This window comes from Brevibacillus ruminantium (genome assembly GCF_023746555.1).
GTDB lineage: Bacteria > Bacillota > Bacilli > Brevibacillales > Brevibacillaceae > Brevibacillus > Brevibacillus ruminantium.
In genome coordinates this window covers 245,001-301,484 of sequence record NZ_CP098755.1, presented here as the reverse complement: position 1 = coordinate 301,484, position 56,484 = coordinate 245,001, and the positions used below count along the sequence as shown (strand labels likewise).

Here is a 56,484-nt window from a genome sequence, read left to right as displayed (position 1 = left end):
GGGTAGATTGACCACCGTACATCTTGCGTCCAACCACACGCTTTGCGTACTGCACCGGAATCTTCCGCACACCTTGCTGCATGAAGATAACCCCGACAATAATCGCGATGATGACCAGAAGGATAATCAACACTTTCAAGATTGCAAAGAACAAATTCTGAGCAGGATCAGCGAACTGCGTCGTGTAAATCGTCGCAATCCCGTTTGGAATGTTGGCTACGATACCCGCAACGATGATAATCGATATCCCATTTCCAATACCCTTCTCGGTAATTTGTTCACCCATCCACATCAGGAACGAGGTTCCTGCTGTCAGCGTGAGCGCAATCAGCACGTAGCTGCCGATGGAACTATCTTTTAACAGTCCTGGAGCCATGTTGTTAAAACCAATTGTCATCCCCACAGACTGGATCAGCGCGAGCACGATGGTGAAGTAACGAGTGACCGTCGCGATTTTGCGACGTCCGACTTCGCCTTCACGTGCCCATTGGGTAAACTTGGGTACAACATCCATGGACAGAAGCTGCATGATAATCGATGCCGTAATGTACGGCATGATACCCATTGCAAAAATCGAGTAGTTATGCAGCGCGCCACCTGAGAAGGTGTTTAACAACCCCAAAAATTGGTTCGTGTTCTGCTGAAACAACTCGACGTTCACGTTAGGGGCTGGGACGAAACTCCCGATTCGGAAGACGACCAACATCATCAGCGTAAAGAAAATCTTACGACGGAGGTCGCCTATTTTAAAAATGTTAGTCAAGGATGCTAACAATTAGATCACCTCGGTTGTTCCACCGACTTGTGCGATCTTCTCAGCAGCTGCATTGGAGAACTTGTGTGCTTTTACGGTCAGCTTCACTGTGAGTTCGCCGTTTGCAAGAACTTTTACACCGTCACGCAGTGCGCTGATTACACCGGTTTCTTTCAAGAGTTCAGGAGTAACCACGGTGCCTTCTTCAAAACGATTGAGCGCATCCAAGCTTACAACCGCGTATTCCTTACGGTTGATGTTGTTGAAACCGCGCTTAGGCAGACGACGGAACAGTGGGTTTTGACCACCCTCAAATCCTGGACGTACGCCGCCACCAGAACGAGCGTTTTGACCTTTATGACCTTTACCAGCTGTTTTACCCGTACCGCTACCGATACCACGACCAACGCGCTTACGAGTTTGACGAGATCCTTCAGCAGGTTTCAGTTCATGCAATTTCATACCTTGCACCTCCTAACCGTATAAAATGAGCGATTACGCTTCTACTTCCTTTACTTCAACCAGGTGCTTCACTTTGAAGACCATACCGCGGATCGCAGCGTTGTCTTCTTTTACCACAGAGTGGTTGATTTTACGGAGACCCAGTGCTTTAACCGTGTCTTTTTGATCGACAGTGCGGCCGATCAGGCTGCGTTTGAGGGTGATTTGCAATTTTGCCATGTTCATTCCCTCCTTATTAACCCAACAACTCGTCAACAGTCTTACCGCGCAGTTTCGCGACGTCTTCCGCTGTTTTCAGACGGCCGAGGCCTTCCAGCGTAGCGTTGACCATGTTGATGGGGTTGTTGGAACCAAGAGACTTGCTCAAGATGTCACCTACACCAGCAAGCTCCAGAACCGCGCGGACAGGTCCGCCTGCGATAACACCGGTACCTTCAGAAGCCGGTTTGATGAGAACTTTACCGGAACCGAAGTGGCACAGTACTTCGTGAGGAATCGTTGTTCCTTTCATCGGTACACGGATCAGTTTTTTCTTAGCGTCGTCAATCGCCTTGCGAATCGCGTCCGGTACTTCTTGAGCTTTACCCATACCAGCACCTACGTGACCATTACGGTCGCCGACTACTACAAGCGCGCTGAAGCTCATACGACGTCCACCTTTAACCGTTTTCGCAACACGGTTAACGGCGACAACTTTTTCTTCCAGCTCTAATTTGCTAGAGTCGATACGCATTCCTTTCCCTCCTTGTTGCTAGAATTGCAGGCCAGCTTCACGAGCGGCTTCTGCGAGTGCTTTAATGCGTCCATGATAAATGTATCCGCCACGGTCAAAAACGACATCGTTCAGACCTTTTTCTTGAGCACGTTTTGCAATCAGTGTACCTACTGCTGCAGCAGCTTCTGCATTTGCACCATTTTTCAAGCCAAGCTCTTTATCCAGAGAGGATGCTTGTGCCAGAGTAGTGCCAGTAGAATCGTCAATCACTTGCGCATAGATGTGCTTGGAAGAACGGAATACGTTCAGACGAGGACGTACAGTCGTTCCAGCCAGGCGCTTGCGAATGCGCAGGTGGCGTTTTTTCCGAGCTTTGTTTTTATCAGCTTTCGTAAACATTAGGCGGCCTCCCTTCTCATAAAACTACGAAGCTTATTTACCTTTTTTACCCTCTTTACGGCGAACAACTTCGTCGCTGTACTTGATCCCTTTGCCTTTGTATGGCTCAGGTTTGCGGAGGGCGCGAATTTCAGACGCGAGTTGGCCTACGCGCTCTTTGTCGATACCTTTAACCACCAGTGTGGTTTGGTTTGGCACTTCGATTTCCAGACCAGCTTCAGGAGTTACCTCTACTGGATGGGAGAAACCGAGAGACAGTGTAACACCGTTTCCTGCTTTCGCAGCACGGTAACCTACACCTACCAGCTCCAGTGTACGAGTAAAGCCTTCCGATACGCCTTTTACCATGTTGGCAACCAGAGCACGAGTCGTACCATGGAGAGAGCGGTGCAGCTTGTTATCGCTAGGACGCTCAACGTTTACTTCGTTTTCGCTAATGTTGATTGTGATTTCCGGATGGAAGTTACGAACGAGTTGACCCTTAGGGCCCTTTACCGTCAGCTCAGTACCGTTCAGAGCGAGGGTAACGCCTGCAGGGACCACGATCGGTTTTCTACCGACACGAGACATGTGGTGCACCTCCTGTGCTATTGCAATCAGTTATTACCAAACGTAAGCGAGAACTTCTCCGCCTACATGAGCTTGGCGAGCTTGCTTGTCGGTCATTACGCCAGTAGACGTAGAGATCAGGGCTACACCCAGACCGCCAAGAACTTTAGGGATCTCAGTGCTTTTTGCGTAAACGCGCAGACCTGGTTTAGAGATACGTTTCAGACCGGTGATTACGCGCTCGTTGTTCGCACCGTATTTCAGGAAAACACGGATGATCCCTTGTTTGTTATCTTCAATGAACTCGGCATCGCGAATGAAACCTTCTTCTTTCAGGATGCGAGCAATGTCTTTCTTGATCGTGGACGCCGGGATCTCCACTTTCTCGTGGCGAACCATGTTGGCGTTACGAATACGCGTTAGCATGTCAGCGATTGGATCAGTCATAACCATGAGAGAGAACCTCCTTCCCGTTTCAAATTACCAGCTTGCTTTTTTCACGCCAGGGATTTGGCCTTTATAAGCAAGTTCACGGAAGCAAATACGGCAGAGTTTGAATTTGCGCAAAACGGAATGAGGACGTCCGCAGCGCTCACAACGCGTGTAAGCACGTACTGCAAACTTCGGTGTCCGTTGTTGCTTGATGACCATTGATTTCTTTGCCACACTCTTCCCTCCTTACGATGGGGTTTATTTACGGAATGGCATACCCATTTGTGTTAGCAATTCACGTGCTTCTTCGTCAGTTTTCGCGGAAGTAACGATTACGATGTCCATACCGCGAACCTTGTCAATTTTATCGTATTCGATCTCAGGGAAAATCAGTTGTTCCTTCAGACCGAGTGTGTAGTTGCCGCGACCATCGAACGCTTTCGAGGAAATACCGCGGAAGTCACGTACACGTGGAAGAGATACGTTCATCAGTTTGTCGAGGAAGTGGTACATACGCTCACCGCGCAGAGTCACTTTCGCACCGATTGCCATACCTTCACGCAGTTTGAAGCCTGCGATGGAGTTCTTCGCACGAGTTACTACTGGCTTTTGACCAGCGATAATTTGCAAGTCTTCCACAGCTGCATCCAGAGCTTTGGCGTTGCCTACTGCTTCACCAACACCCATGTTGATTACGATCTTTTCTACTTTCGGAACCTGCATGATGGAAGAGTAACCAAACTTGCTCATCAGGCTAGGCACGATTTCGCTTTGGAACTTTTCTTTCAGTCTTGCTGCCATCTAGGACATCCTCCTTTCCAATCTGACTACTACTTGTCGAGAACTTCGCCAGATTTTTTCGCGTACCGAACTTTTTTACCGTTATCCAGTACCTTGTAACCGATACGTGTTGCTGCGCCGGACTTTGGATCGATCAAGGATACGTTGGATACATGAATCGGTGCTTCTTGCGTTACAATGCCGCCTTGCGGATTGGTTTGGGTTGGACGAGAGTGTTTTTTGATCAGGTTGATACCTTCTACCAGGACGCGATCTTTCTTCGGGTAAGCAGCGAGAACGCGACCTTTTTTACCCTTGTCTTTACCCGTTATTACGATAACAGTGTCGCCTTTCTTAACGTGCATCGCTTGGTGCACCTCCTATCGAGCAAACTACCAGAGTATTTCCGTTCAATTAGATTACCTCAGGAGCCAGGGAGATGATCTTCATGAAGTCTTTTTCACGAAGTTCACGTGCTACCGGTCCAAAAATACGAGTACCACGAGGAGATTGATCATCTTTAATGATAACCGCTGCGTTTTCATCGAAACGGATATAAGAACCATCAGGACGGCGAACGCCACGCTTACTGCGTACTACAACCGCTTTAACTACTTGGCCTTTCTTGACAACGCCACCGGGTGTAGCGGATTTAACGGAGCACACGATAACATCACCGATGTTCGCCGTTTTGCGACCGGACCCACCCAGAACCTTGATGCACATAAGTTCTTTTGCACCGGAGTTGTCAGCAACAGCCAATCTCGACTGAGTTTGGATCATTTACTGTTCCTCCTTTCGGATTTAGTTACCCGAAAATGTGAGTTATACAATTACTGCCTCTTCGACGATACGAACCAAGCGGAAGCACTTGTCTTTGGACAATGGGCGAGTTTCCATGATTTCCACGATATCGCCTGTTTTCGCAGAGTTGTTTTCGTCGTGAGCCTTGAACTTTTTGGAGTACTTCACACGTTTGCCGTACAGCGTGTGTTTTTTGTAGGTCTCTACCATTACAACAATGGTTTTATCCATTTTGTCGGAAACAACGCGACCTACCATGGTTCTACGCATTTTGCGTTCTGCGGTCATGTTCGAACCTCCTTCCTGTTATTAGCCGATCCCTAATTCTCTTTGGCGCAGGACGGTTTTCGCACGAGCAATATCCTTACGCACTTGTTTAATGCGAGACGTGGTTTCGAGTTGACCAGTAGCCAGCTGGAAACGAAGGTTGAACAGCTCTTCTTTCAAGGAGACAACGTTTTGTTCGATCTCGGCAGTGGTCAAATTGCGGAACTCATTAGCCTTCATGTGCGTCACCACCCACTTCTTCCCGCTTCACGAACTTGCACTTGATAGGCAGTTTGTGCATTGCCAGGCGCATAGCCTCGCGAGCGACTTCTTCGGATACACCAGCAAGTTCAAACATGATCTTGCCAGGTTTCACTACCGCTACCCAGTACTCAGGAGAACCTTTACCGGAACCCATCCGTACTTCAAGCGGCTTTTGCGTAATTGGCTTGTCAGGGAAAATTTTGATCCATACTTTACCGCCACGGCGGATGTAACGAGTCATCGCAATACGGGCAGCTTCGATCTGACGGTTCGTTACCCATGCAGGCTCGAGAGCTTGCAAGCCGTATTCACCGAAAGCAACAGTAGTGCCACCTTTTGCGTTACCAGCCATTTTTCCGCGATGTTGTTTGCGGTGTTTCACGCGTTTTGGCGTTAACATGTTTATTTGCCTCCTTCCTCAGTCGCTACGTTCTTCTTCGTAGGAAGGACTTCTCCACGGTAGATCCACACTTTTACGCCAATGCGTCCGTATGTGGTGTGTGCTTCGGCTGTACCGTAATCGATGTCAGCACGGAGCGTATGAAGCGGAACAGTACCTTCGCTGTAACCTTCGGAACGCGCAATGTCAGCACCGCCAAGACGACCGCTGACCAGAGTTTTGATTCCTTTCGCACCAGCGCGCAGCGTACGAGTGATCGATTGCTTTTGTGCACGACGGAAAGAAATACGGTTTTCCAGTTGACGAGCGATATTTTCAGCTACCAGAGTAGCATCAAGATCAGGCTTCTTCACTTCGTTGATGTTGATGTGAACACGCTTGCCAGTCAGTTCGGTCAGGGATTTGCGCAGAATTTCAACCTCTGAGCCACCTTTACCGATTACCATACCAGGCTTAGCGGTGTGAATCGTAACGTTTACGCGGTTAGCTGCACGTTCGATTTCAATCGTAGAAACAGCAGCATCTTTCAGACGCCCTTTTACAAATTTGCGGATTCTCAGGTCTTCGTGCAACAGGGTTGCGAAGTCCTTGTCAGCGAACCATTTGGACTCCCAGTCGCGGATAATGCCGATACGAAGACCAACCGGGCTTACCTTTTGACCCACACGTAATCCCTCCTTATTTCTCGTTTAGTACCACTGTGATGTGGCTTGTGCGCTTGTGGATGCGGCTTGCGCGACCCATCGCACGCGGGCGGAAACGCTTCAGTGTTGGACCTTGGTCCACGAAGATTTTCCCTACAACAAGTCCGTTCGGATCCATTTCGTAGTTGTGCTCTGCGTTAGCGATAGCCGATTTCAGAAGTTTCTCCACGACCGGAGAAGCAGCCTTCGGCGTATGTTTCAGGATCGCCAACGCTTCACCAACCTGCTTGCCTCGGATCAAGTCTACCACCAGGCGAACTTTACGAGGGGCAATACGAATATAGCGAGCAATTGCTTTAGCTTCCATCTTTGTACCTCCTCTCTGTCAAGAGAAAATTAGCGCTTCTTGGATTTCTTGTCGTTATCGACGTGACCCTTGAAGGTACGAGTTGGTGCAAATTCACCCAGTTTGTGACCGACCATATCTTCTGTTACGTATACCGGTACATGCTTGCGGCCGTCATAGACTGCAAACGTATGTCCCACGAAATCAGGGAAGATTGTGGAGCGACGAGACCAGGTTTTCACCACGCGTTTTTCGTTCTTTTCGTTCAATACTTCAACTTTTTTCATCAAGTGATCATCTACGAAAGGACCCTTTTTCAAACTGCGACCCATGTGTGAACCTCCCTTCGCCAAAGGCGTTCGGTTATTGTCTCACCCTGCCTTACTTCTTGCGGCGACGGATGATATATTGATCGGATTTGTTTTTCTTCTTGCGGGTTTTGAGACCGAGAGTCGGTTTACCCCAAGGAGTAACAGGTGCTTTACGTCCGATCGGAGCGCGACCTTCACCACCACCGTGCGGGTGATCGTTCGGGTTCATTACGCTACCGCGTACAGTTGGACGAATACCCAACCAACGGGAACGACCAGCTTTACCAATGTTCAACAGTTCGTGATCGATGTTTCCTACTTGACCGATAGTCGCGCGGCATACGTTGTGGATGCGGCGAGTTTCACCGGAAGAGAGACGAACGATTACGAAGTCACCATCACGACCCAGCAATTGAGCGGAGGAACCTGCTGCGCGAACCAATTGTCCACCTTTGCCAGGCTTCAGCTCGATGTTGTGGATGGTAGTACCAACTGGGATGTTAGCCAGTGGCAGTGCGTTACCGGTTTTGATGTCTGCATCTGCGCCGGAAACGATCTCATCGCCAACTTTCAGGCCATGAGGAGCGATGATGTAGCGCTTCTCACCGTCCAGATAGTTGATCAGGGCGATGTTTGCAGAACGGTTTGGATCGTATTCGATTGTAGCTACGCGACCTACGATGCCATCCTTGTTCCGTTTGAAGTCGATGATGCGATATTTACGTTTATGACCGCCACCGTGATGACGAACGGTAATTTTCCCGTGGTTGTTGCGTCCAGCTTTTTTGCTCAGAGGCGCCAACAGGGATTTTTCGGGAGTCGATGTGGTGATCTCCTCGAATGTAGAAACCGTCATTTGGCGACGACCAGGAGAAGTCGGTTTAAACTTTTTGATACCCATTTAAAATTCCCTCCTTTTCGGTAGTCGTCGTGGTTATACGCCTTCGTAGAACGCCAGCTCTTTGCTGTCTTCTGTCAGCTTCACAATTGCTTTTTTCCACTCAGAGGTGTAACCGGAGTATTTGCCGTAGCGTTTTGGTTTCGCAGGAACACGAACAGTGTTTACTGCTTCTACTTTTACGCCGAAAACTTTTTCAACGGCTTGCTTGATTTCGGTTTTGTTGGCTTTCAGTGGCACTTCGAATACGTACTTCTTCTCAGCCATCATGTCAGTGGTGCGCTCCGTAATGATAGGGCGCTTGATGATGTCGTGAAGGCTCTTCATTAGGCGAGCACCTCCTCTACTTTCGCAACCGCATCTTTCGTTACGATTACTTTGTCATACGCTACCAGGTCAAGAACGTTGATGCCTGCTGCATCGATGAACTTGGCACCCGGGATGTTACGGGAAGAGAGCGCTACGTTTTGATCGAACTCGGAGGTTACGATCAGCACTTTGCGATCAACTTTCAGGTTACCCAGCACAACCGCCATGTCTTTGGTTTTTGGAGCCGCGATGTTCAGGGCATCCAGTACCAAGAGTTCGTTGTTTTGAACCTTCGTGGACAGCGCGGATTTCAGCGCCAGACGACGAACTTTGCGGTTCAGTTTGTATCCGTATTTACGTGGAGTCGGTCCGAAAACTACACCGCCGCCTTTCCATTGCGGAGAGCGAATGGAACCTTGACGAGCACGACCGGTACCTTTTTGACGCCACGGTTTGCGTCCACCACCACGAACCTCAGAACGGTTCTTTACGTCATGCGTACCTTGGCGTTGGGACGCTTGCTGCATAACGATCGCATCGAAAAGAACAGCTTGGTTAGGCTCAATGCCGAACACAGTGTCTGCCAGTTCAATTTCGCCTACTTGCGAACCAGCTTGATTGTAAAGAGCTACTTTTGGCATGTCAGTTCCTCCTTTCCTTACTATTTCTGCTTGACAGCCGAAGAAACCAGTACGACGCTATTTTTTGGACCAGGCACAGATCCTTTTACCAGGATCAGATTGCGATCCGCATCTACCTTGATCACTTCCAGGTTTTGAATGGTTACGTTGTCGCCACCCATTTGACCTGGCAGGGATTGACCTTTAAATACGCGAGCAGGGTCAACCGCACCGAGCGAACCTGGGCCACGATGGTAACGGGAACCGTGAGACATCGGACCGCGGCTTTGGTTGTGACGTTTGATCGCACCTTGGAAACCTTTACCCTTGGTTACGCCGGCAACGTCTACCGATTCTCCTGCGGCGAAAATATCAGCTTTCAATTCTTGACCTACCTCGTATTCAGCGAGGTTTACTCCGTTGATTTCACGGATGAAGCGCTTAGGTGCAGTGTTAGCTTTCGCTGCGTGTCCTTTTTCCGGCTTGTTCGCGCGATGGTCTTTTTTGTCTTCAAAGCCGATCTGGATAGCTTCGTATCCATCGTTCTCCTGATCCTTCTTTTGCAGTACTACGCAAGGACCTGCTTCGATGACGGTTACAGCGATCGCTGCGCCGTTCGGACCAAAAACTTGGGTCATACCAAGCTTTCTGCCTAAGATTCCTTTGGTCATTTGTGCCACCTCCTGTGCTTATCTCCAATGCTTTACTGTTGTATCAAGGTCCCTGCCGATGCGCAGGGGCGCTGTTTACGGGGTTTGAAGACTTGATAGATCGCGTTTATTAAGACAACGCGTACGTGTGTATCGTATTTGAACCTTACAGTTTGATCTCGATGTCAACGCCAGACGGAAGATCCAAACGCATCAAAGCGTCTACCGTTTGCGGGGTAGGATTCAAAATGTCGATCAAACGTTTGTGAGTGCGCATTTCAAACTGTTCACGAGAATCTTTGTACTTGTGAACCGCACGCAGGATTGTGTAAACTGCTTTCTCCGTAGGAAGCGGAATTGGACCCGATACATTGGCACCGGAACGCTTGGCAGTTTCTACAATTTTCTCAGCGGACTGATCGAGAATTTTGTGATCGTACGCCTTTAAACGAATGCGAATCTTTTGTTTTGCCATTTTAGTCCCTCCTTTTTCGCCCATTTTTCAAACAGACATTTCTCCGTGGAAATATCCTGCACCCCGGTCATGGCAAAGGGGCCGGGTGTGTCAGCAACCTCCCACATCATCGCAAGTCCATGACCAACATTCAATATTGTACTAAAATGAAATGGGCAACGCAAGCTTTTTCTTGGTTTCCCGCACATTTTTGTACATCGGAACCTTTTTTGGCTCACTTTGTCCATCTTACTGATTTCTTCCCCCAAAGGCAAGCGGGATTGGCTTCCATTCACAACTCTCTTCTCTAACACATCTCTTCTATATATAGAAGTAAAAACACGGTATACTGAAAAGGTATCTAAGCATAAAGGAGGATATCGGTTGTGTCCGATCGACTCATCACACCATATGAACAGATAGGCGGCGCCGAGACGCTCTCCCGTCTGGTCGACGCTTTTTACGATTTGGTAGCGAAGCACCCTGATCTGGCTCCGCTCTTTCCCGACGATTTTACCGAGGTCAAGGAGAGACAGTATCAGTTCCTCACGCAATTCCTTGGCGGTCCGACATTATACAGCGACCAGCACGGACATCCGATGCTGCGGGCGCGGCATATGCGATTCCCTATTGGCGCTGTACAGGCAGAAGCCTGGCTGTCCTGCATGAGTAAGGCCATGGACCAGATTGCGCTTGCCGGTGAGCTTCGCGACCAGATCTTTGACCGCTTGCGTCTGACCGCTTACCATATGGTGAATCAATGGGAAAAAGATAAAGCGTAGGGAGCTGTCTCTACGCTTTTGTCATGACATCTGTTTTTGCATTCATCCGTTTGGGCAAAACCTGCCTGGACCCCAGATAGACTCCGGTCACGATCATCACCAGCGCCAACAGATGCAAGAGCTGCAAGCGCTCACCCAAGAACACTGCAGCAAAAAAGAGACTGGCGAGCGGCATGCCATTTAAAAACACGGCCGTTCTGCTGGCCCCTAATTGACGAATGCCGTAGTTCCAGCCGACCGACCCGAGTGCTGTGGAGAGACCCCCAGATACAAAAATCACAAACCATTGGAATGGCGTGACATCTAGCGACAGATAGAAAGACAGCGGCTGGTCAGCCAGTGCCACTCCCCACAGACAAACAACCCCCACCATTTGCGAAAGCGCTGTAATCAGAAGGACGGGAACCTCCCGGGTTGTCAGCTTTCGGATCAACAAGCCGCCCGTTACATACATCAGCATGGAGAAAAACATAATGGCATCTCCCCAGCCATTCATCTCGATGGCGCCATGCTGTGACATGACTACGAGCAAAACTCCACTAAACCCAATACCGATCCCCAGCGCCTTGCGCCAGTTCATGCGCTCTCCAAGGAGAAGCATGGCCAGCAACGCCGTCGCCAACGGATTGAGACCCAAAATGAGCGAAGCGTTTCCCGCCGTAGTAAAGCGGACTCCCCAGGCCAGCGTGATCTGATGCAGGGCAATCGAGCTTGCTCCCACCCCGGCGATCAACAGCCAGTCTATCCCCTTGATGTTCATCTGATTTCGGTACTTCCACAATATAGGACTCAAAAACAAACCTGCTACCGTCATCCTGATCGCAGCCACAAAGAGCGGCGGGAACATTGTCAGATACTTGACCATCACCACGTTGAGCCCCCAAAGCGTGACGACGCCAGCCAGCATCAGATATAACAGGCGTTCATTGTTGTTCATGACAGGACCTTCTTCCCCGATCGTTGTACCATTCTTTTTTCATCATGATGGCAATCGTAATTTTAGCATAGGATTGCCTGTCGCTATACTTCAATTTTTTGATTGCCATGATTTAGAAATGGAATCAGAGTTGCCCCGCCCTGTGCAGTTTATCCGGATTCAGGATGGTGTACACCGCAGCAATTTCCCCTTTCCTCTGCCTGATAGTGGTCACACTGTACACCTGATCCCCTTTGTACACAACAATACCTGTCTCCCCATTCACATTGGCAAATTCCTGACGGTAATCAGGCGTTTGTTTTCTTGCGATGCCCAGCAAAAACGCGATGACTCTTTCACTCGTCACAATCGGGCGAATGGCTGCTCTTACTTTACCACCACCATCGGAATACAGGACGACCTCAGGCGACAGCAGTTCCAGCAAGGCTGTGGAATCCTCCGTTTGAATAGCCTTGAGAAAAGATTCTAGCATTGCTCTTTGCTGTTCATTGTCGATTCTTGTCTCAGGCAATTCTTGAGACAGTTTTAGTTTGATGCGACTAAAGATTTTTCGGCAATTTGCTTGCTCTTTTCCGGTAATGTCCTCTATCTCCTCGTACCCAAAATGAAGCACTTCTCTCAGGATAAATATCGCTCTTTCGACAGGGGAGAGCTTTTCCATCACAGCCAGCAGGGCAATCGACAATTGCTCCTGGTGAATCAGCTCATCAATCGGCTCACGGTCCTCTGCCCGAAAGACGATAGGTTCCGGCAACCAGGGCCCCACGTACACTTCCCGTTTTTTTCTTGCTGATCGCAAGAAATCAATGCAGCGATTGGTCAGAATCTTACAAAGCAGAGCCTTACTATTTTCGATACTATGCTGCTGAAATTTCTCCAGTGCCAGAAAGGTATCTTGGACAAGATCCTCTGCATCCGCTACTGTACCCAGCATGCGGTACGCAATGGAGAACAGCAGCGGTTTGTACGTGATATATAGCTGTTGGGTATCCATTTAAGCATCACAGTTCCCTTCCCTCATACTCTCTTTTCTATCCAATCAAACGAGCCCGCGCACCGTTCTTTACAGTCACCATTCACCACTCATTCAACGCTGATACTCCGGTTCCTCTTTTTCCTCACTCCCCCCCATACATGACGATCAAGAACAGTCGGTTGTGACAACATAAAAAAACCCGGCAGCTATAAGCTGTCGGGTTTTTTATTTAAATCGAATTACTCAACGATAGAAGCAACTACGCCCGCACCTACAGTACGGCCACCTTCGCGGATCGCGAAGCGAGTACCTTGTTCCATCGCTACTGGAGCGATCAGTTCAACGGTGAACTCAGTGTTGTCGCCAGGCATTACCATTTCAACGCCTTCTGGCAGTTGGATGATACCTGTAACGTCAGTTGTACGGAAGTAGAACTGTGGACGGTAGTTAGCGAAGAAAGGAGTGTGACGGCCGCCCTCTTCTTTGGACAGAACGTAAACTTCTGCTTTGAACTTGGTGTAAGGCTTAACGGAACCTGGCTTAGACAAGCATTGTCCACGCTCGATGTCTTTACGCTCAACACCACGCAGCAGGGCACCGATGTTGTCACCAGCTTCTGCTTGATCCAGCAGTTTGCGGAACATCTCAACACCAGTTACAGTTGTTGTTTTTGTTTCTTCAGCCAGACCAACGATTTCTACTTGGTCACCAACTTTAACGATACCGCGCTCTACACGACCGGTAGCAACAGTACCACGACCAGTGATCGTGAATACGTCCTCAACTGGCATCAGGAAAGGCTTGTCAGTTGCACGCTCAGGGTTAGGGATGTAGCTGTCAACAGCTTCCATCAGTTCCAGAACGCGTTGTGCCCAATCGCCGGTTGGGTTGTCGAGAGCTTCTTTAGCGGAACCTTTGATTACTGGGATATCGTCGCCTGGGAACTCATATTGAGAGAGCAGGTCGCGGATTTCCATTTCAACCAGTTCCAGAAGTTCTTCATCGTCTACCATGTCGCATTTGTTCATGAATACAACGATGTAAGGAACGCCTACTTGGCGGGACAGCAGGATGTGCTCCCGAGTTTGTGGCATTGGACCATCAGCAGCAGATACTACGAGGATCGCGCCGTCCATTTGAGCAGCACCAGTAATCATGTTTTTCACGTAGTCAGCGTGACCAGGGCAGTCAACGTGAGCATAGTGACGGTTAGCAGTTTCGTACTCAACGTGGGAAGTGTTGATTGTGATACCACGCTCTTTTTCTTCTGGAGCGTTGTCAATGGTGTCATAAGCCATTGCTTGTGCGCCGCCTGCTTGAGCCAATACAGTAGTGATGGCAGCAGTCAGAGTGGTTTTACCGTGGTCAACGTGACCGATTGTACCAATGTTCACGTGCGGTTTATTACGTTCAAATTTTGCTTTTGCCATGATTTGAAACCTCCTTAAATGTTAAGGGTTTTTATAGGGTGAAGAAAGGTCTACTCTATCAAAGGTGTTACCCTAACATATTGTAAACCTTTCTTGTTTCAAGATAAAGCCGATAGCGAAAATTACTCGCCTTTGGATTTCTTGACGATTTCTTCTGCGATGAATTTCGGTACCTCTTCATAATGATCGAGTACCATTGCGTAAGTACCGCGACCTTGGGTACGGGAGCGCAGGATCGTGGAGTAACCAAACATCTCGGACAGCGGTACCATTGCACGGATGACTTGTGCGTTTGCACGAGCTTCCATACCTTCGATACGGCCGCGGCGGGAGTTCAGGTCGCCCATAACGTCGCCCATGTACTCTTCAGGAACAGTAACTTCCACTTTCATGATTGGCTCAAGCAGAGTTGCGCCACATTTTTTCGCTGCTTCTTTCAATGCGAGAGAACCAGCTACTTTAAACGCCATCTCGGAGGAGTCAACATCATGGTAGCTACCATCAACAATAGTTGCTTTGATGTCAACGAGTGGGAAGCCAGCAAGTACACCATTCTTCATGGATTCTTCGATACCTGCTTGGACCGCAGGAATGTATTCCCGTGGTACCACGCCACCGACGATTTTGTTTTCGAATTCGAAGCCTTTGCCTGGCTCAAGCGGAGCGAACTCCACCCAAACGTGACCGTATTGACCACGACCACCGGACTGACGAACGAATTTACCTTCCACTTTAGCTGCATTGCGGAATGTCTCGCGATAAGCAACCTGTGGAGCACCTACGTTCGCTTCTACTTTGAATTCGCGTTTCATACGGTCAACGATGATCTCCAGGTGAAGCTCACCCATACCGGAGATGATGGTTTGACCGGTTTCTTCGTCTGTATGCGTTCTGAAGGTTGGATCCTCTTCAGACAGCTTGGAGAGGGCAACGCCCATTTTGTCCTGGTCTGCCTTGGACTTCGGCTCGATCGCGATATGGATAACCGGATCAGGGAATGTCATGGACTCCAGGATTACCGGTGCTTTCTCATCACAGAGAGTGTCACCAGTTGTGGTGTCTTTCAAACCTACTGCAGCAGCGATATCACCGGAGAAAACGGTTTGGATCTCTTCACGGTGGTTCGCATGCATCTGCAGGATACGTCCTACCCGTTCGCGCTTACCTTTTGTGGAGTTCAGCACATAGGAACCGGAGTTCAGAACACCGGAGTAAACGCGGAAGAAAGTCAGACGACCAACATACGGGTCAGCCATGATTTTGAACGCCAGAGCGGAGAACGGACCGTTGTCATCTGCTGGACGCTCAACTTCGTCTTCGGAGTCAGGAAGAGTACCTTTGATCGCTGGAATGTCGATCGGAGATGGCAGGTACGCAACCACGTTATCCAGCATCGGCTGAACGCCTTTGTTACGATAAGAAGAACCGCACATTACCGGGGTAATTTTGCAATCGATGGTACCTTTGCGCAGAGCCGCACGAATTTCTTCGTTGGTCAACTCTTCGCCTTCGAGGTATTTCATCATCAGTTCTTCATCTTGTTCCGCAGCTGCTTCAACGAGTACCAAACGAAGCTCTTCGCACTTGTCTTTCAGTTCAGCCGGGATTTCAGCTTGGTCAGAAGTTTTGCCCAGGTCATCCGTATAGATGATTGCCTTCATTTCGATCAGGTCAACCATACCTTTGAACTGGTCTTCTGCACCGATTGGATATTGAACCGCTACCGGGTTTGCACCCAGACGCTCGCGGATTTGCTCCAGGCACATATCATAGTTAGCGCCAATGATATCCATTTTGTTGATGTAGCACATACGAGGAACACCATACCGGTCAGCTTGGCGCCAAACGGTTTCGGTCTGAGGCTCAACGCCGCCTTTTGCGTCAAAGACAGTTACAGCACCGTCCAAAACACGAAGGGAGCGCTCAACTTCAACGGTGAAGTCTACGTGGCCAGGCGTATCGATAATGTTGATTCGATGGCCATTCCATTGAGCGGTTGTCGCAGCCGAGGTAATGGTGATACCGCGCTCTTGCTCTTGTTCCATCCAGTCCATGGTTGCAGCACCTTCATGGGTTTCACCAATCTTGTGCACGCGACCGGTGTAGAACAGAATACGCTCAGTGGTGGTCGTCTTACCGGCATCAATGTGTGCCATGATACCGATGTTCCGCGTATTCGCTAAAGAGAACTCGCGAGCCATTGGGTATGCTCCTTCCATACTCGAATGTAAGAATATGCGGGTATCCACTTCGAACACCCGCTTTGAATACTACCAGCGATAGTGTGCAAACGCTTTGTTTGCTTCAGCCATCTTGTGCGTGTCTTCACGCTTTTTCACTGCTGCACCTGTGTTGTTTGCAGCGTCCATAATTTCGTTAGCCAGACGTTGTTCCATGGTTTTCTCACCGCGAGTGCGGGAGTAGTTAACCAACCAACGCAGACCAAGAGTCGTACGGCGCTCAGGTTTTACTTCGATCGGTACTTGGTAGTTTGCACCACCAACACGACGAGCTTTAACCTCCAATACAGGCATTACGTTTTTCAGTGCTTCTTCAAACACTTCCATTGGGTTGCGACCAGTGCGCTCCTGAATAATGTCAAATGCATTGTACAAGAGATTCTGTGCAACACCGCGTTTACCATCCAGCATCAAGCGGTTGATCAGACGAGTAACCAGCTTGCTGTTGTGAATTGGATCAGGCAGTACGTCACGACGGGTTACAGGACCTTTACGTGGCATCGTATTCCCTCCTTCTCATCGAATTTTACGTTTACGCCAGCATCATGCGGCGATTATTTTTTTGCTGCTTGGCCCGGTTTTGGACGCTTCGTACCATATTTGGAACGACCTTGTTTACGGTTGTTCACACCAGCAGTGTCAAGCGCACCACGAACGATGTGATAACGAACCCCTGGCAAGTCTTTTACACGACCGCCGCGAACCAGCACGACGCTATGCTCTTGCAGGTTGTGGCCAATACCACCGATGTAAGCTGTAACCTCGATACCGTTAGTCAAACGCACACGAGCGTATTTACGCAACGCGGAGTTCGGTTTTTTCGGAGTCATGGTACCCACACGAGTGCAGACACCGCGTTTTTGAGGAGAGCTTTGGTTGGTTTGAGCTTTTTTGAAGCTGTTGTACCCCTTTTGCAGAGCTGGGGACTTCGACTTCACAACCTTGTCCTTGCGACCTTTACGCACCAATTGGTTCATTGTAGGCATGGATGTTACCTCCCTTCTTATTACCCAATCTTAAGACCACAGATCCAGGTGAGTCATCTTTGGTCAAATAGAAAGTCTTTGTCAAACGGCCAATCATAAACTGACCGCAAACAAAAACATCGTTAACCACTTTTCTTTATCGCGGCAGTTGCCGCTCCCACTTCTATTCCACACGCTTTTCCTAAACGGCGCATAGAATCGACGTGAATGACTGGCACACCCTTCTCCTTGCAAAGGAGCTCGACTTTATGGGTCAGTCGCTTGTCAGCATCTACTGCGATATAGACCGCTTCTACCTGTTGGTGTTCCACGGCTTTCATCGTCTGTTTGACGCCGATCGTTAGCTCCTTGGCCCGCTCTACTTTTTCATAAGACATGATGCTCATATCCTCCAAAGTACAGATGTCAGGCACACTTGAATATAATATCAGGTGGGCCCGTCAATGTCAACTTTTATCTCGTAAAAATAACGGCACGTCAGCCTAATCCGACGTGCCGTTATTTTCCGTTTCTATTCTATCAAGGAAGTGAAACTTCCTCAACGCCGATTTCTTCTTGAAAGTGATTGTCATAGGCCGTGATCCGCAGCTTTTGTGAGCGATCCAATTCAAATATCAGCTTGATACGGTTTAAATCCTGCATCTTCTGCAGCTGCTTGATTTGCATCCGGTATTTGATTTCTTTTCCCGCTTTGATGATGGGCACAAATTGGCCGCTACCGTCACTGACCATCGGCCTGATTTCGATGCTCTGCTGATACGGCTTCGTCGTGGCAATGCCCACCGTCCTCTTCACCGGAAACTGATCATCGCTCTTGATCATCACAAACGTGCTCTGATCGTAATGGCTGTAGATTCCGTAGCTTTGGTTGACGACATCCGTGACGCGGATCTCTCCCTCCTCTTCGTCGTAACCGTAACCGGCATTTCCGCGGCAAATGCTCGTCTGCATGTATTTGTCCGAACGAATAGTTGCGTTTGGCATGAGCGTCTCGATCAGATCCAGCACATAGGGAACTTTGCTGCTTCCTCCGGACAGAAACACCGTTTCGATCTTCTCCAGGCTGACATCATGCTTCGCAGCCAATTCCTCACCGAGTTCGAGTATCGCTTGCCGAATTTTTCGCCATACGCTCTCTGCCCGTTTTTCAAACTCCTGTTTGGTAAGCAGGACATCCCGGATCCCTACTATATCCATCTGCGGGAGCAAACTTGGAATCGACATGACATACTCATCCCGTCTGCTCAGTTCGATCTTCATCATCTCGGCGAAACGCTTCAGCAGCTTGTACGGAGGCATGTCACGAAACTTTTCCAACCGTTTCTCATCCTGAAAGATGGCCAGATCGAGCTGTTCGCAGACCGGGTTTTTCTGTGCCTTCCCTTGCTCAATAAAGTATTGGATGATGACCTCATCCAGATCGTCTCCAGCGATCTCTATCTTCTTCTTCGCGAGCACATTTCCCTGTCCCCAACCTGAGGCGTCATGGCTATCCTCCCGTTTCATGACCGCCAAATCCAGCGTTCCGCCGCCGAAGTCATAGACGAGGATCAGGTCGGACTGAATCGGTTGCACCTTTTCGTAAAACCAAAGAATGGCGATCGGTTCATCCACAAACCAGATCTTGTGTGGGGAAATCCCCAAACGGCTGCATGCGTGCTCCATCAGATGCTTTTTATCCTCGCCGTATTCTACCGGAATGCTCAAAACCAGCCGCTCGATTTTGTCGACCGGAATTCCGGCGCTGGTCAGCAGTTTCTCGATAAAAATCGAGACCAGCTCTCCCCCGCTGTATACCTGGTTGTCGATTGTCACTTCATAGTCGGGGTTTTTCAGGATACGCCGCTTCAGGGAGGAAATCAACCGGTTCGGATCGACGCGCCCGTCCGCCTGACCTCCGATGGTCACTTCTCCGTTGGGATGGACCGTCAGAGTGGTTCTCATCAATTCTCTTTCTTTGCGTTCATTGTTAAAGCCGCCTTCCAGCTCAAGGCAGCGAGGAACCACGATCTGTTTGCCTCCCAGCTTGCGGGGGTTCTTGATCTCTTCCGGACCGATCACGGCTACTGAACTGTTGGTCGTCCCGAAGTCAATCCCGACGTAGTACATGCTGTCATCCTCCCTATCTCTCTTCCCGTTATATCATTTTCAGTTCCTGGAACATCTGCTGAAGCACATCCTCATTCTGTATCTCGGCCCGAATGACGGCCCGTGACAGGAGGCGAGTCGAGTATTTTTCCTTGATGCCGGGACTCACAAGCTGATAGGACAGGGTTAATCCATTCATCAGAGGTAGCTCGGTTTCATATTCAACCCACTCCGGATGCTCCACGACGATTTGCTCCAACTCGTCGCTGGAAAGAGGCTCTGCCCGCTCGTTCCAGCCAATCCATTCATAATCCCAGCTTACCGCAAGCTGAGACAAACGATATGGTGCAAGTCCGGCAAGCAATGCCTCGCGAATGATCGTGTCCAAATTCTCTCCTGTCAAAAAGGGCCCCAGTTCAGACAGGCGTTCGAAGTCCACGTCCTTGCCTTCTTGCAGCTGAAAAGTCAGGTAACCGACAAGCAAACGCTGCACCTGCTCTCGCCCGACCCAGCCCATGATGTGTTTGTCCTTGCCGCCGTAATGCACATATCTTTGCAACAGGGAAAAATCTTTGATCATACACTCCTGCAAAAGCTCTTTCCCGGTCCGATGATGGTACAGGTATTCAAAATACTGTTTGTATGTTTCGCACAGGCGCACATCCTGCTTCCTGTTCCTGGCCCAATCCTTTCGCAAAAATCCGAGAAGCGTTGCATGCCACTCCAAGATCGGTACAGCGTCCCCCCGCAGTCGTCTTTCCAACCTCTGGGGCGTCCATAACAGCAGCCATTCCTTTTGCTTCTCTGCCAACAACGCATGTTGCTCGGATACACTTGCGGAATTCTCATTCCATTCCTGTGCAAAGGAAGAAATGACAGCATCCCACTGCTCGGACTGTTCCCACCAATGGCGCAGCAGGGCATACAGCTGCTCAGTTCGGGCGGGAGTATCAGCTGTCTCCAGCAGCCAATCCCTGACCGAGTAGCCGGACAACTGCGCGAGCGACATGCTGCGGACAGACGAGGGACTGCTATCCTGCATCAGATAGGAAAAGACCGGCTGCGCCCCTGCCACTTGCTGACAGGTCCGGATAAATAGGAGCGGGTCGGCGTTGTTCTCCAGGGGAATGCGCTCACGGAATGCCGCCAGGGTCGTCTGGTACTGGTTAAATTTGATCAGATCTTCCCGCATTTTCTCCATCAGACCGGGACTCCATTGCTCCAGGTAGGGCAGAATCGGTTCCGCAGGATCAAGCACATGCTTGATTCGCAAGAGATTTCGCATGTGTGTCGTCATCTCTCCGCTGTTTTTTTGGACCATCGTCAACAGCACATGCAAGGCGTGGTCATCCTGAAGTTCCTTCGGCAACGCCAGACCGGACACCTGGTTTTTGACATATTCCATGATCTTGCCTGGTTTGGTATCCGTCCGCCGCAATTGGCGAAGCTCGTCCAGTATCGTCATGATATGCTGCTGCCAACGATCTGCTCCCTCCTCACGAGCTCGGAACGGCTCGGTTTGCATGTGCTTGTACCAGTCGTCTATCTTTTTGGGAGCGAGCGCCATAGTCACTTCCCCGTCCTCATCGGTATTCATCTCCAGCGCTGATTTGATTTGCCGTATCCGCATCCATTCACCGGCATACTGAAGAACCCATGATTCCCATCTCCGCAGACGCTCGACAAACATATACAAGTTTCCCTCATGATACATAGACACTCTGCACAGTCCCTCTGCCAGCATCTGCGAGGAATAAGACTGCGATAGCACGACGGAGGGAATGATGCGGTCATACAGAAGCACGTCCCACGTTACATGATGTTTGCTCAGCGTTTCCTCCCGGCAAGAAAGGGTCTCCCTCTCTTCTTCGGTCGGCGGGATCAGCAGCCACTCCACGAGATCCAGGGGGGACACTTTGTTTTCCTCGCATACCCGAATCAACACTTTACTTTCTTCCTTTAATTCAACGGTAATGCGCGAAAGCTGGTTGAGCTGCAGCGTTTTGAAGTGGTCTACAACTTTCTGTGTCATTCTTTTTGGAGTCACTTGGGATCATCCCCTCCCTTGATTCAATTGGCGCTGTACCATTTTTGAGTATTGCTGGACAACTTCCCGATTCCGGATCATCACACTGGTTTCCGCGACAAATCCCCGTTTGCGGTCCCCCCGGAAAGAGAGCCAGTTATAACTGCCGACCACAACGTAATCACTGTCGCATATGAGGATCTTCTGGTGCGTATTGCCCAGCAGCACCGGGAAAAAGGTAGCATAAGGCAACTGTTTCTTCATATAGGCGATCGTGTCTTCGGTTTGCCTCCGTCGCCGCTCATCTTCATTCGTGTAGCCGTAACCGATCCACAGCTCTCCTTTTCGCTGCAAAAATGCTTCCATATCAGGCAAAAGCTCTCTCACGACCCCTTTCGCCACCCACGGCGAGATGATGATGACCCGCTCACGCCCTAACGCAAAGGATTGCTGCATGACTGCAAAGTGGTCAGTTGTTGTCAGGGGAGTCACCTCCGCCTCCCTGGGAGCAGCTACTTCAACGGGAGAACGTCCGTTTTCCTGCCGTACCTGCTGATGGTGGCTGGTTGGCAGAATGGCTTCATGGCTATCGATTCCACTCAATGGTTCCGGCATCTGCGGGAAAGTGAAAGACGATGCAGATTCTTCCTCTTTAAAAAGTCCATGCGGTTGTTCCTCCATCTTCCAGATGTCCATTCCCGCCTCTGCCATCCTCAGGAGCGGCTCCTCGTATTCCGGCAGCAGTTGATCCCGATCAAACACCTGAAAGCGGTAGGACCGTTCTTCTGTCAGAAAAACCAGCAAGCGCAGTTTTCGGTAATGCGTGCTGACCGAATCCACTCCAACGATCTCGTCCAAAGTCACTTGTCCGGACTCGCCTACTTTTGTTAGCCTGAATTCTTTATAGACCCGGCGAATGTCATGCAACCGATGCGCCACATCAGCAAGTGAAGAAGGAAACGGAAGATAAGGGCGAATCACTTCATCGTCCCCAAACTGCCGTTTACCCGGAGAAACTGTATCCATGGAAAAGTAGTGGTGCACAGCCCCGGTCGTCGCATCCAGCTTTACGGTAAAATGCTCCTCCCGCTGTTTGACAATACGATTTTCTTCCAAAACGCCGCGTCCGCGATCGGTCGGCTTATAAAGGCGGCTGGTCAAAGTGGGAACGACGACGATATACCCCAGCATCTCCAGCTCCCGAAGACCGGATTGCGCCGTCTGCTGGGGTATTCCCAGAAACATGGCCATCTGGTCGAGATGATAGATTCCCTCATGGATCAGTCTGAGCAAAAACCAGGATATAATCTGTACTTCCCCGGGATCTTGCACACGTAAACGCAACTCTAACTGGTAGACGGGAAACCATTTTTCAAAGAAACAGATCAGACGGGCACCGGGGATGGAATCCTCCTGTATTTTAGCCAGCTGTATCAAATCCATCCTTCCGCCTCCGTTCCGTCCAGGACACACCCCATCGGGTGAGCCGCTATTTGCTCGTAAACGATTCGGATAATGCTGTCTGGGCGCAATCGCTTAGCCATAGAGGCACTGCCAACGATTATGAGCTTTTCCCGGGCTCGGGACAAAGTGACATTCATTCTTCGCTCATCTTGCAAGAAGCCGACTTTTTGATCCCCGTTGTTCCGGACCAGGCTATAAATGACGATATCCGCTTCTCTTCCCTGAAACGCATCGACCGAGTCCACCTCTACCTCCAGATGGCGCAGACTCAGACCGCTGAGAGCATTGCGAATCCAGTTCTTCTGCACTGCGTACCCCGTGATGACCGCTACCGACTTTTTGGCCGTTGGGCCCGTCTCCTGCCGGTCCAGCTGCTGCAGGAGCGCAGAGACCATCCTTACTTCCGCCTTGTTCACATATGAGGTTCCCTGCCGCTCTTCATCGGCTTCTGGTTGACCATCCGTATTGAGCCATACCAAGACCGGATTTCCTCGCTCCGATCGTGCCATCTGGTCCTCGCCCGATCCCCCAAGAAGCGGCGTGTCTTTGTAGAAGAGGCGGGAAACCAGATCCGCAATCGCGGGATGCATTCTGTACTGGATGGAGAGCGTCGCCCGATTTGTATCCGATACACGTGCGAACAGCTCCTCAAACAAGCTGGTCTCCATCATTCTCCGGTCATCCTGTGCACTGGCTATTTTTTCGGCCGCTTTGTCGATGACGGGCGGAAGCTGCTTATGATCCCCTACCAAAACCACCCATTTCCCCAGGCTGGCCGGGATCAAAGTTTCTGGCGGTGTCGCTCTCCCCGCCTCATCAATGATGACCCAGTCAAACCGCTGTCCCCATTTGCCGAAGGGAAAAGAGCCCATGCAGGTAGTCCCTACAAGCAAAGGGGACTGGGACAAAAATAAAGGCTTTACGGACTCATTTTGTTGCAAGACGTTTTTCCAGTCATAAAAAATGCCCATGAGCCGATTATACCGATCCGCATCGTATTCATTTTGAATAAATCCCCAAATATTTCCATTCATCTGCTGCTCGACCTGTTCGATCCACGCCATAACGCCGCTGTCCAAACTCCATGGGCGCACGTCTTCACTCATCTTGTCATTTCCGATCCGCACCGTGCGCGGACGTGCTGAAAAAAACCCTGCGTGCCTGTCCATCAACTGAATCACGCGCGTAAACGCATGATCAATCGCTACATTGGACTGGGAAGCGAGCAGGATACGCGAGGCAGGATTTTGGCAAAAAATTTGCAGAATCAATTCCGTAATCCAGGTGGTCTTCCCCGTCCCTGGAGGGCCTTGCAGCAAGAAAAGGGCGTCTGCCCCGAGCGCCGCCTGCAGGGCGCTTTCCTGATCGCGATTCAGCCGCTGGAAAAAATGCTGCTGGGCAGCCGGTTTGGTTGCCGCTTTTTGCGGGTCCAGGATCTGCTCCCTCACCTTTTGCCGAACGTTCGTGCCTGTCCGAAACTGCTGCAGCACTTGACGCTGGCGGGCGAGTTGAATCTGAGCACTCTTGACATACGGATAGCAATCTCCGTAGGAAGGGAGCACCTCCCGGTTCAAGTCTCTCGCCAAATGGACGTACAGCTCTCGCCCGGATTGGCAGATAAACGTACCTGCCAGGTATTCGTGGCTTCCATCGGAGAGCATGATTTCTGTCCCTTCTTCCCAGCCCAACTCCGGCGGCACCTCGGTCATCAGCGTTATCACCAGCTGCGTGGCATCCTCTGTCGCCTCCCATGAAGAGTAGGTAAAGCGTTGTTCTTCCTGCAGGACAGTGAGTTGCAGTTTCAAAATCTCTTCCCAACGCTGAAACTTGTCCCATGCCTGGGATTTTTGCCGGGATTGATCGCGCCGGAACGCCGTTTCTTTCTTGACGGTTTGGAAGAGTGCCTCGCCTTCTCCCTTGGCTTCGTAAAAACGCCACTGAAGGACGCTTGGCTTTGCCATCCGTTTCCAGGATTCCATCCGGATCATACTCATTTCTTCGCAGCGATGCATCACATAATCAGCCGGATGGGATGTACCGGCCAGCAGCAGTTCCCAGCGATACCTCGTCCCCAGCACCTGCAGCACAGGCACACCAAGCTGCTTGTTGTACCTCGATAGCAAGTAGACCCGGCTCTCGGTATCCTCCCGAAACGCCTCTTGCCAGGCGGCGCGGCTTGCGGCCTCGAAAAAGCAAGACCTCCCCTGATCCCATCCGACCGTCACCAGCATTCCGTCGATACGTTCGGAAAAGTATTGCGCCGCCAGCTGCTGAATTCCGCGCAACGAATGGTCTTTGGAAAACGAAACGAGCGCATACAGTACCTGAAACAAAATCGGATCGCACTCGCTCTGGAGCTGAATGATATCCATGTCATCAGCCGGTCTCTCTCTGCCAGGAAAGAGCAGCGAAAAAAGCAAATCTGCCAAAAACAAGGCATCGTCAGCTGGCTGGCGGTACGAACGTGTCGTGCCAGGGCCGTAAATCGACTCACCCGGTTCGGAGGACAGCAAAAATGTCTGCTCAAACCTCCACAATAAAAATGCCGGAAAAAAGAACGGCGAATGCCCTTTTCTGCCCGTGTATATGTATACATTTTCCCTGTTTAATCCCCCGGAGTAGAGGTGCAGTTGATGAAGCTCGCTTACCGCCTGCAAAAGGTCCATCCACTTTTTGTAGGCCGTGTCAAACGAATTGGGATGACGTCCACTTGAAAATGCTTCTGCCCATGACATGTACTCCTGGTTCCATTCCATCGTGACATAAAAAAAGTGGGTCCCCGCCGCGTCGTCTCTTTCTTCGCCGTACGCGTATAATGGGGCATAGCCACAACTGTCCAGTTGCTGCATCCAGTCTATATTCATATAAAAATCATTCCAGGCTGTTTGATAATCCTGACTTGGGTCCAAAGCAAACTTGAACACCAGCAGTCGTTTACCGCTCTCATGGTGGAGTATCTCTGCTTCCGTAAACCGCGGCATTTGTCGGTGAATTCTGATGACTTCGCATGTTTGCAACCAACCTGTCTTCTGCATGCCAGTTCTCCTATGACTATAGTCTCCCTACTATGCTTCGCTTTACATTATCACAGAAAGAAATGGAAAAGAAAATACCCTCCCGAGATGATGCTCAAGGAGGGTACGTTCATTTCAAAACGAGTTATGAGAGGGTTCCTACACGGACTGCGCCTTCGTCTTCACCGACGCGCACAGCACCTTCGGCTTCCCTGTTCTCTTCGTAATCAGCACGCGACTGAACCTTGATGTTGCGGTAACGGGACATACCGGTACCTGCTGGAACCAGCTTCCCGATAATCACGTTCTCTTTCAGGCCGAGCAGACGGTCTACCTTGCCTTTGATTGCCGCGTCTGTCAGGACACGTGTCGTCTCCTGGAAGGACGCTGCAGAGAGGAAGGAGTCTGTTTCCAGAGAAGCCTTGGTGATCCCCAGCAGAACGGGACGGCCCACCGCAGGGCTTTTGCCTTCCATAAAGGCTTTGGCGTTTGCTTGCTCAAACTCATGCACTTCTACATAAGAACCTGGCAAGAGATCGGTTTCGCCGCTGTCGATGACTCTCAGCTTGCGCAGCATCTGACGGATCATAACCTCGACGTGCTTGTCGTTAATTTCTACCCCTTGCATACGGTACACTTTTTGTACCTCTTGCAGGATGTAGTTGGATACACCGCGCTGACCGCGTACCTTGAGCATTTCTTTCGGGTCAACAGAACCCTCGGTCAGCTCGTCACCGGCGCTCAGCTTGGTTCCGACCGCTACCTTGATACGGGAGCCGTACGGTACGGCGTACACTTTGTTTTCCGCCTCACCGCGAACTTCGATCTCACGGCGATCCTTGCCTTCACGAATATCGATAACTTCCCCGTCGATTTCGGAAATAACGGCTTGCCCTTTCGGATTGCGCGCCTCAAACAACTCTTGAATACGCGGCAAACCTTGGGTAATATCGTCACCCGCAACCCCACCGGTATGGAAGGTACGCATCGTCAACTGAGTACCTGGCTCCCCGATGGACTGTGCAGCGATGATACCAACTGCTTCGCCGATCTCCACCTCGTCGCCTGTCGCCAGGTTGCGTCCATAGCAGCGTTTGCACACGCCATGGCTGGTGCGGCAAGCCAGTACGTTGCGGATATAAACCTCGGTAATGCCAGCCTTTTCAATGACTTCGGCAATTTCCTCAGTGATTTCTTCATTGCGCCCGATGATGACTTCACCGGTCTCCGGATGACGGACGGTCTCGAAGCAGGTGCGCCCAATCAGGCGGTCGATCAGCTTCTCGATCTCTTCCTTGCCATCCTTAATGGCCGTAACACGGATACCTTTGTCTGTACCGCAATCGATTTCGCGGACGATCACGTCTTGGGCCACGTCTACCAGACGACGGGTCAGATAACCCGAGTCGGCTGTACGCAGGGCCGTATCGGCAAGACCTTTCCGCGCACCGTGCGTGGAGATAAAGTACTCCAATACGGTCAGACCTTCACGGAAGTTCGATTTGATCGGCAGCTCGATGATTCGCCCAGATGGGTTTGCCATCAGTCCGCGCATTCCTGCAAGCTGCGTAATCTGCGATACGTTACCACGGGCACCGGAGTTGGCCATCATGTAAATCGCATTGAATTTATCCATGGACTTCATCAGTACTTCGGTTACCTCGTCCTTCGCCTTGGACCAGATGGAGATCACTCGGTCATAGCGCTCATCTTCGGTAATCAAACCGCGGCGGTATTGCGCCATAACGGTTTGGACCTTCTGATCAGCCTCATCGAGAATATCCTTCTTCTGCTCAGGAACGACGATGTCCGCAACCGCGATGGTGATCCCGGCTTTGGTCGAGTACATGAAGCCCAGTTCTTTGATTTTGTCCAGAATCTTCGAGGTTTCCATTGTTCCAAAGCGGCGGAAGCACTCGGAGATGATTGTTCCCAGGAAGCCCTTTTTCACGGCGCCTTGATCTGGGAGATTCGCGATAAACTCTTTTACGTTAACGCCTTTATCAAAGATAAAGTAATCGTTCGGTACGCCTTTTTGCAGATTGCCTTTTGTCGGAACGTTGATAAACGGCAGATCTGGCGGGAAGATTTCGTTGAAAATCAGCTTCCCTACGGTCGTCACGAAGAGTGCATTGCGCTGTTCTTCAGTAAAGCTGTCTTTGTTCAGCTCTTTTGCCGGCAGGGCAATCCGGGTATGCAAGCTGATGAACCCGTTTTGATACGAAGCGATGGCATCGTGCGGATCGCGGTATACGGTACCTTCCCCGATATCTCCCTCGCGCTCCAGGGTCAAATAGTACGAACCGAGTACCATGTCCTGAGAAGGAGTTACAACCGGTTTACCGTCTTTCGGGTTCAGGATGTTTTGCGCCGCCAGCATGAGGATGCGGGCTTCCGCCTGCGCCTCAGCGGAAAGCGGCACGTGTACCGCCATCTGGTCACCGTCAAAGTCGGCGTTGTATGCCGTACAAACCAGCGGATGCAGACGGATCGCACGGCCCTCAACGAGTACCGGTTCGAACGCCTGGATACCCAGACGGTGCAGGGTGGGGGCGCGGTTCAAGAGCACCGGGTGTTCGCGGATGACGTCTTCGAGTACATCCCACACCTCAGGCTGAACGCGCTCTACCTTGCGCTTCGCGCTCTTGATATTGTGCGCGAGGCCTTTGGCCACCAGTTCTTTCATCACAAATGGCTTGAACAGCTCCAGCGCCATTTCCTTCGGCAGACCGCACTGGTACATCTTCAGGTTTGGTCCGACTACGATAACGGAACGACCGGAGTAGTCAACACGTTTACCCAGCAGGTTTTGACGGAAACGTCCCTGTTTCCCTTTCAGCATGTGGCTGAGGGATTTCAATGGACGGTTGCCCGGACCTGTAACCGGACGGCCGCGACGACCGTTATCAATCAATGCGTCCACTGCTTCCTGCAGCATCCGCTTTTCGTTTTGCACGATGATGTCCGGTGCGCCGAGCTCAAGCAGGCGCTTCAGACGGTTATTCCGGTTGATTACGCGACGATACAGGTCATTGAGGTCAGAGGTTGCAAAGCGGCCCCCGTCCAGCTGTACCATCGGACGCAGCTCCGGCGGAATGACCGGCAGCACATCCAGAACCATCCAGTCAGGACGGTTGCCGGAGTTGCGGAATGCCTCCAGCACTTCCAAACGCTTGATCGCGCGGTTGCGGCGTTGGCCTTGTGCTGTTTTCAGGTCTTCCTTCAGCGTTTCCACTTCTTTTTCCAGATCGATTTCCTGAAGCAGACGCTTGATCGCCTCTGCACCCATCATCGCTTGGAAAGAGTGGCCGTATTTTTCCCGGTAGTTGCGGTATTCCTTTTCAGACAACAGCTGCTTTTTATCAAGCGGTGTGTCGCCCGGATCGGTTACCACGTAGGATGCAAAATAGATGACTTCCTCGAGAGAGCGCGGCGACATGTCCAGGACAAGACCCATGCGGCTCGGGATGCCTTTGAAATACCAGATGTGAGAGACTGGGGCAGCCAGTTCGATATGCCCCATCCGCTCACGGCGAACTTTAGCGCGGGTTACTTCCACACCGCATCGATCACACACAACGCCTTTGTAACGAACGCGTTTGTATTTTCCGCAATGACACTCCCAGTCCTTGGTCGGACCGAAGATGCGTTCACAGAACAAACCGTCCTTCTCCGGCTTCAGTGTGCGGTAGTTGATCGTTTCCGGCTTCTTCACTTCCCCGAAGGACCAAGAGCGAATCTTGTCCGGGGAAGCCAGGCCGATCTTCATATATTCGAAGTTGTTCACGTCTATCACAGGGCGTTACCTCCCTTTGTACCGGAATCTTACTCGTCGTCCAAGCTTCCGCCTTCAAGTACGAGGTTCAGCTTTTCGCCGTTGCCCTCGTCCTCTTCTTCCATTTCACGCATTTCAATTTCCTGCTCGTCTTCGGACAGGATTTTCACGTCCATACCCAAGCTTTGCAGTTCCTTGATGAGAACCTTGAAGGACTCAGGAACACCTGGCTCCGGCACGTTTTCCCCTTTGACGATCGCTTCGTAGGTCTTCACACGACCAACGACGTCGTCCGACTTGACAGTAAGAATCTCTTGCAGGGTGTAGGCGGCACCGTATGCTTCCAGCGCCCAAACCTCCATCTCCCCGAAACGCTGACCACCGAATTGGGCTTTCCCACCCAGCGGCTGCTGCGTAACGAGCGAGTACGGACCAGTAGAACGGGCGTGGATCTTGTCGTCTACCAAGTGAGCCAGCTTCAGCATGTACACGCAGCCCACCGTTACACGGCGGTCAAACGGTTCACCTGTGCGGCCATCGTACAGAATGGTTTTTCCGTCGCGGTCGAGACCAGCTTCTTCGAGCGTCTCGAACACATCCTCCTGGCGTGCTCCATCAAATACCGGCGTCGCTACATGGATACCGAGCATTTTCGCAGCCATACCCAGATGCGTCTCCAGCACCTGTCCGATGTTCATCCGGGACGGAACGCCCAGCGGATTGAGCACGATTTCGACAGGAGAGCCATCCGGCAGGAACGGCATATCTTCCTCAGGCATGATCCGGGCAATAACCCCTTTGTTACCATGTCGGCCGGCCATTTTGTCACCCACGGAGATTTTCCGTTTTTGAGCGATGTAGACACGAACGAGCTGGTTCACGCCTGGCGGCAATTCATCACCGTTTTCACGAGTGAATACTTTCACGTCGACAACGATACCAGAACCACCATGCGGCACACGGAGGGATGTATCGCGGACTTCACGAGCTTTTTCACCGAAGATGGCATGGAGCAAGCGCTCTTCCGCCGTCAGCTCGGTAACCCCTTTTGGTGTTACCTTACCCACGAGAATATCGCCATCTTGAATCTCTGCCCCGACGCGAACAATACCGCGCTCGTCGAGATTCTTCAGCGCCTCTTCCCCGACGTTTGGAATGTCGCGGGTAATCTCTTCCGGCCCCAGCTTGGTATCGCGGGCTTCGGACTCGTATTCTTCGATATGAATCGAGGTGTACACGTCATCCTTCACCAGTTTTTCACTGAGCAGGATGGCATCCTCGTAGTTGTACCCTTCCCAGGTCATAAACGCAACAATGACGTTGCGGCCGAGTGCCAGTTCGCCCTTTTCCGTGGACGGACCGTCACCGATGATGTCACCCTTCTCTACCCAGTCGCCTTTTTGAACGATCGGACGCTGGTTGACGCAGGTGCCCTGGTTCGAACGGATAAATTTGTGCATTTTATATTTGTCGATATCGCCGGCTACTTTTTTGCCGTCGATCTCTTTATAGCGGCGCACCCAGATTTCACGTGCAGTTACACGCTCTACCTGACCCGGGTGTTTGGCTACGATGGCCACACCGGAGTCTTGCGCTGCTTTATGCTCCATACCGGTACCGACAAACGGCGCTTGCGGAATCAGTAGCGGAACGGCCTGCCGCTGCATGTTGGAACCCATCAGTGCGCGGTTGGCGTCGTCGTTCTCCAGGAACGGAATCAACGCGGTCGCTACTGAAACAACTTGCTTTGGAGATACGTCCATATAATCGACCTTGTCGCGAGGAACACTCAGGATATCGCCTTTGCGTCGGCAAATAACCATATCGTTGTGGAAACGTCCATTATCGTCGAGAGGCTGGTTTGCCTGAGCGACGTTGAACACATCTTCCTCGTCCGCTGTCAGGTAGACGATTTCGTCCAGTACGAAGCCCGTCTCCGGGTCAATCTTCCGTCGAGGAGTCTCAATGAAACCATAATCATTGATTCTCGCAAAGGAAGACAGGGAGTTGATCAGCCCGATGTTCGGACCCTCGGGCGTCTCAATCGGACACATGCGGCCATAGTGAGAGTGGTGAACGTCACGCACTTCAAAGCCAGCACGCTCACGAGTCAAACCGCCGGGACCGAGTGCGGAGAGACGACGTTTGTGCGTCAGCTCAGCAAGCGGGTTGGTCTGATCCATGAACTGGGACAGCTGGGAGCTTCCGAAGAACTCCTTGATCGCTGCGATTACCGGACGGATGTTGATCAGCGCTTGCGGCGTGATCTGGTTTTGGTCCTGAATCGACATGCGCTCGCGAACCACGCGCTCCATACGGGACAGACCGATGCGGAACTGGTTCTGCAAGAGCTCTCCGACAGAACGCAGGCGGCGGTTGCCCAGGTGGTCGATATCATCCGTGGAACCAACGCCATGGAGCAGGTTCATGAAATAGTTGATCGCCGCGACGATGTCAGCCGGCGTAATATGTTTGAAGGATTTGTCTACATTTCCGTTTCCGATGACCTTGATGACTTTGCCGTCGTCAAGCGGAGAGAAAATGTTGATGGATTGCAGACGGATCGATTCCTCTTCCAGAACGCCGCCATGCGTGCGGACATCCAGGTATGCAACGCGATCTTCCAGCAAAGGAAGAATGCGGTCCAGGATACGACGGTCAATCATTTGACCGGCATCTGCAATGATTTCACCTGTACTCGGGTCTACCAACGACTCAGCCAATCGTTGATTGTAAAGACGATTTTTCAGGTGAAGCTTCTTGTTCATTTTATAACGCCCTACAGAAGCCAGATCGTACCGCTTCGGATCGAAGAAACGAGAAATCAAGAGACTCTTCGCGTTCTCCACTGTCGGCGGCTCACCCGGACGCAGACGCTCGTAGATTTCGATAAGCGCCTTTTCCGTAGAATCGGTATTGTCTTTTTCCAGCGTATTTTTGATATACTCGTCCTCACCCAGCAGGTTCAGAATCTCGATGTCGGAACCAAAGCCAAGTGCGCGCAAAAGAACCGTTACCGGGATTTTACGGGTACGGTCAATACGGACGTAAATGACGTCCTTCGCATCCGTTTCCAGCTCCAGCCATGCACCACGGTTTGGAATAACGGTAGCTGTAAAGGTCTGCTTCCCGTTTTTGTCCACTTTGGTGTTGTAATAGACACTGGGGGAACGAACAAGCTGGCTGACAATGACACGCTCAGCCCCATTAATAATGAAGGTTCCCGTTTCGGTCATGAGCGGAAAATCGCCCATGAAGACTTCTTGTTCCTTCACTTCGCCCGTCTCTTTGTTAAGCAAACGGACCTTCACGCGCAGAGGCGCTGCATAGGTGACGTCACGTTCTTTCGACTCGTCCACGTCATACTTGGGCTCACCCAAGCTGTAATCGATAAATTCCAGCACGAGATTACCAGTGAAGTCCTGAATGGGAGAAATGTCTTGAAACATCTCTCTCAAACCTTCGTCCAGGAACCACTGATAAGACTTTTGCTGAATCTCGATCAGATTTGGAAGGCCCAGCACTTCGTTAATACGCGAATACGTACGACGCTGGCGGTGTCGGCCACTTTGAACTACTTTACCTGCCAACTTATTCACCCCTCAGGTTGTGTTTTCACACATAAAAAACTGGGCATCCGGTAAGCTTTCTCAGCTAACGAATACCTTCGTGCGCAAAAATAAAAATGGGTTAAAGCAGTATCACCATTTTTAACCCAGAGGAAATCTATTTTATAAGAATTCCCATGTTTTTACACTGTCATTCCTCCCATGTATAAAAAAGAAGAAAATCAGTTTGGACACTGGGAACTGCTGAAAAATAGACATTGATCCCATATTGACATTTTATAATTCTACCACATTGAAATATGCACGTCAAGCGCTTTTTTTCATGGAAATCAATTCGTTTCCTTGGAGTCGTTAAGACTTTTTGGCGCGGTAGATGTAGTAGCCCTTCTTTTTGTCCACCTCTTCGACTTCCTGATAGACCTCTTGCAGCTTTCGCAGAGCAGATGGCGCTCCCTGCTTTTTCTGTATCACTACCCACATCTCCCCACCTTCACGCAGAAGCTCATAGCCTTCCGTAAAAATGCGGTGAACAATCTCTTTGCCTGCACGAATCGGTGGATTGGTCAATATCACATCGAATACGCGGCCCTGGACTGCACTGTAGACATCGCTCACCAGGATCTCGACGTTGGAAATGCCGTTTACCCGGGCATTTCGCTTTGCCAGTTCAACTGCGCGTTCATTGACATCAATCATGGTCACATGCCCGTCTTTCGCCAGTTTGGCTGCGGTCAATCCCATTGGACCATAGCCGCACCCCACATCCAATACGTCGGCGGCAGCATCCAGCTCCATCGTCTCAATCAACAGTTGGCTGCCAAAATCAACCCGGTCACGGGAAAAGACGCCGGCATCTGTGATAAAGCGAAGGTCATACCCGCGTAGTGTAAAGGTAAATTCCTGTTCATCATGTTCCGCACCTGGGCGGCTCGTGTAGTAGTGATCTGCCACGTATGGCCCACCTTTCCTCGATCGGTAGGAATAAATGCTTGGACGTTTCTGTACAGAAAATCCCCCTGCCTCAGGCAAGGGGATGTATCCGCTTTGGGAAGCTAACTTACTTTACTTCTACAGTTGCGCCAGCTTCTTCGAGTTTTGCTTTCAAAGCTTCTGCTTCGTCTTTGGAAACGCCCTCTTTCAGAGCTTTTGGAGCGTTGTCTACCAGGTCTTTTGCTTCTTTCAGACCCAGACCAGTCAGTTCGCGAACAACTTTGATTACGTTGATTTTGGAAGCGCCGCCGCTTACCAGAGTTACAGTGAATTCAGTTTGCTCAGCAGCAGCTTCAGCAGCGCCACCAGCAACTACAGCTACAGGAGCTGCTGCAGTTACGCCGAATTCTTCTTCAATTGCTTTCACCAGGTCGTTCAGTTCGAGAACGGACATACCTTTAATTGCTTCCAAGATTTGCTCTTTGCTCATCTTATAGTCCTCCCATTCATGGAAAAGTGTTTGTGATCAATCGATCAGATAACGCTTTGGGCTTGGTCGCCTTTCAGCAACTTACGCGCCTTGACCTTCTTTTTGCTCGGAAACTGCTTTGACTGCCAGTGCGAAGTTGCGAACTGGAGCTTGCAGTACACTGAGAAGCATGGACAGGAGACCTTCGCGGGAAGGCAGTGCTGCCAGCGCTTTGATTTCATCAGCGCCCACTACTTTTCCTTCGATTACGCCACCTTTGATTTCCAGCTTATCGTTTTTCTTCGCAAATTCAGCGATGATTTTCGCCGGAGCGATTACATCGTCAGCGGAGAACGCGATCGCGTTCGGGCCAGTCAGATACTGATCCAGCTCAGTCAGGTTCTCCTTCGCTGTTGCGAGTCGAGTCAGTGTGTTTTTCAAAACTACGAATTCAATTCCTGCTTCGCGCAGTTGTTTACGCAGTTCGGTTACTTGCGCTACGTTCAGGCCGCGGTAGTCAGCTACTACAGTAGTCTGGCTAGTACGCAGTTTCGTAGCGATTTCATTCACCGCTTGTACTTTCTCTTCACGAATAACGGTTGGACGAATTTCTGCCAATGGTTACACCTCCCGTGCTCTTTCCTGAAAAAAGAGAATGCCCTCGCAGATTCATACGAGGGCATAATGTGTATGGTCAAAGATCTTAAACAGATCCTCTATCCGTTTCATTACACGCCTCGGAGGGATATTAAGCAGGGCCTTACAGCGCTGCACCTTCTGTCTACGGCATGGCATATTCTTTTCATCAACAGCAACTATCTTATCAACTTCCACACAGGAAGTCAACTATCATTATTTTACAGCTACGCGCACACCAGGTCCCATAGTGGAGCTGATGGATACATTTTTCATGTAAACGCCTTTCGCTGCAGCCGGTTTCGCACGGTTCAGTGCATCAGTCAACGTTGCGAGGTTTTCAGCCAGCTTTTCGGCATCAAAGGAAACCTTTCCGATTGGCGCGTGGATGTTACCTGCTTTGTCAACGCGGTACTCAATTTTACCCGCTTTGATTTCGTTAACCGCTTTGGTTACATCAAATGTAACGGTACCGGTTTTCGGGTTTGGCATGAGGCCTTTCGGACCGAGTACGCGACCCAGTTTCCCTACTTCACCCATCATGTCAGGGGTAGCTACGACTACGTCAAAGTCGAACCAGCCGCCTTGAATTTTAGCGATCATATCTGCATCGCCTACATAATCAGCACCAGCAGCTTCTGCTTCTTTCGCTTTTTCGCCTTTTGCGAAAACGAGAACGCGTTGTACTTTACCAGTACCATGCGGCAGAACTACTGCACCGCGGATTTGTTGGTCAGCACGCTTCGGGTCTACGCCCAAACGGAAAGCTGCTTCCACGGATTCATCAAATTTTGCAGAAGCTGCTTTCTTTACCAGCTCAATGCCTTCTGCAACTTCGTATACTTTGTTCTTGTCAATCAGCTTCGCAGCCTCTTGGTACTTCTTGCCACGTTTTGCCATGTTTTGAAATCTCCCTTCAATGTGGTCGTAGCGGTTTCATCCTCCCACAAACAAGGGGCACATCTCGTGTACCCCTCCTTACAACAAAGACAATTAGTCTTCAATCACGATACCCATCGAACGAGCAGTACCTTCGATCATGAGCATAGCCGCTTCCACGGATGCTGCATTCAGGTCAGGACGCTTCAGTTCAGCGATTTCGCGCACTTTGTCGCGCTTCAGGGTAGCTACCTTCGTCTTGTTCGGCACGCCGGAACCAGACTCGATACCAGCAGCTTTTTTCAACAGAACAGCAGCCGGTGGAGTTTTCGTGATGAACGTAAAGGAACGGTCTTCAAAAACGGTGATTTCTACCGGAATGATCATTCCCACTTCGCTCTCTGTGCGAGCGTTGAATTCTTTACAGAATCCCATGATGTTTACACCAGCTTGACCGAGGGCCGGACCTACTGGAGGTGCAGGATTTGCTTTACCTGCCGGGATTTGTAATTTAATTACGCGGATAACCTTCTTAGCCACGTAAGACACCTCCTTACTTCACATGTGGTTATTACGGGGGAATGCCCCCTCCCACCTTTTTGCCGAAAGCCTTATGTAGACTTTCCATCTATAGTGAGAGTGCAAGAAACCCCTTATGATTGGGGATATAAGAAACAACAAGAAATTTACCACATAGCGTGGCAGTTTTCAAGATGAATCCTAATCCAATTTTTGAATCTGCGTAAAGTCCAACTCGACAGGCGTCTCGCGGCCAAAGATATCGACCAGTACGCGCACCTTTTGTCGGTCGGGATGAATCTCGATAATCTCTCCGGTACGGCTGGAGAACGGACCATCCGTCACGCGCACCATGTCGCGGAGATCAAAGTCCACTTTGATTTTGGGAATTTCAATCCCCATCTGGCGGAGGATTGTATCGGCCTCTTCAGGACGAAGCGCTGTCGGTTTTGAACCCGCGCCCGTGGATCCAACAAAGCCGGTAACCCCAGGGGTGTTTCGCACGACATACCAAGAGTCGTCCGTCATCACCATTTCAACAAGGACATATCCAGGAAAGACTTTTTTCGTGACTGTGCGCTTCTTGCCGTCTTTCGTCTCCACCTCTTCTTCAGTGGGTACGAGAACGCGGAAGATCTTGTCTTCCATGCCCATCGACTCAACGCGCTTTTCCAGATTTGTCTTTACCTTGTTTTCATAACCCGAGTACGTATGAACCACATACCATGCTTTTTCCATATCCACAAGGACGTTATCCGTCCGTCCCTCCTAGGCTTGCAAAGTTACTTTCCTAAAATCAAATCAATTACGCGCGAGATCCCCAGATCAATGACAAAGAAGAAAATAGCCAGCAGCGTAACCGTAATGAGAACGACGACCGTGTAGGTGGTCAACTCTTTCCGGTTCGGCCAGCGGACCTTCTTCAGTTCTGATCTCACATCACCGAAAAATTCACCAGTTCGGCGAAAACTGGCTCCGATTCTTGCTAGGAAACCCATTGTGCCACCCCCAGACTTCGTCGCTTCCATTCATTACTTCGTTTCGCGATGAAGGGTTTGCTTCTTGTCACGGGAGCAATACTTTTTCAACTCGACACGCTCAGTAGTCGTGCGCTTGTTTTTCGTGGAGATATAGTTACGCTCGCCACACTCTGTGCACGCCAACGTGATGTTTACTCGCATTTATTGCCACCTCCATCTCATTTCAAACCTGCATATACAAAAGAACAAGGAACAAAAAACTTGGCTGCGCCAAGTCCTTTGGCGGAGCCTTAGTTGCACTTATGTCAAGAGATCAGTCTCTCGACGAAAAATAGTACGGGAAAACCGCTACTTTTTCCTGACCATTTTAGCAAAGCAACCATAGACAAAGAGAGATGAGGCCATGGTTACCTAAACAAATTTATCATACCAGTCAACCCATGTCAACAAAACGCCTTGACAAAGCCCAGCTATTTTGTTCCAGAAAAAAGAGAGATTCTCTTGTCACAGATGAATCTCTCGGCCTTCCAGATATTTTTCCAGTTTTCGCTTCACCCGCTGCAGGGCGTTGTCAATCGATTTGACGTGCCTCTTCAGTTCTACCGCAATCTGCTGATAGGAACGGCCGTCCAGATAGAGCATCAGCACCTGACGCTCCAAATCGCTGAGAATCTCGCTCATCTTGCCTTCGATGTCGTCGAACTCTTCGCGATTGATAAACAACTCTTCCGGGTCGGTTACCTTGGTCCCGCAGATCACATCGAGCAGGGTGCGGTCCGAATCCTCATCGTAGATGGGCTTGTCCAGCGAAACGTAGGAGTTGAGCGGAATATGCTTCTGTCTTGTCGCCGTCTTAATGGCTGTAATAATCTGACGAGTTATGCAAAGTTCAGCGAAGGCTTTGAATGATGTGAGCTTGTCTCCTCTAAAGTCGCGAATCGATTTGTACAGTCCAATCATGCCTTCTTGGACAATATCTTCGCGGTCTGCCCCAATCAGAAAATACGAACGAGCTTTTGCCCGCACGAAATTCTTATACTTGTTGATCAAGTATTCCAGGGCTTCGGCATCATTGTCTCGGACTAGATCTACTACCTCTTCGTCGGACATTAACTCGTATTGGGCATGTTTTAACTCCTTGAGGTCAACACTCACAATGATCCCTCCGCCAACGGGTTTTCCACAGATAGGGCTATTATACATGCGCCGTAAAAAAGCGTCAACCGAATCCAAGTTATTCCCTTCGCCATTTTTCGAATATTTTCGCGATTTCCTCATCCAAGGAAATCCGTGTGGAGAAGCGCTCTTCCCGGATCTTCTCCACCTGCTGCTTGATCTCCTTGCCGATACTTTCCATGTCGTGGAGCAGTTCCCTGGCCGACTTGCGCAGGGCCCCCTGACCAAAGATGACACGCTGGGAAGTATAATCGGAGGTGGCTACATAAATCTGTCGATTTTTCGCGTAATTTTCTGCTACCAACAGCTCAATTTTTTCATCGGCCGTCTCTTTTTTCTTTGTAAAATATATATCCACCTGGTAGTCGCTGAGCTGTTTGCCGATGCCGGGAACGTTGTATGCGTCAAACACAATAATGACCTTGATACCTGTAAAGCTCTGGTAGTCTGCCAGCTTGGAAATCAGCATATCACGCGCCTCATCCATCCGGTCCTGATCTTTTAATGCACGCAAATCGGGCCATGCCCCGATAATATTGTAGCCGTCAACGATCAGAAGTTGCTTGGCTTTCCTTTTGGCCATGTCACTTCACCTGAACGGGCAATGGACTCCTCGCACGGAAAACTTCGTACATCAAAAGAGCAGCCGCAACAGACGCATTCAGAGACGTCACATTTCCCGCCATCGGCAAGCGATACAGGAAGTCACAGTTCTCTTTAACCAGTCTGCTCATCCCTTTTCCTTCGCTGCCGATCACGATCGCGAGCGGCATAGAAAAGTCACCCTGGCGGAAGTCTTGTTTGGCACTCGCGTCTGTACCCGCAATCCAGACGCCTTTCTCTTTCAATTCCTCCATCGTACGGACCAGATTGGTTACCCGCGCTACAGGCACGTAATTGATTGCTCCGGCAGACGCTTTCGCCACCGTCGCCGTCAGACTGACCGAGCGCCTTTTGGGAATGACAATGCCGTGCGCCCCTACTGCATCAGCCGTCCGCATGATCGATCCGAGGTTGTGGGGATCTTCCAGCTCATCCAGCAAAATCAGAAAGGGGGTTTCCTTTTTTTCTTCTGCCCGGCGCAGAATATCCTCTACCTCTACATAGTCGTAGGCGGCGACCGAGGCGATCACTCCTTGATGATTATCGGTGCCGCACAGCTGATCCAGCTTCTTGCGGTTCGCCGTGGTAACGATCACGCCCTGTTCTTTGGCGAGGGAATAGATGGGGCCCATCAAATTTTTATTCGTTCCTTCTGCAATCCAGATCTTGTTCATCGTCCGGCCAGACCGCAGCGCCTCAATGATTGGATTTTTTCCGACAATCCACTCTTCACTCATGTCCGTATACTCCTTCCACAATCGCAAATGCCTGCTCTATGATTTCCGCCATTCGATCTTCCTTGCCGCACAGGTACAAATAACCGATCAGCGCCTCAAAAGCAGTCGCGTGCCTGTAGTCGATGATATCGGCATTTTTGGCACTGGAGCCGGATTTGGCATTACGCCCCCGCCTCACAACAGCCGCTTCTTCTTCGGAGAAGGTCGGCATCAACGTCAGCAGGATGTTTGCTTGCGCTTTGGCCGATACGTATTGATTCGCCGTCTTGTGAAGCACGTTTGGCTTGACCAGGCCTTTGGCGATCAAATGGAAGCGGACACAGTGCGAGTACGTAGCGTCTCCCAGAAAGGCCAGCACCAGCGGATTTAATAAATGTGGATCTCGTGACAACTCTTCTTTTTGCATAAATAGAATCTGACCCCTTTATTTTCTGCGCCAGCGGACGCCTTGCGGGGTATCTTCCAGAAGAATCCCCTTTTTACTCAACAGATCCCGAATCTCATCGGCGCGGGCAAAGTTCCGGGATTTGCGAGCTTCCGTACGTTCTTCGATGAGCGCTTCAATTTCGCTGTCCAGCAAACCTTCTGTCTGCTCCAGCTGCAAACCGAGCACACCCGTCAGCTCGACGAGGAGATCCCGGTATTGAACGAGCTGCTGCTCGCCGACATTTTGGTTGCGCATATACAGGTTGGCTTCCTTGGCTGCATCATATACCACTGTAATGGCATTGGCTGTATTCAGGTCATCATCCATTTCCGCAATAAAGCGCTCCCGCAGCTTCTGCACGATGCCCGCCTGTTCTTCTGCCAAACCGTTTGGCTCCTCCGGGCGTGCTGTTTCCAGACGATGCAGCAAATTGGCATAGGCGGTTTTGATCCGCTCCAGGCCGCCCGCTGCCTGCTCCAACAGATCGTCGCTGAAGTTGATGGGGTTGCGGTAATGCCCTTGCAGCATGAAAAAGCGAATCAGCTCACCGCCGTAATGGTTGATCAAATCTCTGGCGAGCAAAAAGTTTCCGAGTGATTTCGACATTTTTTCATTATTGATGTTCAGCATCCCGTTGTGCAGCCAGTAACGGGCAAAGACCTTGCCGGTAAAGCATTCTGATTGCGCAATTTCATTTTCGTGGTGCGGGAAGACCAGATCCGTACCGCCCGCGTGAATGTCGATTTGGTCACCGAGGAATTTCAGCGCCATCGCCGAGCATTCGATGTGCCATCCCGGACGCCCTTCTCCCCACGGACTGCTCCAGCTGACTTCTCCCGGCTTCGCCGATTTCCACAGGGCAAAATCAAGCGGATTTTCCTTTTTTTCATTAATTTCTACGCGAGCGCCTGCCTGCAGCTCGTCGAGCGGCTGATGAGAGAGCTTGCCGTACTCGGCGAAACGGCCGGTTCGAAAATAGACGTCTCCCTCGCTCTCGTAGGCGTATCCTTTTTCAATCAGGCCTTCTATGAATTGAATGATCTCGGGGATCGTCTGCATGACGCGCGGCTGGATATCCGGCGGCAGCACATTCAGCTTGCGCAAATCTTCGTTGAAGGCATCCATATAACGATCTGCCACTTCTTTTACGGAGATGCCTTCCGCGTTGGCCACACGGATGAGCTTGTCATCGACGTCCGTAATATTTTGGACAAAGGTGACTTCAAAACCGCGATAAGTCAGATATCGGCGGAGCGTATCAAACACGATGGAGGGACGCGCATTTCCAATGTGAATGTAGTTATAAACAGTCGGTCCGCACACATACATTTTTACCTTTCCCGGTTCCAGGGGAACAAACGCTTCCTTTTTTCTGGTGAGCGTGTTAGTAAACTGAATGCTCATTCTGCTTCTTTTCCTCCCTCATTATCGCCACTTCTTTCCTCAATTGCTCAATTTCCTGCTGCATGCCGCGGATCATATCAGCAACCGGGTCCGGCAGGTTGACGTGGTCCAGATCATGCGTCACTTTTTTGCCATCCTGGATTCGGATACGGCCCGGTATGCCGACAACCGTAGAGTTCGGCGGAACCTCCTGCAAGACGACCGAGCCAGCCCCGATCTTCGAGTTATCTCCAATTTTAAACGATCCAAGCACCTTGGCCCCGGACGCGATAATCACGTTGTTTCCGACCGTGGGATGCCGCTTTCCTTTTTCTTTGCCGGTTCCACCGAGCGTTACTCCCTGATAGATGGTGACATTGTCACCGATCTCACAGGTTTCGCCGATGACCACTCCCATTCCGTGGTCAATAAACAGCCCTTTGCCGATGGTAGCCCCCGGGTGAATTTCGATTCCGGTAAAAAAGCGGGTAACCTGCGAGACAAAACGTGCAAGAGTAAACCAGTCCGCTTTCCAAAGCTTGTGAGCAATGCGGTGTCCCCATATTGCGTGTAAGCCGGAGTATGTCAGCACGACCTCAAACGTGCTGCGGGCAGCCGGGTCCCGCTCAAAGACTGCTTGTATGTCCTCCCTCATCTGTGAAAACATAGGGCTTCACCTCCTGCGGAGTTTTCCTGTTTCTTCTACTTTCATCATGTAACGCGTTGGCAAAATTAAACGTTCCGAAAGTAAAATAAAAACGCCTCCGCCCCCTTCGCTTGAAGGAGGCAGAGACGGCATGAACCGCGGTTCCACTCTGCTTAGACCGACCGTATGCCTTTCCCTTTGTCATTTGTCATCGACATGGCTGAAAAGGGCAAATGGACACGGAGGATCTCACTTGATTCCCGGTAACGGCGGGGCACCGAATTCCCTACTTCCGCTGGGTCCGAAGATCCACGGGTTCAGCTCATCGCTCTCAGGTGCATTTCCAGACAGTTCTCGTCGGATGGCTCTCACCTTCCCATCCTCTCTGGGGACGAGGTGCTGTTGTACTTCTCCTGGTCATTGCTTTGGGTCGGGCGAACCGGCAGCTTTTGTCTGCTCGCACCGTATTTATTTTTACTCGCCTTTGGTCAAGACGCGTTTGACACGGTCGATCACTGTTTGCTGACCGAGCAGGTACAAGGTTTCCGCCAAATCACGCCCGTGCGCCTGACCGGTCGCAGCCACGCGGATCGGCATGAAGAGCGCCTTGCCTTTATGGCCCGTTTCTTTCTGCACGTCTTTTAAGATAGCTTTAATCGTATCTGTATTATATTCCGCAGCAGCCTCAAGGTGTTTGGAAAATGATGCCAAAACCTCTGGAAGTTGGGGTTCCTTCAGAACGCCCCTCGCCTCTTCATCGTACACCACTTCATCGAGGAAGAAAAGAGCAGCGAGAGGAACGATCTGCGCACAGTAAGACATCTGCTCCTGGTACAGAGCTACGATGCTCTTCACCCAGTTGTATTTCTCATCGGTCAGGGACTCTTCAATAAAGCCCGCTTTCAACAAATGAGGAATACACATCTCGGTAATAAGCTCAACCGACTGGCGCTTGATGTAGAAGTTGTTCATCCAGTTCATTTTGGTGGAATCAAAAACCGCCGGCGATTTGCTGATGCGCTCTACAGAGAACAGTTTGATCAGTTCTGCCAGGTCGAAAATTTCTTCTTCGCCACCAGGCGACCAGCCCAGCAGGACCAGGAAGTTGACGATGGCGTCCGGAAGAAAGCCGAGCTCACGATACTGCTCGATAAACTGGATGATGCTTTCATCCCGCTTGGACATTTTTTTGCCTTCTTGATTCAAAATCAGCGCGAGATGGCCAAATTCTGGCGGTTCCCAGCCAAAGGCCTGGTAAATCATCAGTTGGCGCGGTGTATTGGAAAGATGCTCCTCGCCGCGGAAGACATGGCTGATTTTCATCAGGTAATCATCGATGACAACAGCGAAGTTGTACGTCGGGATTCCGTCAGGACGACAAATGACGAAGTCACCCATCTCTTTTGTGTCAAAGGTAACCTGACCGCGGATCAAATCGTTGACCACCAGCTGCTGGTCATCCGGTACCTTGAAATGAATCGACGGGATACGCCCTTCCTGCTCATACTGTTCACGCTGCTCAGGCGTTACATGACGATGCTTCTCCAGAATACGCGGGGTTTCACCACGGGCGATTTGCTCCTCCCGCTCTGCATCCAGCTCTTCTTTGGTCGCATAGCAATAGTAGGCCTTGCCCTCGGCAAGCAGCTGGTCGATGTACTTCCGATAAATGTCGAGTCTTTCCATTTGGCGATATGGCCCGTACGCCCCGCCAATATCGGTTCCTTCTTCCCAGGTGATGCCCAGCCATTTCAGGTTGGTCATCTGCTCTTCATCGGCATTTTCTACATTCCGCGTTTGGTCCGTATCCTCGATGCGAACGATGAAAGAACCACCGTGATGCTTGGCAAACAGGTAGTTGAAAAGTGCAGTGCGCGCACCGCCAATATGTAAATGTCCAGTCGGACTAGGAGCATACCGTGTGCGGATTTCCTTAGCCATAATTGCGCCATCCTTTCGTAGGGGGTAAATTGCCTCGCTTAATCAGATGCTTGTTCATCTACGCGTTAATCTTACACCCTGTCAACCTCACTTGACAAGCAAACACGCGGCCTGTGCAGCAATTCCCTCTCCCCGACCGGTAAAGCCCAATTTTTCTGAAGTAGTCGCCTTCACGTTCACCATAGACAGATCTTCTACCTCCAGCACGCGTGCGATCAATTCACGCATTTGCGGGATATAAGGAGCCATTTTGGGCGCCTGGGCGATAATGGTGGCATCGAGATTGCCCAACCGGTAGCCTCTTTGCTTCACCAGCTCCCATACATGCTCCATCAGTTTGACGCTGTCCGCATCCTTGAAAGCCGGGTCAGTATCCGGAAAATGCCGGCCAATGTCCCCTTCGCCAATCGCACCCAATAGCGCATCGGTAATCGCGTGCAGCAGCACGTCTGCATCCGAATGCCCGAGCAGACCCTTTTCATAGGGAATGGTGATTCCTCCAATAATACAGGGCCGTCCTTCGACTAATTGATGTACGTCAAAACCTTGTCCAATCCTCATGCTCGCTCTCCCTTTCTTCTCCGCAATATTTCTTCTCCAAACCAGAGATCGTCCGGTGTGGTTATCTTTATGTTCTCATAGCTTCCCCGCACGACACTGACAGCATGACCCAGCCACTCGACCAGCATCGCATCATCTGTACCCGTTTTCCCTTTTTCCGCAGCGGCTTCATGCGCCTCCTTCAGCAAGGAAACGAGAAAAGCTTGTGGGGTTTGAACCGCCCACAAGCTCTCTCGTGCCGGGGTCGACTGTACGATACCGTCAGCCCCTACCACTTTCATGGTATCTTTGACGGGAACGGCCATGATCGAAGCCCCATCGAGCCGTACCTGCCGAATCATCTCGCTGATTTGCTCACTGGTCACAAAAGGGCGGGCTGCATCGTGTACCAATACGTACGAGCAGTCTGACGAAAGTGCGGTTAAACCGTTTTTCACGCTGTCCTGTCTTTCGGCTCCACCCAGCACAACGGTCACCTTGAGCTGCTCCTGATGAATCCAAGCCAGGATTTCATCATGATCCTGGCTGTTAACCACCAGTACGACTTCACCGATTTCCGGATGGCTGGTAAACAAGCGAACTGTGCGCGTCCATATAGGCTCCCCGCCCAGCAGCAGCCACAGTTTGTTTCGCTCCGCTCCCATGCGCTTTCCTGAACCGGCTGCAACGATGACGACTCCCGTATCCACGTCTGTTCCCTCTCCAGTCTATCTGTTGCAGGTTGTTCGAAAAGGAAAATGTCTTTTTCCCTTTCCCAACATCCGCTACAATGCTTTTTCCAGTAATTTTGGCTTGGCGAAGATCATTCTTCCTGCCGATGTCTGCAATACGCTCGTGACGAGGACCTCCAGCTCGTGTCCGATGTAGTCTCGTCCGCCTTCCACGACAATCATGGTGCCGTCATCCAGATAAGCGACTCCCTGTCCGTGCTCTTTGCCGTCTTTGATCACCTGCACAGTCAATTCCTCCCCTGGCAGGACAACCGGTTTGACTGCGTTAGCCAGATCGTTGATGTTCAAGACAGACACACCCTGAAGCTCGCAAACCTTGTTCAGGTTGAAGTCATTGGTGACCACTTTTCCGTTCATCACTTTGGCCAGCTTGATCAGCTTGCTGTCCACTTCCGAAACTTCTTCGAAGTCACCCTCATAAATCTGAACCTTGACCTTCATTTCTTTTTGGATCTTGTTCAGGATATCCAGACCGCGGCGACCGCGGTTTCTTTTCAATACATCGGAAGAATCGGCGATATGCTGCAGCTCCTCCAGGACAAAGCCGGGGATCACCAGCACGCCTTCGAGAAATTCTGTCCGGCAGATGTCTGCAATCCGCCCGTCAATAATGACGCTGGTGTCCAGAATCTTATATTCCACATTGGACGGAGCGCCACTGTTTTCCTTCTTTGATTTGTCCCGTCTGCCAATCGAAAAGACAGCCATGATCTCATCCCGCTTGCGGAACCCGACCTGAAAGCCGAGGTATCCCAATAAAGCGGAAACCATAAGTGGCAGCAAGTCTCTGACAACCGGTATCGGGATGTTGCTAAGCTGGAGAAATAATAAAAAGGCAACGATAAGACCAATAATCAAACCCAGCGCTCCAAACATCACATCGACAATCGGCAACTTCAACAGTGTATCTTCACCCCAGCGGACGATTCTCAAACTGTAATCGACAAACCAGTTGGCGAAGAAAAAGAACAGCACGGCACCCAACACGGCACCAATATATTGCGTATACTGGAAATCACCAAAATTTAAAAGCGTGTTCAACAGGTCGAACAGATCCGGACCAAACTTGTAGCCCAATCCCCCTCCGACCAGTATAAAAAAGATTTTCCCTAATCGGCGAACCATGCTTTCACCTCCTTGTTATTAATATTGACAGATGTTTTCAGGAAAAACCCTACTCCCCAAAACAACGTATTTTTCATCATGCTACACTTTCCCTCACTATAACAAAAGTTAAATTCCAGTGTCAAATAGCCAAAAATTTTAACATAAGTGGTATTTTACCGTCAATGGAGAACTTCCGTTTCCCTCCGTTTCAAATTGACAGCAACCGGATTCCCTTCTTATAATAACTGTAATGCATTGCGAAAAAATTCTGAAGATATCAACAGCCTAAAGCAGAGGTGAATCATATGGGAAAGCAAAATGTGGACGATTTTCAGTCCCAGGTTTCGGAGCTGCTGATCAGACATCGCAGCGTACTGGACGTCATGTCCAAGATTCAGGAAAGCGCAGCCCGCATCAACCGTTCACTCACAAAGGCCATCACCGAATGCGGCTGTGTGGAAGTCGTTGCCAAAAAACAGACCTATGATCCTCAAAAAAGCTTACAGGAGAACAAAACACTGCTCGAAACCCATTTCTCCGGCCCTTTGTGCGAGCATTGTCGCGATGTCTTGACAGCCGAGCTCGGTAAAAATCTTTTTTACCTGACAGCCCTGTGCAACATTACGGATATTCAGTTGGAAGACGTCATTCGCAAGGAAGCAGAAAGGCTACACACCTTAGGCGTATTTAATTTATCATAAGCTCCCATTTGGTATTACGAGCAAAGGTCCGAAAAAGTTGCGTATGGAAAGAAAAAAACCCGCTTTTTATGAGCGGGTTTTTTCTATGGCTATTACTCGAAAGGAAGAGATTCCTTTTCCTTTTTCTCTTCTTTTCGGATTTTTTTAATCAGTAGGTCAACGTTTTTTTTTATCCCGTACAGGGCGTAAAACGCCAACGGCAAGAAGACAATTTTCGGGAACTGCTGCGGGTATTTGATCGCTACCAAGACCACGATAGCGACAATGACCGGAGTAATCCAATAAGCGGCTTTGGGGATACCCACTTTTTTGAAGTTGGGGTACTTGATATTGGATACCATCAAGAAGGCGAGCAGCAGCATACTCACTGCCAGCAATGCCACATTGAACACCTGGTGGTACAGGGCCAACGTCGCCAATACACCGCCTGCAGCCGTAATCGGCAAACCGATAAAATAACCGGGCACTCCCGCCTGAACATTGAAGCGGGCGAGCCGCAGCGCACCACAGATCGGGAATACTGCTGTGACAAACACACCGATCAGATTCAAGTCTTGCAGGGCTACCACATACATGATAAAAGCGGGCGCTACCCCAAACGTAATCACGTCTGACAAGGAATCCAGCTCCTTGCCAAATTCGCTCTGTGCATTCAGCATGCGAGCTACTCGTCCATCCAACCCATCCATCAACATACCAATAATAACCGTAATCGCAGCGTACTCAACATATTGGTTGCCCTGAAAGGCGAGAATAATGGCGACAATACCCAAGAACAAGTTGCTCACGGTTAGCATGTTCGGTAACGATTTAACGAACATAGACTACCTCCTGGTTTCTTGCGCAAAGGAGACACGGTATCCTGGCTTCTTTTCGCCAGAAACTCATAGAGAAATCCTTTCGCATTGATCACACTCAATAATGTACTTATCCTATTCTACCTCAAATATGCCTGTCAATGAACACCTGTTCTTGAATCCGTTTTAAACCGTCTTTAATGGCTCGTGCGCGAACCTCTCCAATCCCGTCAACCTCGTCCAGCTCTTCTATCGTCGCCATCATAATTCGCGGCAGATAGTGAAAATGCTCAACCAGGTTGGAAATGATGGAGATAGGCAAGCGAGGTATGCGGCGCAAGATACGGAAACCACGCGGGGAGACCGACTCCTCCAACATGTTCGGGTTGGCAGAATAACCGAGTATTCGCAAATAGGAACCCATTTCCCTCATCTCATCGGTCGACAGCTTTTTCATTTCCCTCAGGACTTGTTCCGGCTGTACCGAGGGGTTCTTGCTGTAGTCGCGGATCAGCATGTGCGCTTCTTCTTCAATGTTGCCAACCAGCTCCTCCAATTGCATGGTGACAAGCCTGCCCTCTGTCCCCAGTTCATATATATACTTGGTAATTTCTGATTTTATGCGCAACACCATTTCAATCCGCTGCAAAACAGAAGTAACCTCGTGCAGCGTCACCAGCTCTTCGAACTCCAAGGCCCCGAGATTGGTCAGGATCTGGTCGAGGACAGCCTTGTACTTTTCCAGTGTGGAGATTGCTTGATTTGCCTTTGACAAAATGACGCTGATTTCATTCAACACATAGCGGAATGAACCTTGGTACAGCGTAATTACGTTGCGGCGCTGGGATATGGCAATGACCAGATAACCGGTATGCAGCGCTGTCCGCTGTGCCGTGCGATGGCGCGTTCCTGTTTCACTGGAGGGGATAGAGGCCGGCGGGAATAATTGCGTATTGGCAAACAGCACTTTTTTTGCATCCTCACTAACTATAATCGCCCCATCCATCTTGGCCAATTCATATAAATGTGCAGGAGTGAAGTCGCAATTAATGGAAAAGCCTCCATCGACCATATTCTTCATTTCGGGACCGTATCCGACAACGATCAGGCCGCCGGTTTTGGCCCGCAAAACGTTTTCCAAACCTTCCCGGAGCGCCGTACCCGGAGCCACGAGGCGAAGCACTTCGCTGTAAACAGGTTCTCGTTTGCTTATCTCAGACATACAGCCGCTTCTACCCCCTTATTACTTCATGCAAGGCTTCCGAGATATTGCTGACCCCGATCACTTCAATATCGGGCGGCACATCGAGGCCCCGGATGTTTTTGGACGGAATAATCACACGTTTGAAACCCAGCTTATGAGCTTCCCGTATCCGCTGTTCGATGCGGGATACGCCGCGCACTTCCCCCGTTAACCCCACTTCTCCAATCACGACATCATGGGGATTGGTTGCATGATCACGAAAACTGCTGGCGATGCTCACAGCAACAGCGAGGTCGACCGCTGGCTCGTCTAGGCGGACACCGCCTGCCACGTTCACATAGGCATCCTGGTTTTGCAGCATCAGGCCGACCCGCTTTTCCAAAACGGCCATGATCATCGCCACGCGCTGATGATCTACACCCGTGGCCATCCGTCGCGGCGTCACGAAGCTGGTCGGCGCCACCAGGGCCTGCAGCTCTACCAAAACCGGTCTGGTCCCTTCCATGCTGGCTACAACTGTTGAGCCTGCCACTCCAACAGGACGTTCTGCGAGGAAGATTTCCGAGGGATTCCCGACCTCCTCCAGACCCTTTTCCTTCATTTCAAAAATGCCGATTTCGTTTGTCGATCCAAATCGATTTTTGACGGCACGCAAAATGCGAAATGTATTATGCCTCTCGCCTTCAAAATAAAGCACGGCGTCCACCATATGCTCGAGCATGCGCGGACCGGCGATCGACCCTTCTTTGGTCACATGCCCGACGATAAACGTCGCAATGCCCTTCCCTTTGGCAATCCGCATCAGCTGAGAGGTTGTTTCCCTTACCTGCGCGACACTCCCTGCGGCAGACTGCACAGCCGGATGAAAGACCGTTTGTATGGAATCGATAATCAGGACCTGCGGCTCGATCTGGGCAATATGCTGTTCGATCAAGTCCAGATCATTTTCAGACAATACATACATCGGCGGCGTGCTCATGCCAAGCCGATCAGCCCGCAGCTTGATTTGTTTGGCCGATTCTTCGCCTGATACATACAGAACCTTGGCCCCCTGATGAGCAAGGGTAAAGGACGTTTGCAACAACAAGGTTGATTTTCCAATCCCCGGATCACCGCCGACGAGAACCATCGAGCCTGGAACCAGTCCCCCTCCCAGTACACGATTCAATTCACCAATCGTCGTATCCATGCGGGGTTCTTCTTCACCTGCCACCTCTGTCAGTGGGACGGCTGTTTGCTTCTGCCCCCCGTGCAGACTCTCGTGGCGGGAAGCTGCTTTGACCGAAACCTCTTCCACCATGGTGTTCCAGCTATTGCAGCCTGGACATTTCCCCATCCATTTGGGGGATTCATAGCCACATTCTTGACACGCGTATTTCGTTTTATACTTTGACATCATCGGTACCTCTTTTTGGAATTCACCTGCACATGACTATCATACATGATGAAAAGCAAAAAAGAATACCTCCTGTTTTTGGAGGTATTCTTCTTTCGTACATCTCTGCGATTACGATGGTGTTTTTTCCAGGCGCTTGACCACGAGTTTGCCCTCTTCCGCATCGATGGAAACAGTGTCCCCTTTGCTGATATTTCCTTTCAGCAGCTCCTCAGACAATCTGTCCTCGATGTTGCGCTGAATGGCGCGGCGGAGCGGACGTGCACCGTAAGCCGGGTCAAAGCCTTCCTTGGCCAACACTTTTTTCGCATCTTCCGAGAGCTGGAAGTCGATGTTCTGTTCTTTCAGGCGCTTGCGCAGATCCTCGGTCATCAGCGAAACGATTTGCTCGATGTGCTCTTGCTCCAGGGAGTGGAAGACAATGACTTCGTCAATCCGGTTGAGGAACTCCGGACGGAAGCTTTTCTTCAGTTCGTCCATGACCTTGTCTTTCATATCCTGGTATTTTTTCTCGGTGTCATTGCCCGCTGTAAAGCCGAGCGTCGTATTTTTCTTGATCAGGTTGGCCCCGACGTTGGAGGTCATGATTACCACGGTGTTGCGGAAATCAACGGTACGACCTTTGGAATCCGTCAGACGTCCGTCATCCAGGACCTGCAAGAGAATGTTAAAGACATCCGGGTGTGCTTTCTCAATTTCGTCCAGCAGGATGACCGAGTACGGCTTGCGACGGACTTTTTCCGTCAGTTGGCCGCCTTCGTCAAAGCCGACGTATCCCGGAGGCGCCCCGACCAGACGTGCCGTGGAGTGTTTCTCCATGTATTCGGACATGTCGACACGAATCATCGCGTCCTCATCCCCAAACAGCGTCTCGGCAACCGCACGGGCCAGTTCGGTTTTCCCTACGCCGGTTGGTCCGAGGAAAATGAAGGAGCCAATCGGGCGTTTCGGGTCCTTCAGGCCGGCTCTTGCACGGCGAACTGCACGCGCAACAGATTTGACTGCCTCATCCTGGCCGATGACGCGATCATGCAGGATTTCTTCCATTTTCAGGAGTCGCTCGGTTTCTTCTTCCTTCAGCTTGACGACCGGAATACCAGTCCAGTTAGCGACCACATGGGCGATATCCTCAGGTGTTACCTCCATGTTCAACTGGCCTTGGCGCTCTTTCCAGTCTTTTTTGGTTTTCTCCAGCTCTTCGCGGAGCTTTTGTTCCTTGTCGCGAAGAGAAGCTGCTTCCTCAAATTCCTGGGATTGCACGGCGGCATCTTTTTCCTTGCGCACCTCTTCCAAACGGCCTTCCAATTCTTTCAGATTCGGCGGAACCGTAAAGGATTGAAGACGAACTTTCGATGCTGCCTCGTCAATCAGGTCAATCGCTTTATCCGGCAGGAAGCGATCGGTAATATAGCGATCGGACAATTTCACAGCCTGCTCAATCGCTTCGTCTGTAATTTTCACCCGGTGATGTGCTTCGTAACGGTCGCGCAGACCATGCAAAATCTTAATCGCGTCCTCCACGTTTGGCTGATCCACCTGGATCGGTTGGAAACGACGCTCCAATGCCGCATCCTTTTCAATATACTTGCGATATTCGTCCAGCGTTGTAGCACCGACGCATTGCAGTTCACCGCGGGCCAGGGCAGGCTTCAGGATGTTGGAGGCATCGATAGCCCCTTCTGCTCCCCCTGCTCCGATCAAGGTGTGCAGCTCGTCAATGAATAGAATAATATTTCCCGCCTGACGGATTTCGTCCATGATTTTTTTCAAGCGGTCCTCAAATTCACCGCGGTATTTGGTTCCCGCCACAACTGTCCCCATGTCCAGGGTCATGACGCGCTTGTCGCGAAGCGTCTCAGGAATTTCGTTGTTGACGATTTTTTGCGCCAACCCTTCAGCAATCGCTGTTTTCCCGACGCCCGGCTCCCCGATCAGCACCGGGTTGTTCTTTGTCCGGCGACTCAATACCTGGATGACCCGCTCAATCTCTTTTTGGCGTCCGATAACCGGATCCAGCCCGCCCTCGCGTGCAATCGCGGTCAGATCGCGTGCCAGACTGTCCAGCGTCGGTGTGTTTGCTGCCGGGTTGCTGCCGGAAGACTGGTGAGAATTCATCATTTCGGAACTGCCCAGAAGCTGCAGGACTTGCTGGCGCGCCTTGTTCAGGCTGACACCCAGATTGTTCATGATCCGTGCGGCGATCCCTTCACCCTCGCGGATCAGTCCCAGCAAAATATGTTCGGTTCCCACGTAGGTGTGTCCCAGCTTGCGGGCTTCATCCATGGAAAGCTCAATCACTTTTTTGGCACGGGGTGTGTAGTTTGGGGTATAATTTCCGCCCGCCTGCTCTGTCCCGCGTCCGATCAGCGATTCCACTTCACTTTGGATTTTGTCGAGACCAAGGCCCAACGATTGCAACGCTTTGGCAGCGATCCCTTCCCCCTCACGAATGAGTCCCAGAAGCACATGCTCGGTTCCAATATCCTTATGTCCCAGTCTAACAGCCTCTTCCAAGGCAAGAGCCAATACTTTCTGTGCGCGTTCGGTAAAACGTCCAAACATCATCTGTCATGCACCTCCATAACCATCTCTATATTTCTATTCGTTGTTTCCCCTGATTGTAGTACCTTTTCCTTCTGCAGCTCATGAAGTCTGCGCCGTCAGCTTTTCCCGAATCAACCTCGCCCGGCGCTCATCCCGCTGATCCGGGGACAGCTTTTGCCCAGCGTGGTGCTGCAAAAAGCCTGGCTGTGTCGTTACCAGTAATTCATTCAAGGCAAGGTATGGAATATTTTTCACAATGCCGAGATCAACGCCCAATCGCACATCGGAAAGCCGTTGTGCAGCCTCTTTTGATTCCAGTGTGCGGGCATATTGGAGAATCCCGTATGAGCGCAAAATCCGATCCTCCAGATTGATCCGGGAGTGCTCGATCAGATAGCGACGGGCAACGCGCTCCTGTTCAATAATCTGATGGGCTACCCCGTAGAGGTTGGACAAGATATCCGACTCTGACATCCCCAGTGTAACCTGATTGGAAAGCTGAAACAAATTTCCAAGCGCTTCGCTTCCTTCGCCGTAAATTCCCCGCACGACCAGACCTACTTGATTGATCGCCTGGAGAATCCGGTTGATCTGCTGAGTCATCACCAGTGCTGGCAGATGGAGCATGACCGAGGCGCGGATACCTGTTCCTACGTTGGTTGGACAGCTCGTCAGATACCCTCTCTTTTCATCAAATGCGTAGTTCACATGCCTTTCAAACACATCGTCAATTTTTGTTCCTATTTCCCATGTTTGCTGAAGTTGAAATCCTGGCAGCAACACCTGTATGCGAATATGGTCTTCTTCGTTTACCATGATGCTGACGGATTCGTCAGAACTTAAAAGAACAGCGCCTTTACGAGATTCCTCCGCCAAATGCGGGCTGATCAAATGTTTTTCGACGAGGACGCGCTTCTCCAATGGATTGAGCTGCTCCATCTGGATCAGCTCGAGCGGCCCTACCTCTTTCTCGGCCGTTTTACTGGCACTGGCCACCTTTCGTACGATCTCTTCCGCTTGTGAGTCGGTGGCGAGCAATGGAAAGGGATGCTGACGAAGGTTTCGGGCGATCCGGAGTCTGGTGCTGATGACGATATCTGAATCAGGACCTTCCCCCTTCATCCAATTGCTCCAAGGATTTTGCATGAATTGCTGTTGGGACATGCTCTTCACCTCCCCCGTTTTTACAATTGACCAATCTTTTGTTCCAACGACTTGATGCGGTCGCGAATTTCCGCTGCCTTTTCAAACTCCTCGCTGGCTACATGGCGTTGGAGGGCTTGCTTCAGCTGCTCCAGCTCTTTTCGCAGCTTCAGTTGGCCGCCGGTTCGCTCCGGTACCTTGCCGCTATGCTGCGTATTCCCATGTATCCGGCGAAACAGCGGGTCTAAACGGTCACCCAAAAAGGTGTAGCAATCACTGCAGCCAAAGCGGCCGCTCTTGCTGAACTGCGCATAGGTCAGGCCGCAGGTCTCGCAGCGAAGTGCCTTGTTGGCCGCAGAATCCTGTGGTTTCTTTTGGGCGGGGTCAAAATGAAGCAGGCCAGACAGGAGATTATGAATGCTAAAATTGTGAAAGCCGGGGAAAACATCTCCTTTTTCCTGGGCGCATTGCTCACAAATGTGATATTCAGTCTTTTCACCATTGACGATTTTGGTTAGATGAAGCGTAGCCTGTCGTTTGCCGCATTCTTCACAGTTCATCCTATCGTCCCTCCTACTTACGCGCTTTTTAACGCGATAAAATGGTGGCGATCATCTGCTTTAACATGTTTGCCCTGACACGGTCTCTCAATGCAGGTTCCATCATGAGTACACTGCGGGCAGTTGCGATCTTCATGAGTGCGGCTTCACGCTGGCTGACCAAGCCTTCATCCATCAGCCGGTCAATGATCGCATAGCCAACACCCTGAGTAATACTGTCTCCAATCAGCTCTTCGGTCAGCAGCTCCTGCAGCATCGCTTTGCTGACAATCTGTACTTTCCGAATCCGAATGTAGCCCCCTCCGCCGCGCTTGCTTTCGACGATGTATCCCTTTTCTACCGTAAAACGGGTATTGATGACGTAATTAATTTGAGAAGGTACACACTGAAAAGTGTCAGCAAGCTCACTACGTTGAATCTCGACAGAGCCGTTCGGACTTTCGGATAAGATTCTTTTCAAATGCTGCTCGATATAGTCCGAGATGTTACGCATAGTCGCCTCCTGTTCAACAGTGTTATGCACCTTGATTATTGACTTTGACTATCTTTGACTTTAATTATAATGAGTTTTTTTATTCGATGCAAGAGGGAGCAGACACTTTGTAGTGTGGACAAAATGAGGGGTCGTTAAAACCGCAGAAAAAAACCATCCCCCGAGGAATGGTTTTCTTTGATTCGGCGCAGGTTCCCGCTTTATGTTGATTGCTTCGGATGCTGGATATGGTCAAGCACATCCGTGAAGCGGGTGATAATGACATGAGCCCCGTCCAGTTCGCCTGGCTTGGCAAAACCAAAGTCGCATCCAATGGTTTTCAACCCGTTCGTAAGCCCCGCCTCCACATCAGAATGGCGGTCGCCAACCATGACTGCCTGTTTGACGTCATAATCGCGCAGTAACTTGGCGACAAGGTCATTTTTTGAGCTTGTGCCAAAGCGACCGGCTGAATACAGATCCGTAAATAATGACTTCAGCTCGAAAAACTCACAAATCTCGTCGATATACTCCTCTTGTCCATTACTGGCGACAAAGAGGGCTGCCCCGTCGTCATGCAACTTCTGCAGGACCTCG

The 56,484-nt window shown here is 50.6% G+C and carries 63 protein-coding genes and 1 other annotated feature (2 of these 64 running past the window's edge); of the genes, 2 read left to right on the top strand and 61 right to left on the bottom strand.

The features are described 5' to 3' along the window. From secY to rpsJ, 22 genes are all read right to left on the bottom strand, one after another. Positions 1 to 775: the 5' portion of a preprotein translocase subunit SecY gene (gene secY, locus NDK47_RS01595; RefSeq protein WP_251873151.1), read on the bottom strand. It extends 521 nt beyond the left edge of the window; the window shows 775 of its 1,296 coding nt (coding positions 1-775); it begins with the start codon at positions 773 to 775; the stop codon falls past the left edge of the window. Further along, positions 776 to 1,216 carry a 50S ribosomal protein L15 gene (gene rplO, locus NDK47_RS01590; RefSeq protein WP_251873150.1) on the bottom strand — a complete coding sequence of 147 codons (441 nt, stop codon included), beginning with the start codon at positions 1,214 to 1,216 and terminating at the stop codon, positions 776 to 778. Positions 1,217 to 1,249: 33 nt separating this feature from the next. Continuing rightward, a complete protein-coding gene (gene rpmD / locus NDK47_RS01585; protein ID WP_251873149.1) occupies positions 1,250 to 1,435 on the bottom strand; it encodes a 50S ribosomal protein L30 in 186 nt (61 codons plus the stop codon). 16 nt (positions 1,436 to 1,451) lie between these two features. Beyond that, entirely contained in the window at positions 1,452 to 1,949 is a 498-nt protein-coding gene (gene rpsE, locus NDK47_RS01580) for a 30S ribosomal protein S5 (RefSeq protein ID WP_251873148.1), read from the bottom strand. A gap of 18 nt (positions 1,950 to 1,967) precedes the next feature. Continuing rightward, positions 1,968 to 2,330, bottom strand: coding sequence for a 50S ribosomal protein L18 (gene rplR / locus NDK47_RS01575; protein WP_251873147.1), 363 nt, complete (start codon positions 2,328 to 2,330; stop codon positions 1,968 to 1,970). Between the two features lie 33 nt (positions 2,331 to 2,363). Continuing rightward, on the bottom strand, positions 2,364 to 2,900 hold the full coding sequence (gene rplF / locus NDK47_RS01570; RefSeq protein WP_251873146.1) for a 50S ribosomal protein L6: 537 nt from the start codon (positions 2,898 to 2,900) through the stop codon (positions 2,364 to 2,366). A gap of 33 nt (positions 2,901 to 2,933) precedes the next feature. Continuing rightward, entirely contained in the window at positions 2,934 to 3,332 is a 399-nt protein-coding gene (gene rpsH / locus NDK47_RS01565) for a 30S ribosomal protein S8 (RefSeq protein ID WP_251873145.1), read from the bottom strand. Between the two features lie 27 nt (positions 3,333 to 3,359). Continuing rightward, positions 3,360 to 3,545, bottom strand: coding sequence for a type Z 30S ribosomal protein S14 (locus tag NDK47_RS01560; protein WP_251873144.1), 186 nt, complete (start codon positions 3,543 to 3,545; stop codon positions 3,360 to 3,362). Between the two features lie 24 nt (positions 3,546 to 3,569). Continuing rightward, positions 3,570 to 4,112: a 50S ribosomal protein L5 gene (rplE, locus tag NDK47_RS01555; protein ID WP_251873143.1), complete on the bottom strand. Its 543-nt coding sequence runs from the start codon at positions 4,110 to 4,112 to the stop codon at positions 3,570 to 3,572. A 29-nt stretch (positions 4,113 to 4,141) separates the two neighbouring features. Continuing rightward, entirely contained in the window at positions 4,142 to 4,456 is a 315-nt protein-coding gene (gene rplX / locus NDK47_RS01550; RefSeq protein ID WP_251873142.1) for a 50S ribosomal protein L24, read from the bottom strand. 49 nt (positions 4,457 to 4,505) lie between these two features. After that, the gene (gene rplN, locus NDK47_RS01545) at positions 4,506 to 4,874 is read right to left on the bottom strand and encodes a 50S ribosomal protein L14 (RefSeq protein ID WP_198828261.1); all 369 of its coding nucleotides are present in this window, start codon (positions 4,872 to 4,874) and stop codon (positions 4,506 to 4,508) included. A 42-nt stretch (positions 4,875 to 4,916) separates the two neighbouring features. Beyond that, positions 4,917 to 5,183, bottom strand: a complete 267-nt coding sequence (gene rpsQ / locus NDK47_RS01540; protein ID WP_251873141.1) for a 30S ribosomal protein S17 — start codon at positions 5,181 to 5,183, stop codon at positions 4,917 to 4,919. Between the two features lie 21 nt (positions 5,184 to 5,204). Continuing rightward, positions 5,205 to 5,402 (bottom strand): 50S ribosomal protein L29, encoded by a 198-nt coding sequence (rpmC, locus tag NDK47_RS01535; RefSeq protein WP_251873140.1) that lies wholly within the window; start codon positions 5,400 to 5,402, stop codon positions 5,205 to 5,207. Continuing rightward, on the bottom strand, positions 5,392 to 5,826 hold the full coding sequence (rplP, locus tag NDK47_RS01530; RefSeq protein WP_251873139.1) for a 50S ribosomal protein L16: 435 nt from the start codon (positions 5,824 to 5,826) through the stop codon (positions 5,392 to 5,394). Before rplP ends, rpmC begins: the two co-directional genes overlap by 11 nt. A gap of 2 nt (positions 5,827 to 5,828) precedes the next feature. Beyond that, on the bottom strand, positions 5,829 to 6,491 hold the full coding sequence (gene rpsC, locus NDK47_RS01525; RefSeq protein WP_251873138.1) for a 30S ribosomal protein S3: 663 nt from the start codon (positions 6,489 to 6,491) through the stop codon (positions 5,829 to 5,831). Positions 6,492 to 6,504: 13 nt separating this feature from the next. Beyond that, entirely contained in the window at positions 6,505 to 6,837 is a 333-nt protein-coding gene (gene rplV, locus NDK47_RS01520) for a 50S ribosomal protein L22 (RefSeq protein ID WP_251873137.1), read from the bottom strand. Positions 6,838 to 6,866: 29 nt separating this feature from the next. Then, positions 6,867 to 7,148 (bottom strand): 30S ribosomal protein S19, encoded by a 282-nt coding sequence (rpsS, locus tag NDK47_RS01515; protein WP_251873136.1) that lies wholly within the window; start codon positions 7,146 to 7,148, stop codon positions 6,867 to 6,869. 49 nt (positions 7,149 to 7,197) lie between these two features. Continuing rightward, on the bottom strand, positions 7,198 to 8,028 hold the full coding sequence (rplB, locus tag NDK47_RS01510; RefSeq protein WP_251873135.1) for a 50S ribosomal protein L2: 831 nt from the start codon (positions 8,026 to 8,028) through the stop codon (positions 7,198 to 7,200). A 33-nt stretch (positions 8,029 to 8,061) separates the two neighbouring features. Next, positions 8,062 to 8,352, bottom strand: coding sequence for a 50S ribosomal protein L23 (gene rplW, locus NDK47_RS01505; RefSeq protein WP_198828254.1), 291 nt, complete (start codon positions 8,350 to 8,352; stop codon positions 8,062 to 8,064). Beyond that, positions 8,352 to 8,975 carry a 50S ribosomal protein L4 gene (rplD, locus tag NDK47_RS01500; protein WP_251873134.1) on the bottom strand — a complete coding sequence of 208 codons (624 nt, stop codon included), beginning with the start codon at positions 8,973 to 8,975 and terminating at the stop codon, positions 8,352 to 8,354. The genes rplW and rplD overlap by 1 nt, the downstream gene beginning before the upstream one ends. Positions 8,976 to 8,995: 20 nt before the next feature. Beyond that, complete coding sequence (gene rplC / locus NDK47_RS01495; protein WP_251873133.1) at positions 8,996 to 9,625, bottom strand: 50S ribosomal protein L3; 630 nt, start codon at positions 9,623 to 9,625, stop codon at positions 8,996 to 8,998. A 145-nt stretch (positions 9,626 to 9,770) separates the two neighbouring features. Further along, a complete protein-coding gene (rpsJ, locus tag NDK47_RS01490; protein ID WP_003333796.1) occupies positions 9,771 to 10,079 on the bottom strand; it encodes a 30S ribosomal protein S10 in 309 nt (102 codons plus the stop codon). 365 nt (positions 10,080 to 10,444) lie between these two features. Here rpsJ and NDK47_RS01485 point away from each other — a divergent pair, with 365 nt between their 5' ends. Beyond that, positions 10,445 to 10,840 carry a globin domain-containing protein gene (locus tag NDK47_RS01485; RefSeq protein ID WP_251873132.1) on the top strand — a complete coding sequence of 132 codons (396 nt, stop codon included), beginning with the start codon at positions 10,445 to 10,447 and terminating at the stop codon, positions 10,838 to 10,840. 10 nt (positions 10,841 to 10,850) lie between these two features. Here the strand turns inward: NDK47_RS01485 and NDK47_RS01480 are convergent, their stop codons facing one another. From NDK47_RS01480 to NDK47_RS01330, 31 genes are all read right to left on the bottom strand, one after another. Then, positions 10,851 to 11,777, bottom strand: a complete 927-nt coding sequence (locus NDK47_RS01480; protein WP_251873131.1) for a DMT family transporter — start codon at positions 11,775 to 11,777, stop codon at positions 10,851 to 10,853. Positions 11,778 to 11,901: 124 nt separating this feature from the next. Further along, complete coding sequence (locus NDK47_RS01475; protein WP_251873130.1) at positions 11,902 to 12,771, bottom strand: RNA polymerase sigma-70 factor; 870 nt, start codon at positions 12,769 to 12,771, stop codon at positions 11,902 to 11,904. Between the two features lie 221 nt (positions 12,772 to 12,992). Then, on the bottom strand, positions 12,993 to 14,183 hold the full coding sequence (gene tuf / locus NDK47_RS01470) for an elongation factor Tu (protein ID WP_251873129.1): 1,191 nt from the start codon (positions 14,181 to 14,183) through the stop codon (positions 12,993 to 12,995). A gap of 122 nt (positions 14,184 to 14,305) precedes the next feature. Then, positions 14,306 to 16,384 (bottom strand): elongation factor G, encoded by a 2,079-nt coding sequence (gene fusA / locus NDK47_RS01465; RefSeq protein ID WP_251873128.1) that lies wholly within the window; start codon positions 16,382 to 16,384, stop codon positions 14,306 to 14,308. A gap of 69 nt (positions 16,385 to 16,453) precedes the next feature. After that, on the bottom strand, positions 16,454 to 16,924 hold the full coding sequence (gene rpsG / locus NDK47_RS01460; protein WP_251873127.1) for a 30S ribosomal protein S7: 471 nt from the start codon (positions 16,922 to 16,924) through the stop codon (positions 16,454 to 16,456). A 53-nt stretch (positions 16,925 to 16,977) separates the two neighbouring features. After that, positions 16,978 to 17,409 (bottom strand): 30S ribosomal protein S12, encoded by a 432-nt coding sequence (gene rpsL, locus NDK47_RS01455; protein ID WP_251873126.1) that lies wholly within the window; start codon positions 17,407 to 17,409, stop codon positions 16,978 to 16,980. A gap of 122 nt (positions 17,410 to 17,531) precedes the next feature. Next, entirely contained in the window at positions 17,532 to 17,786 is a 255-nt protein-coding gene (locus tag NDK47_RS01450) for a 50S ribosomal protein L7ae-like protein (protein WP_251873125.1), read from the bottom strand. 142 nt (positions 17,787 to 17,928) lie between these two features. Continuing rightward, positions 17,929 to 19,518, bottom strand: coding sequence for an Hsp70 family protein (locus NDK47_RS01445; protein WP_251873124.1), 1,590 nt, complete (start codon positions 19,516 to 19,518; stop codon positions 17,929 to 17,931). A 28-nt stretch (positions 19,519 to 19,546) separates the two neighbouring features. Then, positions 19,547 to 21,544 carry a hypothetical protein gene (locus tag NDK47_RS01440; RefSeq protein ID WP_251873123.1) on the bottom strand — a complete coding sequence of 666 codons (1,998 nt, stop codon included), beginning with the start codon at positions 21,542 to 21,544 and terminating at the stop codon, positions 19,547 to 19,549. 6 nt (positions 21,545 to 21,550) lie between these two features. Further along, positions 21,551 to 22,966 carry a phospholipase D-like domain-containing protein gene (locus tag NDK47_RS01435; protein WP_251873122.1) on the bottom strand — a complete coding sequence of 472 codons (1,416 nt, stop codon included), beginning with the start codon at positions 22,964 to 22,966 and terminating at the stop codon, positions 21,551 to 21,553. Beyond that, complete coding sequence (locus NDK47_RS01430; protein ID WP_251873121.1) at positions 22,957 to 26,022, bottom strand: DEAD/DEAH box helicase; 3,066 nt, start codon at positions 26,020 to 26,022, stop codon at positions 22,957 to 22,959. The genes NDK47_RS01435 and NDK47_RS01430 overlap by 10 nt, the downstream gene beginning before the upstream one ends. Positions 26,023 to 26,146: 124 nt before the next feature. Continuing rightward, positions 26,147 to 29,797 (bottom strand): DNA-directed RNA polymerase subunit beta', encoded by a 3,651-nt coding sequence (rpoC, locus tag NDK47_RS01425; protein WP_305883360.1) that lies wholly within the window; start codon positions 29,795 to 29,797, stop codon positions 26,147 to 26,149. Positions 29,798 to 29,826: 29 nt separating this feature from the next. After that, the gene (rpoB, locus tag NDK47_RS01420) at positions 29,827 to 33,366 is read right to left on the bottom strand and encodes a DNA-directed RNA polymerase subunit beta (protein ID WP_251873120.1); all 3,540 of its coding nucleotides are present in this window, start codon (positions 33,364 to 33,366) and stop codon (positions 29,827 to 29,829) included. A 330-nt stretch (positions 33,367 to 33,696) separates the two neighbouring features. Continuing rightward, positions 33,697 to 34,296, bottom strand: a complete 600-nt coding sequence (locus NDK47_RS01415) for a class I SAM-dependent methyltransferase (protein ID WP_251873119.1) — start codon at positions 34,294 to 34,296, stop codon at positions 33,697 to 33,699. Between the two features lie 106 nt (positions 34,297 to 34,402). Beyond that, positions 34,403 to 34,765: a 50S ribosomal protein L7/L12 gene (rplL, locus tag NDK47_RS01410; protein ID WP_198828236.1), complete on the bottom strand. Its 363-nt coding sequence runs from the start codon at positions 34,763 to 34,765 to the stop codon at positions 34,403 to 34,405. Between the two features lie 81 nt (positions 34,766 to 34,846). Next, positions 34,847 to 35,362 (bottom strand): 50S ribosomal protein L10, encoded by a 516-nt coding sequence (rplJ, locus tag NDK47_RS01405; RefSeq protein ID WP_251873118.1) that lies wholly within the window; start codon positions 35,360 to 35,362, stop codon positions 34,847 to 34,849. A 23-nt stretch (positions 35,363 to 35,385) separates the two neighbouring features. After that, positions 35,386 to 35,549: a sequence feature (ribosomal protein L10 leader region), on the bottom strand. 47 nt (positions 35,550 to 35,596) lie between these two features. Next, positions 35,597 to 36,280: a 50S ribosomal protein L1 gene (rplA, locus tag NDK47_RS01400; RefSeq protein WP_251873117.1), complete on the bottom strand. Its 684-nt coding sequence runs from the start codon at positions 36,278 to 36,280 to the stop codon at positions 35,597 to 35,599. 93 nt (positions 36,281 to 36,373) lie between these two features. Continuing rightward, entirely contained in the window at positions 36,374 to 36,799 is a 426-nt protein-coding gene (gene rplK / locus NDK47_RS01395; RefSeq protein ID WP_251873116.1) for a 50S ribosomal protein L11, read from the bottom strand. A 180-nt stretch (positions 36,800 to 36,979) separates the two neighbouring features. Continuing rightward, positions 36,980 to 37,516 carry a transcription termination/antitermination protein NusG gene (gene nusG / locus NDK47_RS01390; RefSeq protein WP_198829944.1) on the bottom strand — a complete coding sequence of 179 codons (537 nt, stop codon included), beginning with the start codon at positions 37,514 to 37,516 and terminating at the stop codon, positions 36,980 to 36,982. A 44-nt stretch (positions 37,517 to 37,560) separates the two neighbouring features. Beyond that, complete coding sequence (gene secE / locus NDK47_RS01385; protein WP_251873115.1) at positions 37,561 to 37,776, bottom strand: preprotein translocase subunit SecE; 216 nt, start codon at positions 37,774 to 37,776, stop codon at positions 37,561 to 37,563. Positions 37,777 to 37,809: 33 nt separating this feature from the next. Next, positions 37,810 to 37,959: a 50S ribosomal protein L33 gene (gene rpmG / locus NDK47_RS01380; RefSeq protein ID WP_003392018.1), complete on the bottom strand. Its 150-nt coding sequence runs from the start codon at positions 37,957 to 37,959 to the stop codon at positions 37,810 to 37,812. Positions 37,960 to 38,262: 303 nt separating this feature from the next. Continuing rightward, entirely contained in the window at positions 38,263 to 38,913 is a 651-nt protein-coding gene (gene sigH, locus NDK47_RS01375; RefSeq protein WP_003392020.1) for an RNA polymerase sporulation sigma factor SigH, read from the bottom strand. Positions 38,914 to 38,992: 79 nt separating this feature from the next. After that, on the bottom strand, positions 38,993 to 39,517 hold the full coding sequence (locus NDK47_RS01370) for an NYN domain-containing protein (RefSeq protein WP_251873114.1): 525 nt from the start codon (positions 39,515 to 39,517) through the stop codon (positions 38,993 to 38,995). 1 nt (position 39,518) lies between these two features. Beyond that, the gene (gene rlmB, locus NDK47_RS01365; protein ID WP_251873113.1) at positions 39,519 to 40,274 is read right to left on the bottom strand and encodes a 23S rRNA (guanosine(2251)-2'-O)-methyltransferase RlmB; all 756 of its coding nucleotides are present in this window, start codon (positions 40,272 to 40,274) and stop codon (positions 39,519 to 39,521) included. After that, positions 40,267 to 40,680: a Mini-ribonuclease 3 gene (locus NDK47_RS01360; protein WP_251873112.1), complete on the bottom strand. Its 414-nt coding sequence runs from the start codon at positions 40,678 to 40,680 to the stop codon at positions 40,267 to 40,269. The genes rlmB and NDK47_RS01360 overlap by 8 nt, the downstream gene beginning before the upstream one ends. A gap of 18 nt (positions 40,681 to 40,698) precedes the next feature. Then, a complete protein-coding gene (cysS, locus tag NDK47_RS01355) occupies positions 40,699 to 42,105 on the bottom strand; it encodes a cysteine--tRNA ligase (protein WP_251873111.1) in 1,407 nt (468 codons plus the stop codon). Continuing rightward, positions 42,086 to 42,751, bottom strand: coding sequence for a serine O-acetyltransferase (cysE, locus tag NDK47_RS01350; protein WP_251873110.1), 666 nt, complete (start codon positions 42,749 to 42,751; stop codon positions 42,086 to 42,088). The genes cysS and cysE overlap by 20 nt, the downstream gene beginning before the upstream one ends. Before the next feature lie 453 nt (positions 42,752 to 43,204). After that, entirely contained in the window at positions 43,205 to 44,671 is a 1,467-nt protein-coding gene (gene gltX, locus NDK47_RS01345; RefSeq protein ID WP_251873109.1) for a glutamate--tRNA ligase, read from the bottom strand. Positions 44,672 to 44,758: 87 nt separating this feature from the next. After that, on the bottom strand, positions 44,759 to 45,232 hold the full coding sequence (gene ispF / locus NDK47_RS01340) for a 2-C-methyl-D-erythritol 2,4-cyclodiphosphate synthase (RefSeq protein ID WP_251873108.1): 474 nt from the start codon (positions 45,230 to 45,232) through the stop codon (positions 44,759 to 44,761). Then, positions 45,229 to 45,921, bottom strand: coding sequence for a 2-C-methyl-D-erythritol 4-phosphate cytidylyltransferase (gene ispD, locus NDK47_RS01335; protein WP_251873107.1), 693 nt, complete (start codon positions 45,919 to 45,921; stop codon positions 45,229 to 45,231). Before ispD ends, ispF begins: the two co-directional genes overlap by 4 nt. Before the next feature lie 75 nt (positions 45,922 to 45,996). Continuing rightward, a complete protein-coding gene (locus NDK47_RS01330) occupies positions 45,997 to 47,088 on the bottom strand; it encodes a PIN/TRAM domain-containing protein (protein ID WP_251873106.1) in 1,092 nt (363 codons plus the stop codon). A gap of 287 nt (positions 47,089 to 47,375) precedes the next feature. On the opposite strand from NDK47_RS01330, the gene NDK47_RS01325 reads away from it, so the two are divergent. Continuing rightward, positions 47,376 to 47,771, top strand: coding sequence for a nucleoside triphosphate pyrophosphohydrolase family protein (locus NDK47_RS01325; protein WP_251873105.1), 396 nt, complete (start codon positions 47,376 to 47,378; stop codon positions 47,769 to 47,771). Between the two features lie 92 nt (positions 47,772 to 47,863). Here the strand turns inward: NDK47_RS01325 and pssA are convergent, their stop codons facing one another. The 8 genes from pssA to NDK47_RS01285 all read right to left on the bottom strand — a co-directional run. Further along, a complete protein-coding gene (pssA, locus tag NDK47_RS01320) occupies positions 47,864 to 48,592 on the bottom strand; it encodes a CDP-diacylglycerol--serine O-phosphatidyltransferase (RefSeq protein ID WP_251873104.1) in 729 nt (242 codons plus the stop codon). A gap of 121 nt (positions 48,593 to 48,713) precedes the next feature. Continuing rightward, positions 48,714 to 49,790, bottom strand: coding sequence for a DNA integrity scanning diadenylate cyclase DisA (disA, locus tag NDK47_RS01315; RefSeq protein WP_251873103.1), 1,077 nt, complete (start codon positions 49,788 to 49,790; stop codon positions 48,714 to 48,716). A 10-nt stretch (positions 49,791 to 49,800) separates the two neighbouring features. Beyond that, positions 49,801 to 51,168 (bottom strand): DNA repair protein RadA, encoded by a 1,368-nt coding sequence (gene radA / locus NDK47_RS01310; RefSeq protein ID WP_251873102.1) that lies wholly within the window; start codon positions 51,166 to 51,168, stop codon positions 49,801 to 49,803. A 111-nt stretch (positions 51,169 to 51,279) separates the two neighbouring features. Beyond that, positions 51,280 to 53,733 (bottom strand): ATP-dependent Clp protease ATP-binding subunit, encoded by a 2,454-nt coding sequence (locus NDK47_RS01305; protein WP_251873101.1) that lies wholly within the window; start codon positions 53,731 to 53,733, stop codon positions 51,280 to 51,282. A gap of 78 nt (positions 53,734 to 53,811) precedes the next feature. After that, positions 53,812 to 54,876, bottom strand: a complete 1,065-nt coding sequence (locus tag NDK47_RS01300) for a protein-arginine kinase McsB (protein WP_251873100.1) — start codon at positions 54,874 to 54,876, stop codon at positions 53,812 to 53,814. A gap of 20 nt (positions 54,877 to 54,896) precedes the next feature. Next, the gene (locus NDK47_RS01295; RefSeq protein WP_251873099.1) at positions 54,897 to 55,415 is read right to left on the bottom strand and encodes a protein-arginine kinase activator protein McsA; all 519 of its coding nucleotides are present in this window, start codon (positions 55,413 to 55,415) and stop codon (positions 54,897 to 54,899) included. Positions 55,416 to 55,443: 28 nt separating this feature from the next. Further along, the gene (locus NDK47_RS01290; protein ID WP_251873098.1) at positions 55,444 to 55,908 is read right to left on the bottom strand and encodes a CtsR family transcriptional regulator; all 465 of its coding nucleotides are present in this window, start codon (positions 55,906 to 55,908) and stop codon (positions 55,444 to 55,446) included. 200 nt (positions 55,909 to 56,108) lie between these two features. Further along, positions 56,109 to 56,484: the 3' portion of an HAD-IA family hydrolase gene (locus tag NDK47_RS01285; protein ID WP_251873097.1), read on the bottom strand. It continues 299 nt past the right edge of the window; only the last 376 of its 675 coding nucleotides appear in the window; its start codon lies off the right edge, out of view; its stop codon occupies positions 56,109 to 56,111.

What these genes read in the sequence shown, in the direction of transcription:
- rplR (WP_251873147.1), bottom strand. Translation starts at nt 2,330, where the DNA reads ATGTTTACGAAAGCTGATAAAAACAAAGCTCGGAAAAAACGCCACCTG.
- rplD (WP_251873134.1), bottom strand. Translation starts at nt 8,975, where the DNA reads ATGCCAAAAGTAGCTCTTTACAATCAAGCTGGTTCGCAAGTAGGCGAA.
- rpsL (WP_251873126.1), bottom strand. Translation starts at nt 17,409, where the DNA reads ATGCCTACAATGAACCAATTGGTGCGTAAAGGTCGCAAGGACAAGGTT.
- rpsQ (WP_251873141.1), bottom strand. Translation starts at nt 5,183, where the DNA reads ATGACCGCAGAACGCAAAATGCGTAGAACCATGGTAGGTCGCGTTGTT.
- rpmG (WP_003392018.1), bottom strand. Translation starts at nt 37,959, where the DNA reads ATGCGAGTAAACATCACGTTGGCGTGCACAGAGTGTGGCGAGCGTAAC.
- radA (WP_251873102.1), bottom strand. Translation starts at nt 51,168, where the DNA reads ATGTCAAAGTATAAAACGAAATACGCGTGTCAAGAATGTGGCTATGAA.
- NDK47_RS01330 (WP_251873106.1), bottom strand. Translation starts at nt 47,088, where the DNA reads ATGGTTCGCCGATTAGGGAAAATCTTTTTTATACTGGTCGGAGGGGGA.
- NDK47_RS01305 (WP_251873101.1), bottom strand. Translation starts at nt 53,733, where the DNA reads ATGATGTTTGGACGTTTTACCGAACGCGCACAGAAAGTATTGGCTCTT.
- gltX (WP_251873109.1), bottom strand. Translation starts at nt 44,671, where the DNA reads ATGGCTAAGGAAATCCGCACACGGTATGCTCCTAGTCCGACTGGACAT.
- rpsJ (WP_003333796.1), bottom strand. Translation starts at nt 10,079, where the DNA reads ATGGCAAAACAAAAGATTCGCATTCGTTTAAAGGCGTACGATCACAAA.
- rplV (WP_251873137.1), bottom strand. Translation starts at nt 6,837, where the DNA reads ATGGAAGCTAAAGCAATTGCTCGCTATATTCGTATTGCCCCTCGTAAA.
- nusG (WP_198829944.1), bottom strand. Translation starts at nt 37,516, where the DNA reads ATGGAAAAAGCATGGTATGTGGTTCATACGTACTCGGGTTATGAAAAC.
- rpsS (WP_251873136.1), bottom strand. Translation starts at nt 7,148, where the DNA reads ATGGGTCGCAGTTTGAAAAAGGGTCCTTTCGTAGATGATCACTTGATG.
- NDK47_RS01480 (WP_251873131.1), bottom strand. Translation starts at nt 11,777, where the DNA reads ATGAACAACAATGAACGCCTGTTATATCTGATGCTGGCTGGCGTCGTC.
- rplE (WP_251873143.1), bottom strand. Translation starts at nt 4,112, where the DNA reads ATGGCAGCAAGACTGAAAGAAAAGTTCCAAAGCGAAATCGTGCCTAGC.
- rplN (WP_198828261.1), bottom strand. Translation starts at nt 4,874, where the DNA reads ATGATCCAAACTCAGTCGAGATTGGCTGTTGCTGACAACTCCGGTGCA.
- NDK47_RS01290 (WP_251873098.1), bottom strand. Translation starts at nt 55,908, where the DNA reads ATGCGTAACATCTCGGACTATATCGAGCAGCATTTGAAAAGAATCTTA.
- NDK47_RS01300 (WP_251873100.1), bottom strand. Translation starts at nt 54,876, where the DNA reads ATGTCCCAACAGCAATTCATGCAAAATCCTTGGAGCAATTGGATGAAG.
- rplA (WP_251873117.1), bottom strand. Translation starts at nt 36,280, where the DNA reads ATGGCAAAACGTGGCAAGAAGTACCAAGAGGCTGCGAAGCTGATTGAC.
- NDK47_RS01430 (WP_251873121.1), bottom strand. Translation starts at nt 26,022, where the DNA reads ATGCAGAAGACAGGTTGGTTGCAAACATGCGAAGTCATCAGAATTCAC.
- ispF (WP_251873108.1), bottom strand. Translation starts at nt 45,232, where the DNA reads ATGAGGATTGGACAAGGTTTTGACGTACATCAATTAGTCGAAGGACGG.
- NDK47_RS01325 (WP_251873105.1), top strand. Translation starts at nt 47,376, where the DNA reads ATGGGAAAGCAAAATGTGGACGATTTTCAGTCCCAGGTTTCGGAGCTG.
- rplO (WP_251873150.1), bottom strand. Translation starts at nt 1,216, where the DNA reads ATGAAATTGCATGAACTGAAACCTGCTGAAGGATCTCGTCAAACTCGT.
- NDK47_RS01475 (WP_251873130.1), bottom strand. Translation starts at nt 12,771, where the DNA reads ATGGATACCCAACAGCTATATATCACGTACAAACCGCTGCTGTTCTCC.
- tuf (WP_251873129.1), bottom strand. Translation starts at nt 14,183, where the DNA reads ATGGCAAAAGCAAAATTTGAACGTAATAAACCGCACGTGAACATTGGT.
- rplC (WP_251873133.1), bottom strand. Translation starts at nt 9,625, where the DNA reads ATGACCAAAGGAATCTTAGGCAGAAAGCTTGGTATGACCCAAGTTTTT.
- NDK47_RS01295 (WP_251873099.1), bottom strand. Translation starts at nt 55,415, where the DNA reads ATGAACTGTGAAGAATGCGGCAAACGACAGGCTACGCTTCATCTAACC.
- rpmD (WP_251873149.1), bottom strand. Translation starts at nt 1,435, where the DNA reads ATGGCAAAATTGCAAATCACCCTCAAACGCAGCCTGATCGGCCGCACT.
- rlmB (WP_251873113.1), bottom strand. Translation starts at nt 40,274, where the DNA reads ATGAGTGAAGAGTGGATTGTCGGAAAAAATCCAATCATTGAGGCGCTG.
- NDK47_RS01370 (WP_251873114.1), bottom strand. Translation starts at nt 39,517, where the DNA reads ATGGCCAAAAGGAAAGCCAAGCAACTTCTGATCGTTGACGGCTACAAT.
- rplF (WP_251873146.1), bottom strand. Translation starts at nt 2,900, where the DNA reads ATGTCTCGTGTCGGTAGAAAACCGATCGTGGTCCCTGCAGGCGTTACC.
- pssA (WP_251873104.1), bottom strand. Translation starts at nt 48,592, where the DNA reads ATGTTCGTTAAATCGTTACCGAACATGCTAACCGTGAGCAACTTGTTC.
- rplW (WP_198828254.1), bottom strand. Translation starts at nt 8,352, where the DNA reads ATGAAGAGCCTTCACGACATCATCAAGCGCCCTATCATTACGGAGCGC.
- rpmC (WP_251873140.1), bottom strand. Translation starts at nt 5,402, where the DNA reads ATGAAGGCTAATGAGTTCCGCAATTTGACCACTGCCGAGATCGAACAA.
- fusA (WP_251873128.1), bottom strand. Translation starts at nt 16,384, where the DNA reads ATGGCTCGCGAGTTCTCTTTAGCGAATACGCGGAACATCGGTATCATG.
- rplX (WP_251873142.1), bottom strand. Translation starts at nt 4,456, where the DNA reads ATGCACGTTAAGAAAGGCGACACTGTTATCGTAATAACGGGTAAAGAC.
- NDK47_RS01450 (WP_251873125.1), bottom strand. Translation starts at nt 17,786, where the DNA reads ATGTCTTATGAAAAAGTAGAGCGGGCCAAGGAGCTAACGATCGGCGTC.
- rpsG (WP_251873127.1), bottom strand. Translation starts at nt 16,924, where the DNA reads ATGCCACGTAAAGGTCCTGTAACCCGTCGTGACGTACTGCCTGATCCA.
- rpsE (WP_251873148.1), bottom strand. Translation starts at nt 1,949, where the DNA reads ATGCGTATCGACTCTAGCAAATTAGAGCTGGAAGAAAAAGTTGTCGCC.
- disA (WP_251873103.1), bottom strand. Translation starts at nt 49,790, where the DNA reads ATGTCTGAGATAAGCAAACGAGAACCTGTTTACAGCGAAGTGCTTCGC.
- NDK47_RS01445 (WP_251873124.1), bottom strand. Translation starts at nt 19,518, where the DNA reads ATGTACTACGTCGGGATTGACTTCGGGACGACCAACAGTTCAGTAGCC.
- rplB (WP_251873135.1), bottom strand. Translation starts at nt 8,028, where the DNA reads ATGGGTATCAAAAAGTTTAAACCGACTTCTCCTGGTCGTCGCCAAATG.
- NDK47_RS01360 (WP_251873112.1), bottom strand. Translation starts at nt 40,680, where the DNA reads ATGCAAAAAGAAGAGTTGTCACGAGATCCACATTTATTAAATCCGCTG.
- NDK47_RS01435 (WP_251873122.1), bottom strand. Translation starts at nt 22,966, where the DNA reads ATGGATTTGATACAGCTGGCTAAAATACAGGAGGATTCCATCCCCGGT.
- cysS (WP_251873111.1), bottom strand. Translation starts at nt 42,105, where the DNA reads ATGAGCATTCAGTTTACTAACACGCTCACCAGAAAAAAGGAAGCGTTT.
- secE (WP_251873115.1), bottom strand. Translation starts at nt 37,776, where the DNA reads ATGGGTTTCCTAGCAAGAATCGGAGCCAGTTTTCGCCGAACTGGTGAA.
- cysE (WP_251873110.1), bottom strand. Translation starts at nt 42,751, where the DNA reads ATGTTTTCACAGATGAGGGAGGACATACAAGCAGTCTTTGAGCGGGAC.
- rpsH (WP_251873145.1), bottom strand. Translation starts at nt 3,332, where the DNA reads ATGGTTATGACTGATCCAATCGCTGACATGCTAACGCGTATTCGTAAC.
- rplL (WP_198828236.1), bottom strand. Translation starts at nt 34,765, where the DNA reads ATGAGCAAAGAGCAAATCTTGGAAGCAATTAAAGGTATGTCCGTTCTC.
- rplP (WP_251873139.1), bottom strand. Translation starts at nt 5,826, where the DNA reads ATGTTAACGCCAAAACGCGTGAAACACCGCAAACAACATCGCGGAAAA.